Below are 57671 nucleotides of genomic sequence, written 5' to 3'. Positions count from 1 at the left end.
GCTGCATTAAATGGTTTCTAAAGGCCAGTCTGCCTCTCATAAATCATAGAATTTCATATGCTTCTTGTCCTGTTTATAATAATCAATTCGATCTTGCAGAACGCCTGTATGTAATTCCAGTTTGTGTCCGTCCGGGTCCGTAAAATAAATGGATTGCCGGTCCCGTGCATCCCTTTTACGTCCTTCCAGTATATTCACCCTGTTTGCCACGAGTTTTTCATACCACTTTTCGAACTCACTGTCCGGGATAGTGAAGGCTGTATGGGTATAGGAATATTGTATATCATTTCGCGGAATATCTTTTTCTTCATTCAAAGCCAGCCATATGCCCCCGAGATCAAAATAAGCCATTCGATCTCCTTCAACAAGCAGTTTGCCGCCCATGATATCTTTATAGAATGCTGTCGACCGGGCCAAATCTGATACCGAATACGTAATATGATTTATCCCTCTGATCATAGTTTACCTCCCTTGTAAGTTGAAGCGGTTCCTCTGTAATTTATATTATTCCTAATTTTACACTATAACATAACGGTCTGTGTGGTTAATTCAGTATAAAGTAATACAACCTGTCTATCCAGAGTAATAAAACCATTGAAATGTTATAATGTGACGCAAGACTTTACATGAATGAGAGGGGAACATATGGAGAAAGGATACGTTGCAGAAAAAGAAGTCCAAGTCATGTATGCGGACACGGATATGATGGGTGTGATCTATCACGGCAATTACATCAAATGGCTGGAAGTCGGGCGGATGCAGTTAATCGAAGATGTGGGATACGACTACGTTGCGATGGAACGCGAAGGGTATTATGCACCGGTTTACAACATCGACGTCACCTACAAAAAGGCTCTTAAATATGGCGACCGTGCATTCGTCAGAACATGGGTTGTAAAAAACACTGGCATGCGTACGGATTACGGCTATGAAATCATCAATGGTGAGGGTGAAGTATGCACATACGGCACGACGACGCACGTCATCGTCAAAAAAGTAGACGGAACGTTCAAGGCGGTACCATTCAAGAAAGTCTTCCCAGAATGGTTTGAAAAATACGAGCAGATAAAGATTGGAGAAAACTCAGATGACTGATAAAACGCTGGCAATCACAGGCCCTACTTCCGGAATTGGCAGAGCAGCTACCGAACGGCTCGCAGAATATTTTGATGTGATTATCCTGCTGGCGAGAAATACACAAAAGGCGGAAGCATTCAAAGCAGATCTTATCAGACGGCATAATCACCTTATCGTGGATATTGTGGAATGTGACCTCTCCAGTCTGGTCAGTGTTGAAACAGCAGCAGATTACGTTCAGCTGAATCACGATAAGATCGATTGTCTGATCAATAACGCCGGTGTTGTCTCCCTTACCAGACAACAGACTGAAGATGACTTTGAAATGATGATGGGAACGAACTATATCGGCCATTACCTGTTAACCCACCATCTCATAAAACTGGTGATGAACAGCAGAGAAAAACAGATCGTCATCGTAGGCTCCAACGCATATGCATTCACCACGCTCAAAAAGGATTACTTCACAGGCAAAGGCAATCCCATGCACCTGTATGGCAGATCCAAACTCGCCACGCTCTACTTCATGCAGGAATTGCACGAACAATTCAGTAAAGATGGACTTTACGTCACAGCAGTACACCCGGGGGCCGTTTCCACCAACCTGGGTAAAACAGCCAGAAACCAAAAAATCGGCAACATCATCTACGGCGCACTCTCACCATTCTTTGTTTCTCCCGACGAAGGGGCAGAATCCACCATCATGGCAGTCAGAGAAAAAGAAACGTGGGATGGAAAATATATGCATAATGGTGAAGAAATCATACCAAAAGCCCATGGACAAAGCTATTATATAAGAAAACAGCTGATCAGGAATACCATGGCTGAATTGAACCTCGATACGTTTATGAACGTATAAAAATAAACTTACACCTTAAAATTATTTCACTTTTCCGATTTTAAATGTATACTCACCCCAGGGTGATATGAATATGAATGATTCAAACGAAACTGTAAAACGTGAGTTTAATGTCTTTGTTGCTTTACTGCCTTTAGTACTGATGATCATTGCGATGGCGGTTACGATTATTGTGCTGGAACAGGATCCGCATATCCCGCTTATTTTTGGAACCGCTGTCGCAGCGGTTGTCTCCCTGCTTAACGGTTACAAGTGGAAAGATGTTGAAAACATGATGTTTAGAGGGATACGACTGGCTTTACCTGCTGTGGTCATCATTATGCTTGTCGGTCTTATTATTGGTTCATGGATTGGCGGCGGTATTGTAGCGACGATGATCTACTACGGACTGGATTTGATCAGTCCTTCGTTATTCCTGGTGACAATCATTATTCTCTGCGCAATCGTCTCTTTATCCATCGGCAGTTCGTGGTCGACGATGGCGACGGTGGGGGTTGCCGGCATGGGGATCGGCATCAGCATGGGCATGCCGCCGGCGATGATTGCCGGCGCGGTGATTTCGGGCTCCTACTTTGGAGACAAAATGAGTCCGCTGTCTGATACGACTAACCTGGCGTCAGGGCTGACGAATACGGAGTTATTTGTACATATCAAGCATATGTTCTATACAACAATTCCGGGCATCATCATCGCACTCATTGTCTTTTTCTTCCTGGGCCGTCAGTTTGGCGGAGCGGACGCTTCCAATCCGCAGGAAATTGCAACAATGATGAATGCGTTGAATGAGCACTTTGTCATTTCTCCGTGGCTGCTGCTGGTACCGCTGGCGATGATTCTGTGTATTGTACTGCTTAAAATGCAGGCAGTCCCTGCACTGATTGTCGGTATTGTCCTCGGATTCCTGTGCCATCTGTTCGTACAGGGCGGCGATCTGGCTTCTGCTGTGAGTACCATGCAGAGCGGTTATGTGATTGAATCCAACAATGAAATGATCAATGAGCTATTTAACAACGGCGGGCTTGAAGGCATGATGTACACGGTATCCATGACGATTGTTGCGATGACTTTTGCCGGCATTCTGGAATACAGCGGTATGCTGAAGGCCATCATGGCGCAGGTCATCAAAGTCGCCAAAGGCACTTTCGGCATTGTCACTTCGACAATTCTAGCCGCATTTACAACGAATGCCACATGTTCTGAACAATACATTTCAATCGTCGTCCCTTCAAGGATGTTTTTGAGGACTTACATCGAGAAGAACCTGCACTCCAAAAACCTGTCCCGTTCCCTCAAAGACGGGGGGACACTGACTTCTGTATTCATTCCATGGAACACCTGCGGCGTGTATATTTATGGTGTACTCAGCGTTGCGCCATGGGAATACGCACCGTATGCCATACTGAACTTTACAGTACCGGTCATTGCATTAATACTTGCGGCAACAGGTGTGGGAATTCAAAAGATTACAGACAAGGAAAAAGAAGCCTTCATCACGCAATACTACAGCGAGGATATTGAAGAAGAAAAGAACCCTGATCCTGCATAAAAAATGGCTTTCCGAAATCGGAAAGCCATTTCTTCTCACTTATTTGAGTGTATCTTCTATCGGCGTGTTACCTTCGATTAGATTGTACACCTTGTTCTGCGGCTGATTTGTATCAATCACATGGGCCAGCACCGAGGCCACATCTTCACGGGGCACATTGCCAAACTCGGGCTTGTCTTCTGTCAGACTGACTTTGCCTGTGCCGGCTTCGTTCTGCAGCATGCCCGGACGGATGATAGTGTAATCCAGGCCGGATGCTTTCAAATATTCATCTGCACGTCGTTTGGCATGCATATAGTGCTTGATTTTCGAATCTGCATCTTTAGGATTGTCAGTGCCCATTGAACTGACAATCGTGAAATGTTTTATGCCTGCTTCTTTGGCATGGTCAACCGCTTCAATCGCACCTTCCTGGTCGATGACTATTGTCTTTTCCGGGCCGGTGCTGCCGCCGGATCCTGCAGAGAAGACGACGGCATCGACATTTTCAAATGCATGTGAGAAATCTTTTTCCAAATCAGCAAGTATCGTTTCAATACCATTATCCTTGAACTGGCCCTGCTGATCTTCTTTGCGTATCATTGCTACCGGGTCATGTCCTTGTTCTTTTAGCTTATCCACTGCCTGATTACCTATCTGACCATTTGCACCAATCACTAGTACTCTCATTGAATACGTTCCCTCCTCGTTGATTATAGTGTCATATACCCAACCGGGAGAGGGGGGTTAAACATTTTAACAATATTATCCTAAGGCAACATCCAGAATCATCATCATTGTGAATCCTGCCATCAGGCTGAGCACCGCAATATCAGAATGTCCATTCCTGTGCGTACTTGGAATCACTTCCTCTACGACGACGAATATCATGGCCCCGGCAGATAGTGCCAGCGCATAAGGCAGAATGGGTGTCATAAACGAAATGGCAATCACACCAATGACAGCAGCAATCGGTTCACCCAGTGCCGACATCCAGCCGTAAATAAAACTTTTAAACTTGGACATGCCGTCTCCGCGAAGGGGCATGGAGACTGCAATACCTTCCGGGATATTTTGGATACCAATACCCAAAGCCAATGTAAACGCACCGGCTGCGATGCCTCCGGGGTCACCGCCAGCCGCTGCCCCGCCGAATGCGATACCGATGGCAAGGCCCTCAGGGATATTGTGCAATGTCATGGAATAGAAGAGCAATGTACTTGTTCTTTTTCCTTCAACCATTAAACCTTCGGTTTTTGAATCCGATAAATGTGGATGTCTGTGCGGAATCACTTTATCAAATCCGTATATGAAAAGGCCGCCTAATAGGAAGCCGATTGCCGCCGGAAACCACTCACCGATAAAATGTCCGCTGCTCGCTTCGATCGCCGGCTGCAATAAAGACCAAAAACTTGCTGCTATCATGACACCGCCGGCAAATCCGAGCATACTGTGCAAGAATTTCAGGTTCACTCCACGAGTCAGAAAAACGACTGCAGCCCCGAGTCCTGTCGTACACCATGTAAAGATAGTGGCAATCAATGCCTGCTGCCATGCCTCCAGCCCTAATAAGAAGTCGATCATAAAATTATCCTTTCATTTTCCAATAAATAATAGAACAGTTAACTCTTCTATTGGAAATTATACTTCATTATATCGTATATTATCTATAAATATGTTTTAAATTTTCAAACTGGAGGTGTTTGGATATGAAAAATGGTCTGGCACCACTATTAATATTGATGGGCGCAATACTCTGGGGCACAGTGGGTACAGCAAATACTTATGCCCCTGGCAACGTCGAAAGCATTGCCATGGGGGCAATGCGTCTTCTAATCGGCGGAATTGTTTTATCGATAACTGCTGCACTTATGGGAAAACTCACTTTAAAAGGATGGCCGGTTAAAGCGGTGGTACTGGCAGCGTTATTTATGGCATTATTCCAGCCGTTTTTCTTTACTGCCGTGAGTCTGACCGGCGTAGCAGTAGGCACAGTGGTCTGCATTGGCAGTGCACCGGTGTTTTCGGGACTGATTGAATGGTCCATACTAAAATCACGTCCTTCCGGAGCATGGTGGGCATCCACAGCCCTTGCCGTCACCGGGTGCATCACCCTCATGTTCAATACAAATACCGTTACCGTTGATCCGCTGGGCATTCTTTCCGGACTCGGCGCAGGCGTATCATTCGCCGGTTATACCATCTTAAATTCAAAACTGGTCCGGAATCACCATCCGATCGCAATCGTTGCCCTCGTCTTTACAACGAGTGCAATCATGCTGCTGCCCTTCCTGTTCATTTATGATACAAGCTGGCTGCGGGAACCGAGCGGCATCTCCGTCGCCTTGTACATCGGATTGATTGCTACCGGTATCGCCTATTTTCTGTTCTCAAGCGGACTAAAGCATGTGAAATCATCTACAGCAGTCACTCTGGCGTTAGCAGAGCCCTTAACTGCCGCCCTGCTCGGTGTCTTCCTCGTCGGCGAAGTGCTTGACGGGTGGTCCTGGGCTGGACTGATCATGCTGCTCATGGGCATCGTCATCCTTGTGTTCCAGTCAAGACAGCGAAGCGTACGGGCGGAAGTATAAAAACTGAAGGGGCTACCCCTCTATCGTAATGCTCTCGATATCTTTTGGGAATTTCGTAAATACGTGCGTGTCATCATCGATATAAAGCATATCTTCGATTCTGACCCCGCCGAATCCCGCTTTATATACGCCCGGTTCGATTGTGATGACATGTCCTTTCTCAAGTTTATCGGTATTCTGCCGATCGAGGGAGGGCTGTTCATGCAGACCGATACCGAGACCGTGGCCGATTCTGTGTGTGAAGTATTCTGCATAACCATCATTTGCGATTTCATCTCTGGCTGCGTCGTCCAGCGTGTTCATCTGATTGCCAGTCACAGCTTTGTTGATGCCGGCTTCATTTGCTTTCAACACTGCATTATATATGGCCGTCTGTTCATCATCCGGCTCCCCGATAATGAATGTCCGGGTCATATCCGATACATAGCGGGCCTTTGTAATCACACCGAAATCGATGAGGAGAAAGTCCCCGGGCCTTACGACTGTGTCGCCCGATTCACCATGCGGGAGTGCGGAATTTTCCCCCGCCAGCACGAGCGGTCCAAATGATACGTCTGTGGCGCCATAGTCTTTCACTCTTTGAAGCAGGAAGTCTGCGAGTTCTTTTTCAGTTTTTCCCGACACAGGGTTTTCAGCAAGATCTTTCAACGCTTTCTCTGTAATATCCACAGCCTCCTGCAGATGTGCTTTATCTTCCTCGTCTTTCTGCCCGCGAAGCGCATTGATCTCTTTATCGATCGAACGAATCTGCTCACCGGTAAAGTTTTCAAGCAGCCGTTGATAACGGTCATAAATCATGTGACCGCCTTCTATACCGAGCGATTTTACCCGGCCCAGCTGCTCGAACATCATCAGGAACGGGTCCTCGCCATCATTGTGAGGCAGATGATTATTCACTGTTGCCTGTTCGTTGACGATTTCCTGGTCCAATGCCGGAAACATCAGCACAGTATCCCGCGTTTTGACGTCTATCACCAGGGCAAGCAGCCGTTCATGCGGTTCTATGAAACATCCTGTGAAGTAGAATACGTTAGTTGGATCTGTAATGATCAGTGCATCCAGTTCTGTTGACTCCGCCAGTTTTGCGACACGATTTTCAAATTTTTCAGTGATAATAAACATTCCTTTCATATAGTATGTGCTGCCATTATATCGTAAACAGGGAAAATATAAATTGTTGAAGACATATGGTAATATGACAATAAGCACTTACGGGAGCTACGGGAGAGACAATATGAAACGAATTATGGAATTTTTAAAAGATATCCACCGAAAATTAGATACTGAATTTGAAATACCGCCGTTTATCACAATATCATTATTGTTCATTTATACAATCATCGGCGGCGCTTTCGGCCACCTGCTTGGCATTGACCTGTTCGCAGAAGGTGCCCATCCGATGCACCTGATCATTGAATCACTGCTGCTCAGAGTCCCCATCCTCGTCATGTATATCATGTTCAACCTGCTTTTTCTCTACATCATGATCCGCTGGTACAGTCAATTATCCGTATCGGTGCCCGTCATCCTGTCATATTATGCAATTTTCACCACAGCCGTATTTCTCGTCACTTTTATCCTATTTTTCATTGTCATCGTGATCAATTTTTGGTTCGATGTGACGGGGATGCCGATATTTGTACTATTCGGCATCACACTAGTCATTATATTCACTCTGTTGAACCTCTATCCAGGGTACCTGTTCTACTTGGCCATCCGCGACCGCCCGCTTGACCTTTTCTGGCCGCTGATCCTGTATATTTCTGGTATTCACGTCATTACATTTGCATTATTTAGACTGTGGAACTCAGTAAACATACTGGGAATGTGGGGCATCACCCATATCCACTTCTGATCAGTCCAAATACCGGGCGAACCAATCGGTAATATGGTGCAGACGCTCCACCCGGAGATTGGGTCTGCCTGTCCTGGACAGGTTATGGCTGGCTTCCGGATAGCGGATGAAGCGGGTATCTTTCTGCTGATATTTCAGCGCGATATACAGCTGTTCTGCCTGCTCCATCGGACATCTGAAATCTCTCTCACTGTGAATGATAAGCAATGGGGTATTCATTTCATCCACATATTTGAGCGGTGAATGATGCCATAATTTTTCGACGTCATCAAGGTCCGCCTGTATCTGCCAGTCGGTAAAATAATAGCCGATGTCGGATACACCGCGGAAACTGATCCAGTTGCTGATGCTTCTTTGTGTCACTGCCGCCTTGAAACGATCTGTATGACCGACGATCCAGTTCGTCATGAAGCCGCCGTATGACCCCCCGGTGACCCCCAGATTCTCCTGGTCAATCCATGGATATTTATCTGTAATATAATCGACGCCGGCCATGATGTCCTTATAGTCCCCATTGCCGTAATCGCCTCTGACAGCATCCACAAAGGCCTGTGAGTAGCTGTGCGATCCTCTTGGATTGACATACAGGACGGCGCAGCCTCTGGCTGCCAGCACCTGCATTTCATGGAAGAACGTATTCGCATAGAATGCATGCGGACCGCCATGGATGTTAGTGATCATCGGGTATTTTTCATTGTCCGTAAAACCATACGGTTTCATAAACCAGCCATCAATTTTCGTACCATCTTCGCTTCTGTACTGGATCGCTTCCGGTTCTATAAGCTCTGTGCGGTTAACGTATTCTGCATTATGGCTGGTCAGCACCTCGATATTTTCTGACTCGAACTCATATTTATAGAGCTCGCCGGGCGAAGTCGGCGCAGACAGGGTGAATGCCACACAGCTTTCTGTCGCATCCATTCCAGTGACATGCTGCCGGCCTTCATACAGAGGCGATATCTTTCCATTGGTATTCCCCTTATGCAGATTCACACTGCCGCTATCAGACAGTACAAATACGAAATCTTCATTTGATATCCATTTAGCCGGGGTTGTCTCTACGGATTGCTGGGCGTCTGTCGCAGCAAAATCACCGACTGGTTTGTCCAGGTGTCCGGTCAGATCCCTAAGATCGGAATCGCCGATATCATAAACAGAGATAACGGCATGCGTTGCATTCCTGAACTCACGGCCCATCGTTGTCAGAAGAAGTTTCGTACCGTCAGGCGATACTTCCGCGTCCATCACTGTACCTTCCCCAAAATCGATTTCCTTCGCCGCTTCCTTGCCGCTTTTGATAAACAGCCGCTGGTTGAAATTGAAGTCAGGATGCTCACTCCTGTCTGACGTATATACGAGGGTATCACCGAAGGTTTCAACCAGCTCATAATTCTCGTCACCGGCCAGCAATGTCCTCGATTCTCTTGTGATGAGGCCAATCGTTTTGACAGACTGATATTTCTCCTTATGCACCCCCGTGCTGTCCGCTTTATATTTCATGCGGTCAATAATCACCGGTTCCGGTTTTTTATCCTTTTCACCTTCATTATTCTCTTTTCCGTCACCTTCTGGTTCACTCGATACATGATAGAACACCGTCTCCCCGTCTTCTGAGAAAAAAGCGCTGTTCACACCATCCGCCTCTTCGGTCAGCTGCTCGCGTTCTCCGCCATCCGTATTAAGGAGAAAAACCTGTTGTTTGTCATCTTCGGACGTTCCAATGAAGAGGGTGACCCCGCCATCGGGTGAATGCACAACGTTAGAAATGCGTTCATGTTTGTATGTAAGACGGGTGGAACTGCCCGCTTCGTTTTTATAAAGATTCGTGCTGTAATTATTCTTCTCTTCATCCAGTTCAGTCACCAGATATGTTACAGTATTGCTTTTTGGCACAATTTTCGGTGAAGCAACTGATCTGATCTGGTAAATGTCGTTGATTTCCACTTTGTTTCCAGTCATCATTTCATCCCCTTATAAATAATAATCGATTGATTCTATCAGGCTTTTACCCAGTCTATCATGACATTATCGATTTTTCCCGCCATTCACTTTAATCACGGCGGTTCAACATATTTTTCTGCATCAAAAATATAAAAATGGGGACTGCAGAAATCATGACCATTACACCGGTCGGGATCTGGAGCGGGGCGGCAATCGTTCTGCCGATCGTGTCGATAATCAGAACATAGAGCGCGCCGTACAGCAATGAATATATCAGCAGCGGTCTGAACAGGAGCGGTTTAAAGTATAGGATCATCTGCGGAACGATGATGCCGACAAGTGCAATCAACCCCGTAAAACTGATGGCAACAAGGGGTGGGATGGAGGCGGTGATCAACAGGAGCAGCCTGAGCCTGCCGACCTTCACCCCGAGGCTGAATGCCCTGATATCCCCCAGATTGAGCAGATCCAGCTGCCTGCCGTATTTATAGACGATGACGGCAGAAATGGCTGTAAGTACTGCTGTAACAGAAACTGTTTCATATGATGTTCCTGCCAAAGAGCCAAACATATAGCCGGCAATTGAACGTGTTTCATCCGGATTCAACAGTATGATGATGTACAGCATACCGCTCATCATGGCACCGAGCAGCACCCCGGTAATGATCAATGTTACCGGGCTGTATGCGGCATCCATGCGTTTTGCAGCCATGATGACGATGGCAAGCCCGATCAGACCGGTAATGATACTCAGCAACGGCTGGACGGGAACAGGCAGAGACAGGATGACAGCTGTTGCGCTGCCAAGCACTGCACCGTTGGCCATCCCCAGTGTAAAGCTGTCAGCCATCGGATTCCTGAGTATGATCTGGTAGACGACGCCGCTGGCAGCCAGTGACGCACCGACAATAATGGCAAAAAGCACCCGGGGCAGTCTGATACCGAAAATTATATTGTACATTTGTACCGGTTCAGAAACGTAAACATTTGCCGAGCCGATAAACAGACTTGCGGCACCGGTGATGATGATCAGGACAACCAGAATGGAAATCTGTTTATTCATAGACACACTGGCCGGCGTCAGCCAGTCCTTCAACTATTCTCGGCCCCGGCCGGCTCAGCAGATCAGGATTGATGTTGCATTGATTCGCCGGCTGGCTGATTTTAAGCCCTTCAAATCCCGGCGTTTCACGGATGGAGGTCTCGAGCGCCCTGTCATCCAGGCCCATGACAGATATGATCAGATCAGGGTCCCGTTCGACCACATCTTCAGCACTGACACTCGGGAAGCCTTCCAGGTCATCGAACGCGTTTTCCACATCGATCACTTCCAATGCATGATGGATAAACGTATCCTCGCCTGAAGTATAGATCTCTGGCTGATCTGAAATATGTATGAACGCTTCAGCGTCTTCCTCCCGGCCCGCATACTGCGATTTCAATGCCCCTATTTCTTCAGCCATACGACTGATTACCGATTCGGCAGCTTGCGTTTCACCCATAAATTCACCGATCTGTCGGATGCTCTCATATATTCCTTCGATATTTTGGGCATCTTCAACAACAAGTATTTCGGCGCCAGTCGTCTCAGCCACCCTGTTTATAATATCTTCGTTCACTCCCCCCAATGATGCATGGCTGAGTATATGCGTCGGATCAAGTGCAGTCAGCTGCTCTTCATCCAGTTCAAACGCATTCAGCCGCATCAGATCCTCATCATCAACAACCGCCTGCGGGTAATCGGCTTCTGTCGTTACGGCAGCCAGATCATCGCCCATACCCATTTCAGCCAGTATTTCAGTGTTGCTCGGCATCAGCGACACCACTCTGCTGTCTCCGCCAGTCTCATCATTTCCGCATGCTGTCAACATGACCGCTGCCAAAAATATCATTACGGATTTTATGCTCTGCTTCATGCTTTCCACCCCACTTTCATTGTTTAATAAACCCCCGGCCAAAACGGCTGGGGGCTGATGTCTACATCCTGTTTGGAGCGGTAACTCCGATAAGGCGCAAAGCATTTTCAAGTGTTTGTCTGACTGCTTCGACCAACAGCAAATAAGCTTTTGTTTTTGCTTCATCATCTGTCAGTACCTTATCTGCATTATAGAATTTATGGAACAGTCCGGCCAGCTCCTGGATATAATTGGGGATGCGGTGTGTGGCACGGCTGTCCGCCGTCCCTTTAACAACATTTTGGAATACAGACAGCTTTTTCAAGAGTTCAAGCGCCTGTGCATTGACGATGACATCAAGTCTGGCCGATTCGTCAATTTCCCAGCCCTTCTCCTCTGCCTGACGCAGGATTGAACATATACGGGCATGCGCGTATTGAGCATAGTAGACTGGATTGTCACTGGACTCTGACTTCGCCAGTTCAAGATCGAAATCAAAGTGAGTATCCGCGCTGCGCATCGCAAGGAAATACCGGCTCGCATCCACGCCAATCATATCAATGATATCACGCAGTGTAATCGCTTTGCCCGTACGCTTGCTCATCTTCACTTCCTGTCCGTTTTCAATCAGACGGACCATCTGCATGATCTGAATTTCCAAAAGGTCCGGTTTCTCGCCCAGCGCTCCGAGCGCACCTTTGAGACGCTGGATATACCCATGGTGATCGGCACCGAACATGTTGATCAGCTTATCAAAACCACGCGCCGCTTTGTCATAATGATAAGCGATATCAGGCATCAGATAAGTGTAGTCCCCGTCACTTTTCCTAAGCACCCGGTCTTTGTCATCACCGAATGCCGTCGTTTTCAGCCAAAGCGCTTCATCCGCTTCATACGTATAGCCGCCTTCAGTCATCTTACCCAGTGCCGCTTCTATTTCGCCGTCCTCATACAGCGATGTTTCACTGAACCAGCTGTCGAAGTGAACGTTAAAGTCCGAGAGGTCTTTGCGGAGTTTTTCCATCTCATAGTCCACACCCAAACTGCGGAATAAAACGATGCGCGCCTCATGGGGCTTATCTGCAATTTCCGGTGACTCCTGCGCCAGTTTCTCACCGATGACTTTAATATCCTTGCCATGATATCCACCTTCAGGCATATTCAGCCTCTGTCCCAGTGCCTCCAGGTATCTCGCTTCTATGGATAAGGCAAGATTGCGGATCTGGTTACCGGCATCATTGATATAATATTCACGTTTCACATCATACCCTGCAAAAGACATGACATTCGCCAGCGTATCGCCGACAGATGCATTACGGGCATGGCCGATATGCAAGTCCCCTGTCGGATTGGCACTCACATATTCGATCAATACTTTCTTACTGTCTTCACGAATTGTGCTCCCGAACCGCTCTTTTTGTTCAAGCACTTGTGGAATAACATCCGTAAGTGTGGATGCCTCCATCCTGAAATTGATAAAACCGGGCCCGGCAATCTCCACTGACTTGACTCTGGCTTCTGCCTGATCCAGATGGTCCGTGATAATTTCAGCGATTTCTCTCGGATTCTTTTTTGCCTGCTTCGTCAATACCATGGCGATATTGGTGGAAAAATCTCCATTTGATCTGTCCTTCGGCACTTCCACTTTGACCGGGGGCGCTTCTTCTACAAGGTCTGACGTTTTAACTGCCGTTTCTATGGATTCCTTTAAATGTTGTCTTAAGTCCATCAGTTACCCTTCTTTCTCCAGTTTATAATGATAATGACCGATGACATCTTCGCCTTCAATCAACTGGTATCGTATATCTATGCGTGCATCGTCAACCGCCAGAGCATCCGTATGGATTCTGAAAAAATGTCTGCCGGCTGGAGACTCATAAAAAGTATCCGTTGTCCTCCCCGCTTCAAAATGAAAATTCATATCGATGATCCCCCGCCGCTGGATTTTGACAAAATCATTGCCCGCACGGAGAACGACATCGATTTCATACTCATCCAGGCGTTCTGTATAACGGAAATACCGGTCTTTTTTATCGATGATTTCAACATCTGCATTTTGTTCAAATGTTTTTATCTCATTATTCATATCTACACTCTGGCGTATTTTAAATTGTGAAACCTGTCCCTTCATATCATCACCTGCAAGTAAGCTAAATTATAACATAATCCAATGCGGCGGGAACATTGGAATCAGAGGATTCCATCATCAAAAAAGCGGACAGGAATTTACCCTGCCCGCAAGTGTCCTAGTCATACTCTGTAAAACTATATTTATTTTATATTTCAAGGATGAAATCTGCAATGTTTTTATGCACTTGACATAATACCGTCACATTTAATCGTCTGCCATTTCTTTTTGCAGTTCTGATGCGTTATCCCACATCTCAGGGCGGTATTCCTTGAGGAAATCCTTGAGTGAACTTCGGCATGCGTCATCCATCTCATTCAGATCGATTTCCCCTTTCATCGAACGGTCCATCATATTAACGTGCTCAGGCATCAGTTTGTAACCACGCTTTTTCTTCTTATTAACCATCTCGTAGCAAGCAGTCACACCGGTGTAAAACGGACCCTGCTCAGAACGTTCCACGGTGACCCATACCAGCCAGAACTGCCTGGCATCTTCACCTTCAACCTCAGATTTATCCGTTACCCATTTCACTTTCTTTTCGACCTCGGCCTTTGCGTGCAGCCCGGCCATATCTATAAACGTTTCCTTTGTGTCAATATCGATAAATACCGAGGCCACATTCTCCAGGCTGATCGAGCCGATATTCTGTCCTCTGTGACCGTCAAGCGGATCATCTTTTATGATATTAAACTGGAATCCAGGCTTTTTCTTTTCTGGTTCATTTGCCATATTATCATGCTCCTATGCCAATTCATTAAGCAGATTGATAATCTGCCCTTTCACTTCCATATCTTCGATCTGCAATATTTTCTCTTTCGGATAGTAGAGCTTTGAATCCATCCTGTGCACACCCGTGATGCTGTGTATAATTGCCGATTGAGTACTGATCTCCTTAAGCTCGCCGTTGTTTTTCTTAAGATGGATGGGTCTCCGGCTGCTTTTAGAACCCGGTCTGTCATAATCATACGGCAGGTCGGAATACGAATCGCTGAAGAAGTAATATTCAGGATCCAGTCCGCCTTTTCTGAAGAGTTCCTCAAGTTCTGTAATGGTAATGATCGAGCCGTCGAACGGCAGATATTTGAACAGATCCCGGTTCACAAAGCGGTGTGACAGATCTGATAATATCTCATCATCTTCATGAATCCATTCCTGTAGATAAAAATTCACGACCATTTCATCCAGTCTCAGGTAATCTTCTACTGTCACTGTACCATCAAAGAACGGGATAAAATACTTCGGTGCCTGTTTGAATACATATCCATTCTCATACAGATACTTCGCCCGTCTTAATACCAGGTTTAAAATGACTTCGCCGCCCCTTGAAACCGGATGGAAATAGATTTGCCAGTACATCTGGTAACGGCTCATCAGATAGTCTTCCACGGCATGCATCCCGCTTTCCTTAATGATGACTTCATCCGTGTCCGGGCGCATCACTCTGAGAATGCGTTCCATATCAAAGTTGCCGTAGCTGACGCCCGTATAATAGGAATCCCGCTGCAGATAATCCATACGGTCGGCATCAATCTGACTCGAGATCATGCTGACGACAAGCTTGTTCGCATGGGTCCTGTCTATCACTCGCGCCACCTCAAGCGGAAAATCTGCACTGACCTTCCTGAGCGCTGCATTCACATCAGTATCTCCCAAAATGATCCTGCCTGTAAATGCTTCATGATCTGTCCCGAAAATTGATTCAAAGCAGTGGGAAAACGGCCCGTGACCAAGATCATGAAGCAGGGCCGCCGCCAGCGCCAGCAGCCGGTCATCATCATTCCATTCATCAAATTCCTGGAAATTAACAATCATGCGGCGCACGATTTCATATACGCCGAGCGAATGGTTGAACCTGGAATGTTCTGCAGAATGGAACGACAAATAGAGCGTGCCGAGCTGTTTAATCCTTCTGAGGCGCTGGAACTCCTTCGTTTTGATCAAATCCCAGATCACCTGGTCCCGCACATGGACATACCGGTGCACGGGGTCTTTGAAGACTTTTTCTTCCACAAGCTGTTTGTTGCCATATTCACTCATCGCCATCCCACTGCCCTCCTTATATGTATATTTTATCATAATAATACCGGTCACTTAAATAAAGCAACCGGTGATACAGCTCAGCATTACAGGGGCCCCGCTTCATCTTTCGCGATCGCTTTTTTGTCTGCGGATATCCTCTGCACGCTTGAAATCTTTCTTCTGTTCGTCGCTTGGCGGGTCGTCCGTCGGAATTTCTTCCCCTGCCTCATCATCTTGCCCATCTTCATCTTTGCGTCTGGCAAGTTTGTCTTCATCTTCCCTTGTCGTATGCCTGTCTTTTCGCTCTGCCATAATCTATCAGCCCCCTTTTTGATACATATTCCACACGGACATACTTTATAAACTTACCGGAGGAAGAACAACAAAAACCGGCTGGGCAGCCGGTTTTTGTTAAAGATCAGGGAAGATTTCCTCATCTTTATCGCCTCTGATTTTTTCATTACGCTTTTTCATCCGGCTCAGAAACTTTTGATACCGCGCTTCTGCCGGCCTTTCAAACACCGGCTGGTCATCCAATGAACCGCCCGTCTGAGAGATGACGCCAAGCATCTTCAAAAGGGCATCTTCAACGCTCAGACTCGCATCATACAGCTCGTTGAGCGATGCCATGCACCCGGGATGGATATCCGGATATTTAAAGCGTGTGATATCTTCTGCTCTTGAGTATTCATAGAAACCCTTCATGATTTCTGCACGCATGCTCCCGCTCCCTGTAACACAGAGATAAATCTGTACAGCAACGCCTTGACGGATTCGTCTCTGGGATATGCCCGCGAATTTTCTGCCGCCAATGCTCAGATCATAATTGCCTGGGCAATAGCTGTGTTCAATCTCATATGCTGCAACCGGCACATCCGGAAAAGCCGTGCGTACCATATTCAGCATCATTTCGTACCCGTCATCGATCTGGGGCACGGCTGATTTTGGCAATACCAGTGAAATGTTAAGTACACCGTCATCCAGGACGACACCCAGACCGCCGCTGTTTCTGACAATATAATCATAACCTGAGTCATCCAGAAATTTCAGTCCATTTTCAAGATGAGGGAGCCGGGCATCATGCAGTCCCAAAATGATATATGGATCATGGATCCAGGCACGAATTTTAGGCGTATCATCCACGCTCACCATTTCCTGCAGCAGATCATCCATCGCAAATGACTGATATGGATGAGGGACCGTCTCTTTCGGGATGTACTGCCATTTCTGACTGAATATATTAGCCATCGTCCCGAGACAGTGCCTGCGTCGCAGTGAACAATGCGAGATTGAACACTTCATCTTTGTTACATCCGCGTGACAAATCATTCACCGGCTGATTCAACCCTTGCAATATCGGCCCGTATGCTTCAAATCCGCCCAGTCGCTGGGCAATTTTATATCCAATATTGCCTGCTTCAAGTGAAGGGAATATAAACACATTGGCCTGCCCGCCCAGAGCGGAGCCCGGCGCTTTCTTATCTGCGACACTCGGCACAAACGCTGCATCGAATTGTAATTCACCATCGATAGGTGTCTCCGGCAGGTTTTCCTGGGCATATTGTGCCGCCAGTCTCACTTTTTCAGTCTCTTCAGTTTTGGCGGATCCTCTTGTCGAAAAGCTGAGCAGTGCCACCTTAGGCTCAACATGGAAGCTCCTTGCAGTTTTAGCAGTTTCGACCGCAACTTCAGCGAGCTCATCTGCATCCATTTCAGGGTTGATGGCACAGTCCCCCATGATGTACAGCTCGTCGCCACGGAGCATGAAAAATACACCGCTCGTACGTGTTACTCCCGGTTTAGTCTTGATGATTTGAAGCGCAGGCCTTACCGTGTCGGGCGTAGAATGGACCGCCCCGGAAACCAGACCGCTGGCACGGCCCGTATAGACGAGCATTGTCCCGAAGTAGTTCTCATCCAGCAGGATGTCTGCCGCCTGATCGTGTGTGACCTTGCCCTTGCGGCGTTCAACAAACGCTTCGGCCAGCTCATCTTTATCTTTACAAGTCTTTGGATCAATCAGCTCTAGATGGCTGATATCCAAACCTTCTTCTTTTGCTGTCATGTAAATTTCCTCTTCATCCCCGAGTACAATCGGATGGACGTAAGTTGTTTCCTCCAGCTCTACAGCTGCAGTCAATATTCTAGGGTCTGTACCTTCAGGGAAAACGATTTTTACATTTTTACCTTCCAGGTTAGATTTGAGATCTGATAAAAAGTTACTCATAATATCCTCCTTGGTTAACCGTTCCATACCCGACATTATACTCTTTCTGTCACATTATTTCACCCCTATATACTTTTAAAACGTTTTCTTATGGAGTAAAATTAAGTATGAATATAATTGAAGGAGAGATTTAGACATGAATGAAGCAGCAAAAACTTTGGATGGCTGGTACAGCCTTCACCTGCTCTACAGCGTAGACTGGACTTCTCTTCGACTGCTTGAAGAGACAGAGATAAATGCGCTGGTCGCAGAACTGCAGAGCTTCCTTGAACGTCAGGAAGAGGTCCATCAGAAGCAGGAAGGAAGCTATTCATTTTATAATGTGACCGGTCAGAAAGCGGACCTCATCCTCTGGATGCTCCGGCCGACTATTGACGAACTTAATACTTTGGAACTTGAATTCAACAAGCTTGGTATCTCGGACTTCCTGATCCCCTCATATTCCTATGTTTCAATCATCGAACTCAGCAATTACCTTGCCAAAGATTCCGATGAAGATCCCTACCAGAACGAGTACGTGAGAAAACGTCTGTATCCTCAAGTACCGAAATCCCGTTACATCTGCTTCTACCCAATGGACAAACGCCGTCAGGGAGATGACAACTGGTATATGCTTGATATGGATACACGGCGTGAACTGATGCGCTCCCATGGTATGATCGGCCGCGGCTATGCAGGCATAGTCAAACAATTCATCACAGGCTCTGTGGGATTGGACGAATACGAATGGGGTGTTACACTGTTCTCAGATGATATGCTGCAATTCAAGAAATTAATCTACGAGATGAGATTTGATGAAGTTTCCGCCCGCTACAGTGAATTCGGCGATTTCTTTGTCGGAGTCATCCTGCCTCCGGAAGAACTTCCGGCTTTCTTCAAATAAGCAGAGTGGTTTAATGCCTCCTGCATTTGGATAAAAGCAAATAAAACCATGTTGGGAGGAACTGCTATGGGACGTCTAATCCGCAGAATCATTTATATGGCGCTGCCGTTTTTAATAAGGAAAATAAGAAACCGCGGTAAGAAAAAATAGAGAGACAAAGCACAGTCTGCAGCCCATAAAACAGCCTTCCGTCAGTAATAACGGAAGGCTGTTTTATATTATTTCACATTGATTGGTGCCTGCCTGATCAACGCGCGGAAAATCATCATCCCAATACCGATCAGTATCAGTGTGATCATGACGAGGATGCCGATATTGATATCTGTAAGCCCTTCGAAACCGAGGAAGATGACCACCCCGCCTGAATCGTTGAGCCCCCATATAAAATCACCGGTACCTATCATAATGATACTTAACAGAATCATGCCCATCCCAGGCAGGAATGCGCGGTGGAACCCTGCGCTGATGAGCAGACCGCTGATGAAATAGAGATATGTCGTCAACAGGTGCCCGGTGACATATGGCGCTGTCCCGAGACCCTCCCAGCTGGCGGAAAGGGAGCTGCCAAACCAGGGCATCAATCCGAGTACGAATGAAATGACGAACGATAATACAGACAGTATGATTATGACTGCTGCGCCTGCTGCGAACATGCCCTTGAAGAAAATTTTTCTCGTCAATCCCAGATTAACCGACCATTCAAGGAATACATAGCTGGCAAGAATGCCCACTATCATCATGAAGATCCGGTTCGCAGGCAGCGCCATGGCCATAAATGACATTCTATTAAATTCCGGTTCGCTGATAAATATATTCAAAATCATGTAGACCAGCGCAAAGATTGGGAGGTACCACAGCCCCCATTGTGTAATATTTGCCGTATAATCCCTTACTGCCATTCCCAGCCGATTCATTATTTAACGCCCTCCCTGTCTTCATCTGTCAGCCTGATAAACAGATCCTGCAGTTTTACTGGCGATATTTTCAGATCAAGTGTTTCAAGCTCCATCAGCTGCGACTCGTTCAGACGTCCGAGCACCATATCGGAGCGTGTCGGTCCAAGCCGCTCTGTACCAAGCATTTTCATCCCCTTCGTAAACTGCGCAACATTCTCTTCAGTGCCTGTAACGCTGAAGCCGCGTTCAAGCAGCTGATCCATCGGCTCCTGCAATTTTACCGCACCCTTATGAATAATAATCACTTCATCAAACAAATAATCCATTTCAGATACGAGGTGTGTAGAAAGGATGAATATCCTTGGATGCCTTTCATTTGCTGCCAGCAACTGTTTATAGAAGTATTTCCTTGCTGGTGCATCCATACCGTTGGTTATTTCGTCAAACATGGTAATTGGTGAGTTTGTCGCCAGGCCGATCGTTGCACTGACTGCCGCCTGCTGCCCTTTGGACAGTTCATTAATCGCTTTGTCTTTTACTACGCCAAAGCCATCCATCAATTCATGTGCATATTCCATTTCAAACGCAGGTTTATACCTTTGTGCGTCATCAAACATGTCCTGTGCCGTTTCCATCTCAGCTGAATAATCCACTTCATACAGAAAATCCACTTTCGGCATCAGCGCCTCGTCTTCAAAAGGATTTCTTCCATCGATCAACACACCACCGGCAGTCGGTTTCCTGAACGATGCGATGAGGGAGAGAATGGAAGTCTTACCCGCCCCATTCCTGCCGATCAGGCCGTAGATTTTTCCCGGCTCCATATCCATCGTGATATTTTCCAGTACAATGTCCTTTTTAATACTCAATGAAAGATTTTCGAGCTGCAATGTTCTAACCACTCCGATCACTTCCTTTCTTTTCTTTATCGATGAGTGCTTCGATTTCTGTTTGAGCGAGCCCCAGTTTTTCCGCTTCCACTATCATCGGTTTCAGATAGTCCTCTACAAAATTCTGTTTCCTTGTTTCCATCAGTTTCTCCCTGGCATCCGGTGCTACAAACATGCCGACACCTCTTTTTTTATAAATTACGCCCTGATCCGCGAGCTGGTTAACCCCTTTAGCTACGGTCAAATGGTTGACCTTGTAGAACTCCACAATTTCATTTGTGGAGGGAATCCGATCATCCGGCTTCAGATTTTCACTGAGAATCTGGTCGCTGAGCCAGTCTTTGATCTGTTCGAAGATGGGTTTCTTATCATTTAATTGCACACTCAAATCCTCACCTCTCTCACCTAGTTATATAGTGTTGTATATAACTATATACCTATATGTGAAATTTGTAAACCTTTTTTAATAATTATTATTCGAAAAGCTGTCCCAAAAAATAAAGAACCTTTGTAATCGCTGTTATGACAGTGTTTACAGAGGTCCTTTATTTTTATCAGGAGAATATAAAAATCCTCGCTCAAAATGAACGAGGTTATATCTCAGTACTATACTCTTATGATTCCTACGATTAAAAGAACCCATCCGGCGAGGAACAGCACACCGCCGATGGGTGTGATGGCACCAAGAATTGAAATGCCGCTGACTGCAAGGATATACAGCGAACCGCTGAAGAATATGATGCCAAGAAGCATCAGCCATCCTGCAGTACCCAGCAGCGGCGCATTTGTCACCTGTATCAGAATGCCTGTTGCCAGCAGCCCGAGTGCATGATACATCTGATAAGACACCGCCTTTTCCCAGACACCCATATAATGTTCGCTGATCCTGCCTTCCAGACCGTGGGCGCCGAAGGCGCCGAGCGCGACGGAGATGAATGCGTTGATTGCACCCAATATTACGAATATCTTCATGTCCTTATTCTCCTTTATCCTTTATGAACCTTAAAAATCAAACAGTGAATCGCCATTGCCGAAGCCGTCATCTGTGCGAGCCCTTTCAGTCGACTGGCCATGATCTGTACGCGTTTCTTTTCTCTGATGCGCTTTATCCACTCTGCCGCCCATCATTTCAAGCATCGTTTTATCCTGCGCGCTCATCTCCCCGGCTGTTTCAGGCGGACGCTCATTTCCTGGAACCGATGCGCCGCTGCTATCGTCCTGTTTCAGCAGCCCGAGCAGGCGCTCCATTGCATAGACGTGCTTATCAAATTCGTGCGGCTGGCTGGATACTTCCATGCGATGGAGTTCCTGCTTCAGCTCCTGAATAATCTGCTGCTTCATCAGTACTCACCCCAGTCGATCGGTGCTGTGCCTTTGGATTCTAAAAATTCATTTGTCCGGCTGAATGGCTGCGAACCGAAAAAACCTTTATGGGCACTGAGCGGGCTTGGATGCGTGGACTTAATGATAAAGTGCCTCCCGGTATCAATCAGCTTCTCTTTCTCCTGGGCTGTTCTCCCCCATAATATGAAAACAACATTATCCAAATGGTCGGAAACATGCTGAATGATGTCATCGGTGAAAGTTTCCCACCCTAATTTTCTATGTGAATTGGCCGCATACGCGTCCACTGTGAGCACGGTATTCAAAAGGAGCACGCCTTCAGTCGCCCAGTCTTTTAAACTGCCGCTCTGCCGCGTAATACCCAAATCACTTTCCAGCTCCTTGTACATATTCCGCAGCGAAGGCGGAAGCTTCATGCCGTCATTCACTGAAAAAGCGAGCCCGTGGGCCTGATGGTCCCCGTGATAGGGATCCTGACCTAAAATCACAGCTTTGACACTATTAAACGGCGTCAGTTCAAAAGCGGTATATATCTGTTCGCGCGGCGGGAACACTTTCCCGTTGGCGTATCTTTCTTCTAATTCTGATTTCAGCATGCTGAAATCGTGTTCGGATTTTACAGTCCTGAAAACATCTTGCCATTCCACTTTAATCACCTCTATCTAAAGTTTGATTATATCATTCAATCAGGCAAGTCTCTAGAAATACAACGGTTATTATAGTAGAATATTATTATTAATTATTATGGAGGAAATTTCCTATGGCACTGAAAAAGACGCTCACAATTGCAGGCTCGGATATCAGTGGCGGCGCTGGTATTGCGGCAGATCTCAAAACATTCCAGGAACATGAAACCTACGGAATGTCAGCCATTACAACCATCGTTGCTATGGATCCTGAAACATGGTCACATGATGTGAACCCGATTCCGCTCGAAGTCATAGACAAACAGATTGAAACTGCATTATCCATCTCGCCCGACGTTATCAAAACCGGCATGCTGCCTTCTGAAGAAGTGATTGAACGCTGTAAAGATGCATATCTCAACAGTAAAGCTGAACATTTCGTCATTGATCCGGTCATGGTATGTAAAGGGGATGATGAGGTCCTTAACCCGGGGCTCGTCGATGCGATGATCGAACATCTGCTTCCACATGCCACCGTTGTGACACCCAACTTGTTTGAAGCTGGTCAGCTGGCAGGCCATAAAACGCCGAAAACTCTGGAAGGCGTAAAGAAATGTGCAGAAGTCATCCATGAGAAAGGTGCGGCGAACGTCATCATCAAAGGCGGCTCTGAGATTGAAGGCGACAAGGCAGTCGATGTTTATTATGACGGGGAAGAGTTCCATATGCTGACCAGCAGCAAAATCGACGCATCCTACAATCACGGTGCCGGATGTACCTTTGCGGCAGCGATAACAGCCAACCTTGCGAATGGTAAATCCCCCCTTGAAGCTATTCAAAATGCGAAGTCATTTGTGACTTCAGCGATCAAGAATGGCTGGAAGATGAATGCGCATGTCGGCGTTGTACGTCACGGTGCATTCAATACAGTTGAAAAGATTGATGTCGCAGACGAACAAATATAGTATTTAAAGAGATAGCTCGTCTATCTCTTTTCTATGGACTATTTTAAGGAGCGGTTCACATAAATGGAAAAGATCAAGCGCGATGAAGTTCAGCAGCTGCTGAACAGTTATCAGGACAAAAATGTATATGTGCATGTAGAAATTACAAGCGGCATGTATGCATCCCATATTGATGAGCAGGTCTTCAATGCAGGTACTTTCCTGAGAAATATACCTGTAAATTATACACAAGGTGCCATTCGCGGCGGGAATGATGGGGAATTCCGCGTAGGACTGAAGCTGGAAAACGGCGGCTGGATCTACGTGCTGGGACTCACTCATTTTGAGGTCAATGAGAATGACGAATTCATCATGCACGGCTTCAACTATGAAGGAAAACTCGCCAGTGCACTTGAAATCTCAAGCAAGGAATTCTTTAAATAAGGAGGAACCGTTATGGAAAAGGAAAAACATGTACTCGTCGTATTTCCCCATCCGGACGATGAAGCATTCGGCGTCAGCGGCACTATGAGCCGTTATACAGACATGGGGGTGCCAGTCACATATGCATGCCTGACATTCGGTGATATGGGCCGTAATCTCGGCTACCCTCCCTTTGCCACAAGAGAATCACTGCGCTTCATCCGCAGACGCGAAGTGGAAGAAAGCGCTCGTCTGATCGGCGTGGATGACTTGAGGCTGATGGGATATCGTGACAAAACCCTGGAATTCGAGGCACCTGGACATTTGAGCGCCGTCATGGGAAACTTAATCGATGAATTAAATCCAAGCAGGATCATCACTTTCTATCCGGGCTATTCCGTTCATCCGGATCACGAAGCCACAGCAGAAGCCGTAATAGAAGCCCTCAAATCCAGGCCCCGATCAGAACATCCAAAATTACAGCTTGTGGCCTTCAGCAACGATACACTGGAAGATCTCGGCGAACCGGATATCACAGTCGATATAGAAGGGTATGAGGCACGCAAACAGAAAATAATGGCTGCACATGAGTCACAGACGGCCCCATTTCTTGAGTCACTTTCAGCAGACACACAGGAAGCTGCTGAAGCCAGAGATGCATGGTTAAAAACAGAACAGTTCTACAGTTACGATATAGATTAAGGAGTAGAAACATGGAAGAATTGGATCTTACGACAAGAGAAGGACGTTTTAAACATTTCGGTTCCGTCGATCCAATCGAAGGAACAAAGCCCAGAGTAAAAGCAGAGATGGCTGACTTGCAAAGTTCAAAGAATGACTTTTTATTCGAAGTCGATTCTGTAGGCATCAATAATCTCAGTTATCCTGTCGTGATTGGAGATTTCCAGTCCGTTGGCAGCTTCGAAGTGGCAACGAGTCTGAGAAGAGATGAGAAAGGCATCAATATGAGCCGCATACTTGAATCCCTGGAAACTGAGAATAAAGGCGGCGTTCCGCTCGATTTCACAACGCTCGGAAACGTGCTGGATACATTGAGGGAACGCATGAATCAGGAAAATGCAGAGATCACGGCAGACGGCAGATGGTACTTCACAAAAACGAGCCCGGATACCCAATTAAGCGGCATGGCACATGCCGATGTAAAGTATTCCCTTGGGCTCAGCGGTGATCGGGTTACCAGAAAACAGCTCGGCATGACTGCCATGGTCACAACACTCTGCCCATGCTCAAAAGAGATCAGCGAGTACAGCGCCCATAACCAGCGCGGGTATATAAAAGTATTGATAGATGTGAATCCGGATAAAAAACTGCCGGATGATCATAAAGAACAGCTGTACGATTTACTTGAAATCAATGCTTCCTCCCAGCTTTATCCAATATTAAAACGCACAGACGAAAAGATGGTTACAGAAAGAGCATATGAAAATCCACGCTTTATCGAAGATCTGATTCGTCTGATCGCGTACGACCTGGTCGAACTCGACTGGGTAAATGGTTTCGAACTCGAATGCCGCAATGAAGAGAGCATCCACCAGCATGACGCATTCAGCAGAATGAGTTATCAGAAGTAACTAGCCAGCTGATGGTTTTTCCATCAGCTGTTTTGTTTGGCACCCCGTACATATAATATTACTTGTTTCAGAAAGGATCTGTCATGACCCTATCAGATATCATATTAAGAATTGCCATTCTTCTGATTGTATCAATGCCGTTTATCATCGTATTGTTGAAATCCAGAAAAGCAGACAGCAGCGGCAGGGAAATCGGCAGTACAGAAAAGCTGATTTTATTCATTTTCTGGATTGTATTGATCATCGCTTTGCTGACGACTTTCTTCTAAAATTACTCCGCAAAGATGATATCTCTGATCATATAAAATTCTTTTGTAAATATACTATCCTTAATATCCTCGATGGTTTCCTCAATTGTGTTGAACGCCTCTTTTGCCTCATCTGTTTTCCCTAAATAGTGGAGGCTGAGGGGGTAGATGCAGGATCGTACTGCCATGATGATCCGGTCTATCGGATGCGGGACAATCGGTCTGATATACATGTCATCGTGATAATTATCGATCACTGCCTGATATTCCCCCTCAAAATATTGAATCTCCAGCTCGAACATTGAAGTATAATACTTAACTGCTGCAAAACGCTCAGGATATTCTTCTGTAAATTTGTAGACCCGTTCCATGTACGATTTATAAAGTGATAAATGCCTCTCAGGATCCTCAACCAATATATAAAATCCGGGAATGGGATTCTCCAGATCCATAACATCTATCAGATACTTCTTCTCAGTATTGAAAGCAAAATATTTTCTAAGATTATCCTGGTACACCTCATAATCCTCTAGTTCACCTTTGAATAGGTGGTACATACCTAATATCAGATTAATGTTATTGAAATATTTGAACTGTTCCAGTTCAAACGACAGCTCAACGGCTTGGTTTAATATGTCAATCTGTTTCTTTTCATCTGCACTGAATGCAAACAGTCCTTTGTAAAATAAATAATCCAGCTCGATTAATGGATCATAGACTTTCAATTTTTCAATCCGATCTTCAAATGCAATGATTCTATTATACGCATCTCCGTAGTCCCTGCTGAACATTAGGGAAATGGCATCATCCAGCCTGTTTCTTAACGCCAGATGTTCAAACCCCATACTTTTATAAAAAGTATCGATTTTCTCTGAAAATTCGTCAGCTTTCTCATGCTCTTCCTGTAGACGATAGTATACCCTGATCGCCCCATATAGATACATGCCATCGTTGTTCTGAGCAATTTTATCTGCATAGGGTAGAATTTCCTGTTCTATATATTCATAAGGAAAAGTGAAAGACACGTCAAATTCCTGGTGATTAAGCACTTCCTTCGTCCATTCTTCATCTCCCTCCTGTGTCAGATAGCCGATCGAGACGTCGAGACGTTTTGCCAGATACTGCAAAGTCTCCATGGACGGCTTTGATTTATCATTCTCTATCAGGCTCAGCATTCCTTTTGTGATTTCATCACCGGCAAGCGTTGCGAGTGTTAATTTCTGCGACTTTCTTAAATTCTTTATCCTTTCACCAAGCGTCATTATTTTCAGCTCCAATTGATTATTTGTTTAATTATATTAAACTTTTTATTGACATTCAATAGACTGTTTATTACAATAAGTTTAATTAAATTAAACAAAAAGGGGGGGGAATTATGATTCTGGATAAGAAGATTCCTCTTCAGGAACGGTTAAACTTCGCCGTTTATGCTTTAAGCCGTTTCATTCTGAGCGTCGGAAGTAATGTTTATTTATTTGCTGTCAGTTACTACATCCTCTATGAGACAGGAAGTGCTTTTTATTTCTCAATCAACATGGCGATTTCCGTATTGGTGACTGTTGCATTACTGCCATTTTCAGGTCTGCTCAGTGATATGAAAAACAAGCGGCGTATTATTATCAGCGGTGAGTCTTTAAATACACTGGTGATTTTGGGGTTATTCATCTATACGGTATTTTATGACATCAATCTGATTGCCATCTATATGGTCACATTTTTGAATTCGCTCATCGAACCGTTCGTATCAAACGCATTTCAGGCAGCAATTACCGAACTGTTCCATAAGGACAGAGTGCAAAAAGTGATGGGGTACACTTCAGCACTGCTGTCGGTCTCAATCATTCTGGGTCCGATATTGGGCGGCGTGCTGTTTGGTTTACTATCATTCAATCACATCATCCTGATATTTTTTATTGGTTTTTTCATTTCCACCATACTTGACTTTTTGTTGAAATTCGACCTCTGCTATCAAAGATATTTATATAAAGCGCAGGGAGAAGTGGAAAAAGGGGGTGTTAAATTCAGACAGAATATCAATGAAGGATTCAGGTTCATATTTAAAAGTGATGTTTTCAAATCATTGCTGATTATCGCTGCCCTTGCCAATTTTATGACGGGGATTATATCAATCTTTCCCGAAAAGATGATGATTGTCGAATTGGGATTTGAACCTGAAGCGGTCGGTATCGTCAATGCAGCTGCCGGAATTGGTGTGCTGATCGGAGGCGTGATTGTCGGAAAGTCAAAACAATTTGAAAATCCATTTTTGTTGATGAAACGAGGCTTTTTGGTCTATGCTGCCCTCTGCTTGCTCTATCTGCTGCCTTTGTATCTGGGGCTGAACACAATTTCTAATATCATATTCATCGGTCTGGCCGGCATTGGCTTCACCCTCACATTACAGTTCATCAACGTACCGCTCAATGTGTTTCTGCAGTTCGTGACGCCACAGCATATCAAAGGCAGAGTATTTTCGACCGTTTCGCTATTTGCAGGGAGTATCACGCCGCTCGGTGCAATTATTTTTGGATACCTGTACGATTTCGGGTTATACTGGCCGGTCAATCTTGGAAGTGCTTTGATGATGATTATGATTGTGTATATATTTTATAGCAACCGCTTAATTGATGCGTCCAAAAAAATGTATAAAAGAGCAAAAATGGATGCGGCAGATAATGCGTCAGACAATCATCCGGATACAAAAAGAGAGAGGAAGTCTCCAGAGACAGAACCGCAGGAGATGTGATTTTACCCGGTCTGGTTGGCTGACTGACGATAATTGACACTGGTTGCTGGACTTCGAAGAAAGGGCGATGTCCAGGAAACCCTGACTGGAGATACGGACTCTCCTATAACCATAAAAGATGAAGGCCCGCTGCTTAACGGCCCTTCATCTTTTTGATTTCCACAGATTCAACATTCAATTTGACGCCGCTTTTTTATCCATTTCTGCCAGAGTTTCTTCGATTGCGATTGCCACACCATCTTCTGTGCTGGTTTCTGTAACTTTGTCGGTAATCGCTTTGACTTCTGATGCTGCGTTACCCATGGCTACGGAATACCCGACACGCTTCAGCATGGAGATATCATTCAGATTATCTCCGACTGCCATCACATCTTTCATATCAATATCCAGTGTTTTAGCGATCGTCTCCAGAGCAACGCCTTTCTGAGCATTTTCATGCGTCAGTTCGATATTCCCTGACGAAGATGATGATACTGCCAGATTGCCGATATCATTCAGCTCATTTTTAGCTCTGACCAGCTTTGCATTGCTTGAAGATGACGCCAGAAATTTAAGGACATTCTCCTCTTCCCTTTCAAATATATCCTTATAATCATCTGTCTCAATAAGCGTTCCTTTCTCTATCCGGTTCTGCATAAATTTACGGACTGTATCTTCACTGGGGGCATGTTCTGTCTGGCCTGAAAGGTTCATAAATATTTCTATATCCCGTTCAACATTTGTTGTATATACGGCGCGTTCTGTATATATCTGATAGAAAAGTCCTTCAGATTTAAATACTTCGGTCACTTCTTCGATCAGTTCATGATTTAATGCTGAAGTGGATAGGATCTCAGTATCTTCATTACGGACTTCCGCCCCATTCAGGCAGATGTACGGCAGTTTCAAACCTGCTTTTTTAATGATGCTGTGCGCTTCATAAAAAGCACGTCCTGTGGCTATCACTACCTGAATACCGTGTTCCATTGCCCGATCTATTGCGTTTTTTGTACGTTTGCTGATTTCATGATTTGGAGTCAGCACGGTACCATCCATATCCAATGCGATCAATTTGACCATAAGCGCTCTAAAACTCCCTTTTACTATTTTGTCCTTATTTTATCAGAAAATTTAATTAGTATCTTGCTTTTCCGCGTGTTTGCCGCAGATTTTTGAAGAAATCGGTAAGCATGCGGCCGCACTCTTCTTCAAGGACACCGCTGACAATTTCTGCCCTGTGGTTGAATCCAGTTTCTTCAAGCAGATTCATGAGACTGCCTGCAGTGCCGCCTTTTGGATCGTGTGCGCCATATATAACTTGTGGAATTCGGCTCATCACTATTGCCCCGCAACACATGACACAGGGCTCCAATGTTACATAGAGCGAGCAGTTTTCCAGACGCCATGACCCAATTTTTTCACTGGCTTCGCTGATGGCGATGATTTCTGCATGCGTCAGGGGATTTTGTGAAGTTTCTCTGCTGTTATGCCCTGATGCGATGATTTTCTGGTTATGAACGACCACAGCGCCGATCGGCACTTCACCGATTGCCTCTGCATTGTGTGCTTCTGCGATTGCTGCCCGCATAAATTTTTCATGCATTCTATCACTTGCCTTCAATGATAAGCGAGGCCTCTTCATACAAATCAGCGACGCTGTCTATGATGATGTCAGCTCCCTCAAGATCCTTCTCACGGGAAGTCCCGCTAAGCACACCGACTGTGAAAAGCCCTTCTTCGTACCCAAGCATTGTATCTGACTGATTATCCCCTACCATCACCAGATCCTCCAATTGATAACCGTGCCGTTTCTTAAAAGGTTCCAGCATACGCACGTCGGGTTTGGGGTAAGGACTGTCATCACCGGTGATGACATCGTGAAGCAGCAAGTCGAGATTGAATTTACGGATAAATGCCATCGCACTCTGCCGGCTGTCGCTGGTCACCAGAACACTCTTGTAACCATCTTCAACGAGCTGTTCAAGCACTGCTTTGGAACCTTCAATCAGTTCCATATTATGCCATAGATCACCCAGGTTTTTTTCATAATACTCCTTCATCCATTGGGCGCCTCCTTCCTCATAATCCTCAAAGCGCTGCTGGATCATCGTTCCCGTACCGCTTGCCAAAATGGAATTCGGGACGATTTCCCCGTCAATCAACCCTAGCTCATAAGCAATCTCCGCTTCAGCTTCATGCCTGTTAAATGCCTCTGCAAATGCATTGATTGCCTTTTTGGCATACGGCGTCCAGATTTTTTGATAGTTCAGCAATGTACCATCTTTGTCGAATAAAATTATGCGCTTCATTTTGCCTCCTATAGAAAAAGTAAGAAGACCGAAGCCTTCTTACTGTTTATTTCTTATCGCTTGCAGCATTATCTCTGTCATTTTTGCCAGGTTGTACTGCGGATTAAAATCCCATTGCTTTACGGCTTCTGTTGAGTCAATTACGTTTGGCCAGCTTTCAGCAATTCCCTGCCTTATGGGATCTACATCATACTCCAGTTTGAAACCGGGGATATGTTTCCTGATTTCGTTGGCAACCATTTCAGGATTGATGCTCATCGCGGTCACATTAAACGCATTACGATTCTCGAGGCGGTCTGCATCTGCCTCCATCAATTGAATGATTGCGTCAACGGCATCATCCATATACATCATGTCCATATTAGTATTTTTGTCAATGTAGGATGTATATCTGCCGTTTTTAACTGCTTCAAAGAATATTTCAACCGCATAGTCCGTGGTACCGCCGCCCGGTTCTTTGACATGGGAAATGAGTCCCGGGAAACGCACACCGCGTGTATCCACCCCGAATTTACTGAAATAGTAATCGCACAGAAGCTCACCGGATACTTTATTCACCCCATACATGGAAGTCGGACGTTGAATCGTCACTTGAGGTGTATTTTCCTTGGGTGTGGAGGGCCCGAACGCACCAATTGAACTTGGAGTAAAGAATTTCAAGTTGTGATTTCTCGCAACTTCCAGTGCGTTGATGAGCCCGCCCATATTAATATCCCAGGCGAGCTTTGGGTCCTTTTCACATGTTGCACTTAACAGCGCTGCCATGTGCATGATGGTATCGGGTTTAAATGCAGTCACGAGTTCGGACAGCCGATCCGCATCCCTGATATCCAGTATTTCAAACGTTTTTCCTTTGAGTGCGCTGCTCTCGGGTTTTTTAATATCTGTCGGCAGGACGTTCTCCTCACCGTAAATATCTCTCAGCTTTAAAGTCAATTCTGTGCCAATCTGACCAAGAGCGCCTGTTATAATAATGCGTTCCATAAACTTCTCCTTAAATTATGAAATGACATTGAGCGATTTGCCCACTTTTTCATATATTGCGAGCGCCTCATCCAGCATCTCCTGCGTATGTGCTGCTGTCGGCATATTTCTCACACGCCCTGCGCCTTTGGGCACTGTCGGAAAGACGATGGATTTGGCATATACGCCTTCCTCCTTCAGACGTTTTGAAAACTCCTGGGTTGTTTTTTCATCACCGATGATACATGGTGTAATCGGTGTTTCTGAACTGCCAATGTCAAAGCCCAGATCTTTAAGGCCTTTTTTGAGATAATTGCCGTTGTCCCAAAGCCTGTCGTGGAGTTCCGCAGAGTCCATCAGTATCTGAACCGCTTCAGTAATTGCCCGGGTATCTGCCGGAGCCAGTGAAGTGGAAAACAGGAATGGCCGTGAAGCCACTTTCAAGTAATCGATCAGGTCTTGTGAACCGGCCACATAACCGCCGACTACACCGATAGCCTTGGATAATGTGCCCATCTGAATATCGACATCATTCTGCAGACCGAAGTGCTTCACCGTGCCTGCCCCTTTGCCCATTACGCCGGAGCCGTGAGCATCATCGACATAAGTGATGAGATCGAATTCTTTGGCGATTTCAACAATTTCCGGCAGCAGAGCTACATCGCCATCCATGGAGAAGACGCCATCTGTAATATACATGACCTTATTATACTCCCCGGATTCGACAGCTTCCTTCGCCTTCTGCCTCAAGTCATCCATATCGGAGTGATTTACGCGGATGATCTTCGCTCGGGAAAGCCGGCATCCGTCAATGATTGAAGCATGGTTCAATTCGTCAGAGAGGATCGCATCTTCCTTGTTCATCACTGCCGGAATCGCAGCCATATTACAGTTGAAACCGGACTGGAAAGCGATCGCTGCTTCAGTCCCCTTGAATTCTGCCAGCTTATCCTCCAGTTCAACATGAATGTCGAGTGTCCCATTGATCGTACGGACAGCGCCCGCACCAACGCCGTGCGTATCGATCGCCCCCTTGGCTACCTCTTTCAGCTTCTCATGCGTTGCCAGTCCGAGGTAGTTGTTAGAGGAAAGGTTGATGAGTTTTTTACCTTCAATTGTAATCTCAGGACCATTTGACCCCTCCACTACATCAATTTCATTGTATAACCCGTTGTCTTTAAGATCCTCCAGATTGGATGCAAGATATTCATTCAAAATTTTAGACATTCAAAATCTCCTCCTCTTTCCTTTATCATATCACAAGTCCGCTCCAACATAATATTGAAAACGGGACATCTTCAAAGTTTCTAAAAATCCGAAAATTTGATAAAATTAAGTAATATGATTAATGGAGGATGATGGCATGGAAATACAGAAAATCGCAGAAGCCATTCTGCCTGAAATGATTGATACGCGGCGATATCTTCATATGCATCCCGAAGTATCTTTCCATGAAAAAAAGACTTATCAATACATACTGGAACGCCTCAGCCATTACCCTGAGGTCACTGTCAGAGAGGGGGTTGGCGGCGGCGGTCTGCTGGCCACAATCGGCAGGGCGCCCCACCCCCATATCGCAATCCGTGCCGACTTTGACGGGCTGGCAATCCAGGATCAAAAAGATGTGCCCTATAAATCAACTGTTGACGGTGTCATGCATGCCTGCGGCCACGACGGACATACCAGCACACTGCTCGCACTCCTCGAGACCGTCAATGCCAATAAAGACAAGCTGAAGGGAAGCATTTCATTCCTCTTCCAGTTTGCTGAAGAAGTCCAGCCGGGCGGTGCCAGGGCAATGATTGCAGACGGCGTGCTGAAAGATATCGATAAAATATATGGACAGCACTACTGGAGCCAGTACAGAACCGGTCTGATCAAAACGAAACCGGGACCAATCATTGCGAGTCCGGACTACTTTGAAATCAAAATTAAAGGTAAAGGCGGGCATGCCGCCCGGCCGGAAGATGCTGCAGACCCGATTGTCATCGCCGCGGAATTGATTACAAACCTGCAGACCATAGTATCCAGACAAGTCGCCCCCATGGATAACGCAGTGGTGACAATCGGTATGGTAGAGGCCGGCAATGCATTCAATGTCATCCCGGACACGGCGAAATTAACGGGTACTGTCCGTACATTCAAACAGGACGTCAAAGAAAATATCAGGGATATCTTTGAGAAAGAAGCGAATCTCACTGCTGAAAAACGCGGCGCTTCTGCTGAAATCTACTATCAGTTCGGTTACCCGGCTGTCATCAACCATGAAGCTGAAGCCGGTGTAATCAGGCAGGCGGCGGCTGACCTTGGCGTGGAATACGAAGAAGCCAAACCTCTGATGATTGGCGAGGACTTCTCCTACTACATTAATGAACGTCCGGGCTCATTCTTCTTTACCGGCTCGGGCAATCACGATAAATTAAGCGATTTTGTCCACCACCACCCCAAGTTCGATCTGGATGAAGAGGCGATGTTGAACGGCTTATCCATGTTTATGAAAATACTTGAAATCGAGCAGGTGATTGAATGGAAACAGCCATCATTGAACAACTGACTCAAGACAGCTATAACGAAATGGTCAGACTCAGGCGTTATTTCCATATGTATCCGGAACTTTCCTTCCGGGAAGTGCAGACACCCGCCTACATCGCTCAATATCTCAGGGAACTGGGGATAGATGTAGAGGAAGGTGTCGGCGGACGCGGTGTCATCGGCCGGCTGATGATTGACGCGTCCCTTCCGACAGTCGCACTCAGAGCCGATTTTGATGCATTGCCGATACAGGATCAGAAAGATATACCTTATCGCTCGACCGTCCCGGGTGTGATGCATGCATGCGGCCATGATGCGCATACTTCGGTGGTGCTGACCGTTGCACGTATTCTAGCGCAGCAAAAAGAGACATTGACAGGTAATGTCGTCTTCATATTCCAGCATGCGGAGGAAGTCGACCCGGGCGGTGCCATACAAATGATTGCGGATGGATGTCTGGACGGGGTGGATGCGATTTTCGGCCAGCATGTATCCAGCTATCTCGATGTAGGCACCATCGGATATAAATATGGTACAGCAACCGGTATTCCGGACGATTTCACAGTAAAAATCAACGGGCTTGGCGGTCACGCATCCAACCCTCATAATACCATCGATCCGCTCGCGGCAGCCATTTCATTCTGCACGCAAATGCAATATGCTGTCACACGCAAATCAAAACCGATGGAACCCGTTGTACTCTCCATCACCATGTTCAACGGCGGCACTCAGCACAATGTCATTCCGGATATGGTTGAAGTCGGCGGCACCATACGGACATTCAACTCAGATGCGCAGAATGTCATGATCAGTGAACTCAAAAAATGTCTTGAAGGATTAGTTACCACGACTGGCATTTCCTATGATCTGGATTATATGAAAGGTTACCCGCCAGTGATCAATGATACGGATAAAACAGATCTCATACTGGAATCGGCTCAGGAAATTTCTTCAGTGAAAAAGGTGGAAGAACTGGAAGCCGGCCTGGGCGGCGAGGACTTCTCATACTATCTGCAGCGCGTGCCGGGCACTTTCTACTACACCGGAACGCGGAATGCTAATTTCAAAGCAGACTACCCGCACCACCATGCAAACTTCGACATCGATGAGCAAGGGCTTATCAACGCGGTGTCAGTCATGCTTAAATCAGTTTTTAAGTTTTTTGATAAGGAGACAGGACTATGATAGATACAGCCACTGAGATTGAAAAGCGATATGAGGAAATGGTCGGACTCAGACGCCATATGCACATGCATCCGGAAGTTTCATTCCATGAGGAAAATACGAAGCAGTATATATATGAACAGATTAAAGATTTGGGACTCGACATAAGAAAGGATGTTGGCGGAAACGGCATCATCGCCAGGCTTCAGATAAATGACAGTTACAAAACAGTCGCTCTGCGTGCAGATTTTGATGCCCTGCCAATCCAGGATGAAAAAGATGTTCCCTACAAGTCGAAAAAGGAAGGCGTGATGCATGCCTGCGGTCACGATGCACATACCGCCATGTTGATTACCGCCGCCCGGATACTCTCTGCCTATAAAGATGAACTGCCTGTTAATGTGGTATTTATCCACCAGCACGCAGAAGAATCACTGCCCGGCGGAGCCAGAGCAATGATAGAAAACGGGGCGCTCGAAAATATCGATTATATATTTGGCACGCATGTCTCCAGCAACTATCCAGTTGGAACATTATCTTATACTTATGATTATGCTTATGCCAGCGTGGATTCATTTGCCATTACTCTCCAGGGGCAGGGCGGACACGGGGCTGAGCCGCATGAAGCCAATGATCCGGTCGTTGCAGCCGCTTCATTGATACAGCAGCTGCAGTCCATAGTCTCCAGAACTGTAGATCCGCTCAAGTCTGCAGTCGTCACTGTCGGAAAATTCAACAGCGGCTCCGCATTTAATATCATCCCGGGTACCGTTGAAATCGAGGGGACAGTAAGAACTTTTGAGAGAGAAGTCAAAGAAAAAGTGAAAAAACGAATGGAAGGTATCGCCAGAGGAATAGAATCAAGCTATGATGTTAAATGCGACCTTGCTTATACTGAGGGATACCCCGCACTCCTGAATGACAATACCCAATTGAATCACTTAGTTGATGTGATGCAGGAAGCAGAATACGTCAGCCGATGTGAAGAAAATCCGCCGGTAATGGGAGGTGAGGACTTTTCCTATTTCCTTCAGAATATCCCGGGGGCATACGTCTATACAGGGGTGCAGAACAGCAGCATCGATGCAGACTATCCCCACCATCATCCAATGTTTGATATCGATGAAACAGGGATGAAAGCAGGTGTGGAAACCCTGATTAATACCGTATTACAATTTAAATAACAACAGAACAGCAAAAAACCCGGGACAAAAAAGTCCCGGGTTTTTACTGTTCGTCACTGTTATTTTTCGATGCTTGTTACAACGCCTGATCCAACAGTACGTCCACCTTCACGGATGGAGAAACGTGTACCGTCTTCGATAGCGATCGGAGAAATGAGTTCAACTGACATTTCAATGTTATCGCCAGGCATAACCATTTCAGTTCCTTCCGGAAGTGAAATGACACCAGTTACATCCGTAGTACGGAAGTAGAATTGAGGACGGTAGTTGTTGAAGAATGGTGTATGACGTCCGCCTTCTTCTTTTGAAAGTACATAAACCTCAGCTTTGAAGTCTGTATGAGGTGTGATAGAACCAGGTTTAGCAAGTACTTGGCCCCGGTTGATGTCATCACGGGCTACCCCGCGCAGGAGTGCTCCAATGTTGTCGCCAGCTTCTGCATAGTCAAGAAGCTTACGGAACATTTCAACACCAGTAACCGTTGTTTTGGCAGATTTCTCTGCAAGACCGATGATTTCAACATCGTCACCGACTTTGATTTGTCCGCGGTCAACACGGCCAGTTGCGACTGTACCACGGCCAGTGATTGAGAATACGTCCTCTATCGGCATCATAAATGGTTTATCAGAGTCGCGCTCTGGCGTTGGAATATAATCATCCACGGATTGCATAAGTTCGAGCACTTTATTTTCATGCTCTTCATCGCCTTCAAGCGCTTTAAGAGCTGAACCGGAAATTACAGGAATGTCATCCCCAGGGAAGTCGTATTCAGAAAGAAGTTCACGCACTTCCATCTCTACAAGCTCAAGAAGTTCTTCATCGTCTACCTGGTCAACTTTGTTCAAGAATACAACAAGTGAAGGTACACCGACGTTTTTAGAAAGCAGGATGTGCTCACGAGTTTGTGGCATCGGGCCATCTGCAGCAGATACTACAAGAATCGCTCCGTCCATTTGAGCAGCACCTGTGATCATGTTTTTAACATAGTCAGCGTGCCCTGGAGCATCGATGTGCGCATAGTGGCGCTTGTTAGTTTCGTACTCGACGTGAGCAGTGTTGATTGTGATTCCACGCTCTTTTTCTTCCGGAGCGTTATCAATCATGTCATAGCTTTGCGCTGTAGTGTCGCCATGTTTAGCAAGTACTGTTGCGATAGCAGCTGTTAAAGTTGTTTTACCGTGGTCAACGTGACCAATTGTACCAATATTGGCATGTTCTTTGGAACGGTCGAATTTTTCTTTTGCCATTTTGTTATACCTCTCCTTAAAATTAAGTTGTTTTGTTATATTGAAACTCGAGAGCGGGAGTTCCCCGCTCGAGGTGTTTCTAAATCACTTATATCTGATTTAGTTTTAAAAATCAAGCAACAGATTATCTACCTGTGTTTTTCTTGATGATTTCTTCCGAGATTGATTTAGGAACTTCTTCATAATGGTCGAAGGCCATAGTGTAAGTGCCGCGTCCCTGTGTATTGGAGCGGAGATTGGTTGCATAACCAAACATTTCCGACAGTGGAACGAAGGCATCAACCACCTGTGCACCACCGCGTTCACCCATACCCTCAACACGTCCGCGACGACTTGTCACGTCACCCATAATATCGCCGAGATATTCCTCAGGCATGACGATTTCAACTTTCATCATCGGTTCCAAAATCACTGGATCACAGACTTTTGCAGCTTCTTTGAGCGCCATGGATGCTGCAACTTTAAACGCCATCTCAGAGGAATCGACTTCGTGGTATGAGCCATCGAAAAGCCTTGCTTTAACATCAACCAATGGATAGCCTGCAAGCACACCGCCTTCAAGTGAATTTTTCAACCCCTCTTCAACTGAAGGGATGAATTCACGCGGTACAGCACCTCCGACGATATTATCTTTAAATTCGAATCCGCCGCCCTGTTCATTTGGTGTGAATTCAATGTGTACGTCTCCAAACTGGCCGCGACCGCCGGACTGACGTGCGAATTTACCTTGAACAGATGCGCTTGTTTTAAATGTTTCACGGTAGGAGACCATGGGCGCTCCCACATTACAATCGACTTTAAATTCACGCTTCATCCGGTCAACGAGAACGTCAAGGTGAAGCTCACCCATGCCCCCGATAATGACCTGACCGGTTTCATTATCAGTTCGTGCTGTGAAAGTCGGGTCTTCCTCCTGAAGTTTGACAAGTGATGATGTCATCTTGTCCTGGTCGGCTTTGGATTTAGGTTCAACAGATAAGTGAATCACCGGTTCCGGGAATTCCATTGATTCCAGGATTACATGCTCACCTTTCTCATCACAGAGTGTATCCCCTGTGCCTGTATCCTTCAGGCCGACTGCAGCTGCAATATCTCCGGCATGAACAGCTGAAAGTTCCTGACGGGAGTTGGCATGCATCTGCAGGATACGTCCGACACGTTCACGTTTGTCTTTTGCTGAGTTCCTGACATATGAACCGGACTCCAGCGTCCCGGAGTACACACGGAAAAATGTAAGCTTACCGACGAACGGATCGCTCATGACTTTGAATGCAAGCGCTGAAAACGGCTCGGAATCATCAGGTCTGGCAATGATTTTCGCATCCTCATCATTCTTTTTGTGACCTACAATCGGTTTGACATCCAGCGGGGAGGGCAAATAATCAATGACTGCGTTAAGCAGAAGCTGAACGCCCTTATTCTTGAATGCTGTACCGCACATTACAGGATAGAATTCAACATCACAAGTCGCCTGACGGATTGCCGCCCTCAGTTCATCAGTGTTGATTTCTTCTCCGCCGAGGTATTTTTCCATGATCTCTTCGTTTACATCTGCAAGCCCCTCAATAAGGCCTTCCCTGAGTTCATCAGCTTTCGCTTTGTAATCATCAGGAATTTCAATTTCTTCAATCTCAGTTCCAATGTCATTATTATAGTAAAATGCTTTCATTTCTATGAGATCAATAATCGCTTTGAAATTATCTTCAGCACCAATCGGGTACTGGATTGGATGGGCGTTGGCCTGAAGACGATCGTTGAGTGTGCTCACCGCATAGTCGAAATCAGCGCCGACCTTATCCATCTTGTTGACAAATACAATACGAGGGACACCGTAAGTCGTTGCCTGCCTCCAAACCGTTTCAGTCTGAGGTTCAACACCGGACTGTGCATCGAGTACAGTGACTGCACCATCAAGTACACGCAGTGAACGTTCAACCTCAACTGTGAAGTCTACGTGCCCCGGCGTATCAATAATGTTTACACGGTGGTCATCCCATTGAGCGGTTGTTGCAGCAGATGTGATTGTGATACCACGTTCCTGTTCCTGCTCCATCCAGTCCATTTGGGAGGCACCTTCATGAGTTTCACCAAGTTTATGAATACGGCCTGTGTAATAAAGAATACGTTCAGTCGTCGTAGTCTTACCAGCATCGATGTGAGCCATGATGCCGATGTTACGAGTTCTTTCTAAAGAGAATTCTCTTGCCATTGGTATTCTTTTCTCCTTCCAAGAATGGGTTGAAATTTTAAGGCTGTATATAATATCCGCCTTCTACCAACGGTAGTGAGCGAATGCTCTGTTTGCTTCAGCCATTTTGTGAGTCTCCTCACGCTTCTTCACTGCACCGCCTGTGTTGCTGGCAGCGTCAAGAATCTCGTTCGCAAGACGTTCTTCCATTGTCTTTTCCCCGCGCAGACGCGCGTAGTTCACAAGCCAGCGTAGTCCGAGAGTTGTACGGCGTTCCGCACGTACCTCTACCGGCACTTGATAGTTGGAGCCACCTACACGGCGGGCTTTGACTTCAAGTATAGGCATGATGTTTTCGATTGCTTCATCAAAAACTTCCATGGCATTTCTGCCGGAACGTTCCTCAACAAGATTGAATGCTGCATATAAAATTCCCTGGGAAGTACCGCGTTTACCGTCAATCATCATTTTGTTGATCAGTTTAGTCACAAGTTTTGAGTTATGAATCGGATCCGGCAGTACATCTCTTTTGGCAACTGGTCCTTTACGTGGCATTAAGTCAGCCTCCCTTCCATTTCAGATTGTCTTCATCTGTATCTTGATACAGTTTAATTATTTTTCTTCCTTAGGTTTCTTAGTACCGTAAAGTGAGCGGCCTTGTCTGCGACCGTCAACACCTGAGGTATCAAGGGCACCGCGGACAACATGATAACGTACACCCGGAAGGTCTTTGACACGTCCTCCACGGATAAGCACAACACTATGCTCCTGAAGGTTGTGGCCAATTCCAGGAATATACGCGTTCACTTCAGCATTATTTGACAGTCTCACACGGGCATATTTACGCAGCGCAGAGTTCGGTTTTTTCGGTGTCATTGTGCCTACACGTGTACACACACCACGTTTTTGCGGTGCATTTTCGTTAGTCACACGGTTCCTCAAACTGTTGAACCCTCTGTTCAATGCCGGTGAGTCAGTACCTTTATGTTTAGACTGACGAGATTTTCTCACGAGCTGGTTAATAGTTGGCATTGTGATCCTCCTTTCTTAACTTAATCCCACACATCCAGGTGGTTCATTTTTTGGGTATAAAAAATGTGTAAGAAATAATTCTTACATTTCGACATTTTGTCTCTATATATAAAGGCATAAAAGCCCCGCATAGAGTAACCTTAATAATAATATCATCATGCCTGTTTGATGTCAACAAATTTTATAAATGAAATGGGGGTCCGATCCCGGCATCACCGGGTCCGGACACTCCCATTTAAATCAGTCTTCAACGAGCGTTTCTTCCGGCACGGTTTCGACTGGTTTTGGTTCAGTTTCGACTTCTACATCACGATATTTTGCAATACCTGTGCCTGCAGGAATCAACTTGCCGATGATAACGTTCTCCTTGAGTCCGAGAAGTTCATCGCGTTTTCCTTTGATTGCAGCGTCAGTAAGCACTCTTGTTGTTTCCTGGAAGCTTGCTGCAGAAAGGAAGCTTTCAGTTTCAAGTGAAGCTTTCGTAATACCCAGCAATACAGGTTTAGCTGTGGCCGGACGTTTACGTTTCTGGAATATTGCCTTATTGGCATCCGTAAATGCATGAAGGTCGACAAGTGATCCAGGCAGAAGAGAAGTGTCTCCTGCGTCGATGATCCTTACTTTTCTCAGCATTTGTCTTACCATAACTTCGACGTGCTTGTCGTCAATTTCAACACCCTGCATGCGGTAAACTTTCTGGACCTCTTTTAGCAGATATTCCTGTGTGCGGTTCAAACCGGCAATTGTGAGCAGTTCTTTCGGTTCAATGGAACCTTCAGTCAGCTGCTGTCCCGGCACAACTTCATCACCAATATCGACAATGAGTCTGGCAGTGGCCGGTGCTGTATAAGTTTTGGTTTCCTGCTCACCTTTAATTTTAATTTCCTGCTGACGATCTTTGACAATCTCAATGTCTGTGACTTCACCGCGTATTTGCGTGACCATCGACTGCCCTTTCGGATTACGGGCTTCGAACAGTTCCTGAATACGCGGCAGACCTTGCGTAATATCACTTCCGGCTACCCCGCCAGTGTGGAATGTACGCATTGTGAGCTGCGTGCCCGGTTCACCGATGGATTGTGCAGCGATCGTACCGACTGCTTCGCCGACTTCGACTTTTTCACCTGTTGCAAGGTTTTTACCGTAGCAGCGCTCACATACACCATGACGCGAGTTACAAGTGAATGCCGAACGGATGTACATTTTCTCGATGCCGCTGTCCACAATTTTTTTCGCAAGATCCATCGTTATCAATTCATTTGAATTTACAAGGATCTCTTTAGTTTCCGGATGCCGTACCGTTTCTTTAGAATAACGTCCTTCAAGACGGTCAATCAGCGGTTCGATCATTTCTGTGCCTTCCATAAGTGCAGAAACAAGCAGGCCTTTATCCGTACCGCAATCCTCTTCACGGACGATAACATCCTGTGCCACGTCTACAAGACGGCGGGTCAGGTAACCTGAGTCAGCTGTCTTCAGTGCAGTATCGGCAAGTCCTTTACGTGCACCATGTGTAGAGATGAAGTATTCGAGCACAGTCAGACCTTCACGGAAACTCGACTTGATCGGCAGTTCAATAATCTGTCCGGATGGGTTGGCCATCAAACCGCGCATACCCGCCAGCTGGGTAAAGTTAGATGCGTTACCACGGGCGCCAGAATCACTCATCATGAAGATCGGGTTCAATCTGTTCAGTGATTCCATCAACCGCTCCTGGATTGTATCTTTTGCTTTAGTCCAAAGGTCTATGACAGCACCATAACGCTCTTCTTCGGTGATCAGACCGCGGGTGAACTGTTTTTGAACCTTTTCGACTTTTTCTTCAGTATCATCAACAATCTGCTGCTTGTCCGGCAGCACTACGATATCGGAGACACCGACTGTGATACCTGCTTTGGATGAATATTTGAAACCAAGGTCCTTCATAAGGTCCAGCATTACGGAAGTCTCTGTAATATGAAACTTATTGAACACCTCGGAAATGATCTGTCCAAGATAATTCTTGTTGAATGGTTCAACAAGCGGTGTTTCTTCAAATTTAGCTGCCAGGCCTCTCTCAGTTAATTCTGATGCTTCAACAAAATATTTATCCGGTGTTTTGAATTCCAGATTTTCTTTTGTGGGTTCATTGATGTACGGGAAGGACGGCGGCATGATTTCGTTGAAGATAACTTTTCCGGTCGTCGTCATCAGAATCTTGCCTTCGTTTTCCTTAGTCACCTTATCCCCGCCATATGCATTCGTGTGAACACCAATGCGTGTATGCAGCTGAACATAACCATTCTGGTAGGCCATCACGACTTCATTTGGATCTTTGAAAATGTGACCTTCCCGGTTGGTATTGTCTTTTTCAAGTGTCAGATAGTAGTTTCCGAGCACCATATCCTGGGATGGTGTCACAACCGGCCTGCCATCTTTCGGGTTCAGGATGTTCTGGGCAGCAAGCATCAGCATCCGTGCTTCAGCCTGTGCTTCTTTGGAAAGCGGCACGTGGACAGCCATCTGATCCCCATCAAAGTCAGCATTGTACGCTGTTGTCACGAGCGGGTGAAGGCGTATCGCACGACCTTCGACAAGTTTCACTTCGAATGCCTGAATACCCAGACGGTGAAGTGTTGGTGCACGGTTAAGAAGTACCGGGTGTTCTTGAATCACATCTTCAAGAATATCCCAGACCTCATCATCCATCCGTTCAATTTTGCCTTTGGCATTCTTGATATTCGTTGCCATTTCCCGTTCAACCAGTTCTTTCATTACGAAAGGCTTGAACAACTCAAGCGCCATTTCCTTCGGTAGACCGCACTGATACATTTTCAGAGTCGGTCCGACAACGATGACGGAACGGCCGGAGTAGTCCACACGCTTGCCGAGAAGGTTTTGACGGAAACGCCCCTGCTTACCTTTAAGCATATGGGATAATGATTTAAGCGGACGGTTGCCCGGGCCTGTCACCGGACGACCGCGGCGTCCGTTATCAATCAATGCATCCACCGCTTCCTGCAGCATACGTTTCTCGTTCTGGACAATGATGCCTGGCGCACCAAGATCAAGCAGACGTTTCAGACGGTTGTTACGGTTGATTACCCGGCGGTAAAGGTCGTTTAAATCAGATGTGGCAAAACGTCCCCCGTCAAGTTGAACCATCGGACGGATTTCTGGCGGGATGATCGGCAGTACATCCAGAATCATCCATGATGGATCGTTGCCTGAACTACGGAATGATTCAACAACTTCCAGACGTTTAATCGCTCTTGTCAGACGCTGTCCCGTCGCTGTCTCCAATTCTTTCCTGAGATGCGCAAGCTCTTCTTCGAGATTCACATCTTCCAGAAGATCCCTGATAGCTTCAGCACCCATTTTTGCAGAGAAAGTATTGCCGTGCTTGTCGTAATACTCACGGTATTCCCGTTCAGTCAGCAGCTGTTTGGTTTCAAGACCTGTTGAACCCGGTTTGATCACTGCATAGGAAGCAAAATAGATAACTTCCTCGAGTGAACGCGGTGACATATCTAACAGAAGGCCCATGCGGGAGGGAATCCCTTTGAAATACCAGATGTGGGAAACCGGGGCAGCCAGTTCAATGTGCCCCATTCTCTCACGCCTTACTTTAGCACGCGTTACTTCTACGCCGCAGCGGTCGCAGACCATACCTTTGTATCTGACCCGTTTATACTTCCCGCAACTGCATTCCCAGTCCTTGGTCGGACCGAAAATCTTTTCACAGAACAAGCCTTCTCTTTCAGGCTTCAATGTCCTGTAGTTAATTGTTTCTGGTTTCTTGACCTCTCCGAATGACCATGAACGAATTTTTTCAGATGAGGCCAAACCAATTTTCATATATTGGAATCTATTGACATCTATCAATGAGCTTTCCTCCCTAAAGTATTATCAAGCCCAGTCATTAATCAGTTACGTCTTCGGTGTTTGCGTCAGATTTCTCATTTAAATTGACCTGATTGGATGCTTCTTCATCTTCAGTGTCTCTCATCTCAATCTCTTCATTATTCTCATCGAGAACATTGACATCAAGACCAAGGCTTTGAAGTTCCTTCATTAATACGCGGAATGACTCTGGCACACCAGGTTTAGGGACATTCTCACCTTTGACTATCGATTCGTATGTTTTCACACGACCGACAGTATCGTCGGATTTGACTGTTAGAATTTCCTGAAGGGTATAGGCAGCACCATAAGCCTCAAGCGCCCATACCTCCATCTCGCCGAAACGCTGTCCGCCAAACTGGGCTTTACCGCCGAGCGGCTGTTGCGTAACGAGTGAATAAGGGCCGGTACTTCTGGCATGAAGCTTGTCGTCGACCATGTGTGATAGTTTCAGCATATACATTACACCGACTGATATACGGTTTTCAAACGGTTCGCCTGTGCGTCCGTCATACAGAACAGTTTTACCGTCATGTGCAAGCCCGGCTTCTTCTATAGTCCCCCAGACATCTTCTTCATTCGCACCATCAAACACTGGTGTTGCCATTTTGAGGTTCATTGCTCTCGACGCCATACCAAGATGAAGCTCAAGGACCTGACCGATGTTCATCCGGGAAGGTACACCAAGCGGGTTAAGCATCATATCGATCGGTGTGCCATCCGGCAGATAAGGCATATCTTCTTCAGGAAGGATCCTTGAGATCACACCTTTGTTCCCGTGACGGCCACACATTTTGTCACCTTCGTTGATCTTTCTCTTCTGTACGATATATACACGTACCAGCTGGTTGACACCCGGGGACAGCTCATCACCGTCTGCGCGGTTAAACACTTTCACATCAAGTACGATGCCACCGGCGCCGTGCGGAATCCGCAACGAGGTGTCACGCACTTCCCTTGCTTTTTCACCGAAGATTGCATGAAGCAGACGCTCTTCAGCAGTCAGCTCAGTCACCCCTTTAGGTGTCACTTTGCCGACAAGGATATCCCCGTCTTTCACTTCTGCGCCGATATGAACAATACCGCGCTCGTCCAGCTTCTTCAACGCGTTGTCAGAGACGTTCGGAATATCGCGTGTGATCTCTTCCGGGCCAAGCTTTGTGTCCCGGGACTCTGATTCATATTCCTCTATATGAATTGATGTGTAAACGTCCTCTTTAACAAAGCGTTCGCTCATGATTACAGCATCCTCGTAGTTGTAACCCTCCCAGGTCATAAAGCCAACGACTGCGTTACGGCCGAGTGCCATTTCACCATCATCCATTGACGGACCGTCCGCAAGTATCTCGCCTTTAGAAACGACATCGCCTTTAGAAACAATTGGTTTCTGGTTGTAGCAAGTACCTGAGTTAGAGCGTAGGAATTTGGACAATTTATATATATCTTTTTCGGTTTCGATTTCTTTACCGCTTTCTTCCTCGACACGTCTCACATGAACTTCTTTTGCTTCCACATGCTCTACACGGCCTTTGTAGCGGGATACTATCGCAGCACCTGAATCACGCGCAGCCACGTGTTCCATACCGGTTCCGACATGCGGGGATTCCGGGATCATGAGAGGTACAGCCTGACGCTGCATGTTCGCTCCCATCAGTGCACGGTTGGAGTCATCGTTTTCCAGGAAGGGGATACATGCCGTCGCTGCAGACACTACCTGCTTCGGAGAAACGTCTATATAGTCCATGCGTTCTCTTGGCATACTGGTATTGTTGCCGCGGAAACGACATAAAATCTCTTCATTGATAAACGAACCATCTTCATCCAGCGCTGCGTTTGCCTGTGCAACAACATAGTTATCCTCTTCGTCGGAAGTCAGGTAGTCGGTATGCTCAGTCACCTGATTCGTCTCAGGATCCACCCTGCGGTAAGGCGTTTCAATGAACCCGAACTCATTGACACGGGCATAACTGGAAAGAGAGTTGATCAGCCCGATGTTCGGTCCCTCCGGCGTCTCGATCGGACACATGCGGCCATAGTGGGAGTAGTGTACGTCCCGGACTTCCATGCCAGCCCGCTCGCGCGTCAGACCACCCGGTCCCAGCGCAGACAGACGGCGTTTGTGTGTCAGCTCCGCAAGCGGGTTTGTCTGGTCCATGAACTGTGACAGCTGTGAACTTCCGAAAAATTCCTTGATAGATGCAATGACCGGCCTGATATTGATCAGTTGCTGCGGTGTGATCGAATCTGTGTCCTGGATGGACATGCGTTCTCTGACCACGCGTTCCATACGTGATAAACCAATCCTGAATTGGTTCTGCAGCAATTCGCCAACGGAGCGCAGACGACGGTTGCCCAAATGGTCGATGTCATCTGTATGACCGACACCATGGAGCAGGTTGAAGAAGTAACTCATGGATGCAATGATATCTGAAGGGGTGATGGATTTAACTTCTACATCCGGAAAAGCATTCCCAATAATAGTTGTCGTACCCTCTTCCATATTGGGTGCTTCCACTTCTATAGACTGTACTTCCACCGGCTCGTCCAACAGCCCATTTTCCAGGTGGTAAGTTTCAAGATTTGCGTTGGATTCAAGCACTTCAATGATGTCGTCAAGCGTACGGCGGTCAACCGTCGTCCCTGTCTCTGCGACAATTTCTCCTGTCTCCTTATCAACAATCGGTTCAGCCAGCACCTGGTTGAAGAGACGGTTTTTAAGGTGAAGTTTTTTGTTCATCTTATAGCGGCCAACATTGGCAAGATCATAACGCTTCGGATCAAAGAACCTTGTATAAAGAAGGTTCCTTGCGTTTTCCACTGTCGGCGGTTCGCCTGGGCGAAGTCGTTCGTAGATTTCTAGGAGCGCCTGGTCCACTGTTTCTGTCGTATCTTTTTCCAGTGTATTCCTGATATATTCATTGTCACCAAGAAGTTCAATCATCTCCTGGTCTGTAGAAAATCCGAGTGCCCGTAGCAGCACTGTCATAGGCAGCTTCCGAGTACGGTCAATTCTTACATATATGATATCTTTTGCATCGATTTCGTATTCGAGCCATGCGCCACGGTTTGGAATTAACGTAGCACTAAAATTCGTCTTGCCATTCTTGTCAAGTTTCTCCGAATAATAAACAGACGGGCTTCTGACAAGCTGGGATACAATTACACGTTCAGCACCATTGATGATAAAGGTACCAGTGTCTGTCATCAGCGGGAAGTCACCCATAAACACTTCCTGTTCTTTAACTTCTCCAGTCTCTTTGATGATCAGACGCACTTTAACACGCAGCGGTGCAGAATAAGTTGCATCATGGTCCTTGGCTTCATCCTCATCGTATTTCGGCTCGCCGAGTTTATAATCAACAAAATCAAGCGACATGTTGCCGGTAAAGTCCTCGACAGGAGAAATGTCTTTAAACATTTCAATCAGCCCCGTTTTAAGGAACCATTCGTAGGACTTTGTCTGAATTTCGATCAGGTTAGGCAGATCCAATTTCTCTTCGATACGTGCATAACTTCTGCGTTTAGCGTGTTTTCCATATTGAATCAGTTGACTCATCGAGAGATTCACCCCTATTAAAAATTACGTAAAACATTCACCGAAGCAGTTAAACAGTTAATTAGACAAAAAGAAAACGGAATCGATACCCAACCCCATTTTCTTTTATTAACAATATTTAATACACTCCATTCAATAAGGCTACAAAAATGCATACTTATTGACATTATATTTTTACATTCTATAACTATATCATAACAAATTTGTCAAGTCAATTTTTTACCCTGACAGTTTTTAATTCCTTTTAATACGTGATAACCCTTAGCATGACCGACAGATTCTGCATCTCCAAAGATGGAAGCGACTGCTTTTTTGTATGAGGGCATACCCTGCTTTTTCTGAACGACCATATAAAATACGCCGCCGGCCGGGAGTACGTGATGGGCATCTTTGATAATATCCAGCACCACCGGTTTCCCCGCCCGAAATGGCGGGTTGGTCACATAAAGGTCTGCTTCAGGTGTTTCCGATGAATCATATTCCATGCGAGCCATAACCACTGCTTCAACATCGTTCTTCTCTGCATTTTCACGGCAGATCACCACGGCATCTTCATTCACTTCCACCATCACAGGCTTCATATCAAGAATATCACCCAGGGTAATCCCGATCGGGCCGTAACCAGCGCCCATATCTATAAAATTGCCTGATGCCTGAAACGCAGCCTTGTCTTTAATCACTGTCTCAATCAACAGACTGGAACCGAAATCAACTTTATCCCGCGAAAAAACCCCCCGGTCGGTTTTAAATCGATAGGTGCGCCCGCCCATCCCAAATTCAATTTCCCGGTAATCATGTTCAGTATCATCACCCATAAAATAATGAGACATCAAAACACTCCCATGAATTTTTCAGAACCAAAACTAAAAAGGCTCATATAAACAGTGTTGTTTAACATGAGCCTCTTGATTTACACGAAAATTATTTAAGTTCTACGCTAGCGCCAACTTCTTCAAGCTTTTCTTTCATATCATCAGCGTCTTCTTTGGAAACTCCTTCTTTGACAACTTTCGGAGTTCCGTCAACCAGTTCTTTCGCTTCTTTCAAGCCGAGACCAGTTGCTTCACGCACAACTTTGATGACTTTGATCTTGGAAGATCCTGGATCTGCAAGTTCTACATCAAATTCAGTTTGTTCTTCAGCAGCTTCTTCTTCACCGCCGCCTGCAGCAGCTACAGGCGCAGCCGCTGTAACGCCAAATTCTTCTTCAATAGCTTTTACAAGATCGTTAAGCTCTAACACGGACATTTCTTTGATCTCTTCAATGATCTTTTCGTTAGACATTATAATTCCTCCATTTTAGTTAATTTTAGGCTTCTTCGTTCTCTCTCTCTTCTCCGACTGCTTTAACCGCATAAGCGAAATTGCGCACTGGCGCTTGAAGTACGGACAGCAGCATAGCAAGCAGACCATCTCTGGATGGCAGTGCAGCGATTGCATTAACGTCTTCAGCGGAAGTCAATTGGCCATCGAGTACACCCGCTTTGATTTCAAGCGCATTATGCTCTTTGGCGAAATTGTAAAGTATCTTCGCCGGAGCGATTACATCCTCATTTGAAAATGCCATGGCATTTGGCCCCGTGAGGTAGTCGTTGATTTCAGACAGATTAGCTTTTTCCGCTGCGCGGCGGGTCATTGTGTTTTTGTACACTTTGAACTCAAGACCTGCTTCACGGAACTGCTTGCGAAGTTCAGTCATCTCCGCAACTGACAGACCGTGATAGTCAACAATAATTGTTGAAACGGAATTTTTGAGCTGATCAGAGATCGTATCCACTAATTGCGCCTTAGCTTCCATCACATTTGACATATTTACACCTCCATATTTTTTGTGTATCCGGTGCAATAAAAAAGCACCTTTTACCCACGGCAAAAAGTGCTTGAATGTATAGCATAGAAATTCAAGTCGTTTTTAATGCCTCGGCAGGATGGTGATTTAAGTGCGTTTAATCCCGCACTCCTGCTATCTTAGGTAATTATTTAAATACAAACGTAACTATACATAATATAGCCACGTTTGTCAAATTCAATTATCAGTTCACTTTCATGGCGCTATTATCAACCTTGACACCAGGGCCCATTGTTGAAGCCACTGCTACAGATTTGAAATAAACACCTTTCGCAGATGATGGACGTGCTTTTTGCAGTGCATCGTAGACTGCATTGAAATTATCAACAAGCTGCGCTTCATCAAATGAGACTTTGCCGATTGCTGCATGTACAACACCGGATTTCTCTGCGCGGTACTCCACTTTTCCGGCTTTGATTTCTTCAACCGCCTGAGCAACATCCATCGTTACCGTGCCGGTTTTAGGGTTTGGCATAAGACCTTTCGGCCCCAATACGCGGCCAAGTTTACCTACTTCGCCCATCATATCCGGGGTCGCAACGATTACATCGAAGTCGAACCAGCCATTGTTGATCTGCTCGATATACTCCTCACCGACGTAATCTGCACCTGCTTCTTCAGCTTCTGCAGCTTTGTCGCCCTTAGCGAATACCAATACACGCTGTGACTTGCCAGTCCCGTGCGGCAATACGATTGCACCGCGGATCTGCTGGTCATTTTTACGTGTATCAATACCCAGACGGAATGCTGCTTCTACGGAAGCGTCAAAGTTTGCAGTGCTTGTCTCTTTGGCAAGTTTGATCGCTTCTTCAGCAGAATATGAAGCGTTCTGGTCAAACTTCTCAAGAGCTGCCTGATACTTTCTACTTCTCTTAGCCATTACTATTCCTCCTTGTGGTTATAGCGGGTTATCCTCCCACGGTTGTATTAATACGATTATTCTGTTCAATTATTTTTCAACGGTAACGCCGATGCTTTTGGCTGTACCCTCGACCATGCGTATAGCCGCTTCCACGTCTGCAGCATTAAGGTCTTCCATTTTCGTTTCCGCAATTTCACGTACCTGCGCTTCAGTTACAGCTGCCACCTTGTTCTTGTTAGGTTCGCCGGAACCTTTGTCAGTATTTGCAGCTTCTTTAAGAAGAACAGCTGCCGGTGGAGTTTTTGTAATGAAAGTGAAGGAACGGTCCTCAAACACAGTAATTTCAACCGGGATAATAAGACCGGACTGCTCCTGTGTCTGTGCATTGAATTCTTTACAGAATCCCATGATGTTAATACCTGCCTGACCAAGCGCCGGACCAACCGGTGGTGCCGGATTCGCCTTGCCTGCAGGAATCTGCAATTTCACAACGTTGTTTACTTTTTTAGCCACGATGTGCACCTCCTCGTTATCGTGATGTGGTCACAGGACGTTGTAGTTTTCGTCCTCCCACTCGCATCCATAAAAAGATGGCCGAATAAATTCGACCATAATAATATAACATTATTATAAATATAAAACAAGTGTATTATTGCAACTTCTCGATCTGGTCGAATTCAACTTCGACCGGCGTTTCACGCCCGAACATTTCAACAAGTATCGTCAGTTTGTAATGCTCTTGATCAATGGACTTAACCTCTCCTGTCTGGTTTTTGAACGGACCTTCTATAATACTGACGGCTTCTCCGACCTCAACTTCGAAATCCACCGTACGCTCAACCATACCCATAGATTTAAGGATGAATTTTACTTCCTCCGGCAGCAGCGGGTTCGGTTTGCTGCCGGAACCCTGAGAACCGACAAATCCTGTAACACCAGGTGTGTTTCTCACTATGAACCAGGACTGATCGGTCATCACCAATTCCACAAGCACATAACCGGGAAAAGTTTTCTTCATTGCGGTCTTCCGCTTGCCGTCCTTAATAGTCGTTTCTTCCTCTTCGGGTATTACGACCCTGAAGATCTGGTCCTGCATGTTCATTGATTCAAGACGCGCTTCGAGATTCTTCTTCACTTTGTTTTCATATCCGGAATAGGTATGTACTGCATACCAGTTCTTTTCTCCAGACATAGTATCTCTCCTTTAGTTACATTAAGTCTATGATAGCGGAGATACCCAGGTCCAGCGCATAGAAAAACGCCAGAAAGAATATCACTGTGAGCATGACGATCGTTGTATAGCGAACTGTCTCCTGACCCGTCGGCCAGCTCACCTTCTTCATTTCGCTGACAACATTTTGCAGGAAATTCTTATTATTAGCCATTCGTCTGTTTCCTCCTGTAATCAGATGGAACTCTTATGAGTCATATGCCGGCTGCATTTCTTGCAGAATTTCTTAAGCACGAGCCTTTCTTTATGCTCAGTTTGTGTCGTATAGTTGCGGGACCCGCACGCATCGCATATCAATGCCACTTTCATCATAAAATCCTCATTTCAATTCTCATACACTATAACGATTTCAGCCCATGTTGTCAAATGACTCCCCGGCTTCCTCACGTTCCCGCAACAGCTCTTTTTTACGTATCACGCGGTAAAGACTGTTCGTTACACTTTTACGGCTGATTGCGAGTTCATCGCTGATGGCATCGATTGTCCAGCCACGTTCCAGCAGCCCTAAAATTTTAAGTTCCATCCTGGAACATACACCACGGCTCATCAGGTATTCCATCTGTTCTTCCTTCACAACAGCATCCAGCGGATCGGCTGTACCTAAATCCGGATGGTCACCGCTGTCAAATGTGATCCCTTTGTCTTTTCTGATATATTCAATGCTGCGCACCTTTTTGAACTCACGGATGCGGTTGAACATTTCGAAACGGATGGATCGCAGTGCATAATTGCGGTATCTGCCCAATCGCCAGTCGTATCTGTAGCACAGGATCAGGGCCATCTCCATCATATCCTGTTCGATATCCTCACGGTCATGATAGAGGTTCATATACTTATGACTCATCCTGGTGATCTGCGGTCGCAAATATTCATCGATTTTATCGAACGCTTTCCGATTACCGTTGTAAACCTGAAGTGCCAGGCGGTCAAGCTCATCATTCACGTTCACGCTCTCATTGACTGTAAAACAAAAGCTCGCAATATGGTACAAAACATTCCCTCCTAAGCCTTTTGTATAAATGATAAGAGGGAATCATTTTATATTCAATGCTTCAAAAACGCCTGCGCCGCCATTTTTCAAGTTTTGCATGCACATCCTCACCGATATTCAATTTCTGTCTGGGCACTTTTTCATTTATCGCCTCAATTTTTCTGCTGATATTTTTTTCAGCTTTCGACAATGTAAGCCACATCTCTCTCGAGGAGATTCGATACGCACCGAGCGCAAATATTGAATTCTGTTCAGTCAGGTCGCTGGTAACAACGCTGATTTCACAAAGATGGGGATGATAGTTGTCATGGACAAAGCGTTCAATGAATTCATCAGCTGTTTCCTTCTCTTTCGTGTATACGACCGTGATGCCGTAAAAACCAATGATGCTCTCTTGGGATTTCACTTCATAGGCGTCAAATACACAGATGATTTCATACTTTGACACCGCATGGTATTCGGAGAGCGCCGCGAGCAATTTAGTCCTGGGTTCTTCAAGTGATATACGCGATTCCCGATTCAGCTCTTGATGCGCCCCAATCAAATTATAGCCGTCAACCAGCAGAATACGGCGTTTTTTTCTTTTCATAATTACCGCCTTCCAACAGGATTCTGCCGTCTGAAAACCTCATACATCAGGAGTGCGGCAGATACAGAAGCATTTAAACTGGTTATGCTCCCCACCATTGGTATCTGCACAATAAAATCGCACTTTTCAAGTGTTTTTCTGCTGATTCCTTTACCCTCGCTGCCGAGGACAATTGCCATGTTTACATCGGCCGCAAGATGCCGGTAGTCCATATCGCCTGCATCGTCACTTCCAGCCACCCAAAACCCTTTCTCTTTCAATATATCAATGGTCTGGTTGATGTTAGTCACACGCACGACCGGCACATGTTCAATCGCACCGGTCGATGTTTTCGCCACGGTCTCGGTCAGCTGAACCGAGCGTCTGTTGGGGATGATCACACCATCAAAGCCAGTCGCATCACAGGTCCTTAAAATGGAACCGAGATTGTGCGGGTCCTCAAGACCGTCGAGTATGATTAGATTCGACTGCTTTCCTTCAATCTGTTCGAGAAGGGTCTCAAGCAGCATGTATTCATGGGCGCTCACCTGGGCAATTATGCCCTGATGACGCTCCTCCGTCATGCCGTCGAGTTTGCTTTTCGGAACAGTCTGCACAACGATCTTACGTTTCTTCGCCAGGTCGATCAGCGCTTTCAGCTGACCTTTATTGACAGAGTCCTGAATCAACAGCTTATTGATATCAGCATCTCCTCTTAATGCTTCTCTCACGGCATTGCGTCCGGCAATTAAAGCATCACTCACTGTCATCCCTCCTCATTCTTGTAATCTCCTCCATCAGCGCACCCATTCTCCCGCGGTCCTCCGTGAGATCCAGATAACCGATCAATGCTTCGAGTCCGGAAGCATTGCGATACTCCTTGATTGTTGCATTTTTTGCCCGTGTGGCACTGGATTTGTTACGGGCCCGCTTCGCTATGTGCCATTCCCTGTCAGTCAAAAACCCCTCACGCTTCAGATAGAGCAGCGCTTCCGACTGAGCTCTGGCGCTGACGAGTTTATTGGCTTTCCTATGCAGCTGATCCGGCTTCAAATACGGCTCGGCTTCAATGAGATGCCTGCGGATACATACAGCATAGCTGGCATCTCCCAAAAAGGCGAGCGTCAGCGGATGCATATTGTCTGCGGTATAATTACCCACGTTTAAAACGCACGCCTTCTTTGGTATCCTCCAAAACGATGCCTTCGGCTTTCAGCTGGTCCCTGATCTCATCCGCTCTGGCAAAGTCTTTGCTCGCCCTCGCTTCGTTGCGCTCCACAATCAGAGCCTCAACCTCTTCATCAAGCAGCACCTCATCCTCCACCAGGTCTACGCCAAGCACCTGGCTGTATATATCAAAGGCATTGATGAAACGTTCAAGCACTTCTTTCTCCGTGGCATTCCGCTGGAGATATTTATTGAGCTCGGTCGTCAGCTCATGCCAGGATGTAATCGCATTGGCGGTGTTGAAATCATCATCCATATATTGCTCAAACGTTGTGATGTTGTCATCCACAATTTTAAGTAATGTCTCATCCGCGCCGCTGCCCACAGCTAAATCAAGCCGTTCTTTCGCTTTCATATAGCTGTCCTGAATACGTTCCAAACCGTTTGCCGCTGCCTGGACTAATTCACGGTTATAGTTGATCGGATTACGGTATTGCACACTGATCATGAAGAAGCGCAGCACGTTCGGGTTAACCTCCTTGATGATATCATGAACAAGGATGAAGTTGCCCAGGGATTTGGACATTTTTGCGTTATCAATATTAATATACCCGTTATGCAGCCAGTAGTTGGCAAACGTTTCGTCAGTCATACACTCACTCTGCGCAATTTCATTTTCATGATGCGGGAATGTCAGATCCTGACCTCCGGCATGGATATCTATCGTATTGCCAAGGTGCTCTCTGGCCATAACGCTGCACTCGATATGCCAGCCCGGACGCCCGTCGCCCCATGGGGACGCCCACTTGATTTCATCGGGCTTCGCCTGTTTCCAGAGGACGAAATCAAGTGGATCTTCCTTCTTCTCCCCCGCTTCGATCCTTGCACCTACCTTCAGATCATTGACGGACTGATGGGAGAGCTTGCCATAATCATCAAATGATCGTGTTTTGAAATAGACATCCCCTTCTGACTCATAGGCATGCCCTTTATCTATCAGTACTTTGATGAATTCAATAATATCGTCCATATGATCCTTCACGCGGGGGTGATGGGTTGCCTTCTTCACATTCAATGCCCCCGTATCTTCAAAGAAAGCATCGATGAACCGGTCAGCAATGACAGGCACTTCCTCTCCCAGTTCGTTCGACGCCCTGATGAGCTTATCATCGACATCTGTAAAATTAGATATATAGTCGACCTGATAGCCTTTATATTCCAAGTATCGTCTAACTGTATCAAACGCGATCGCCGGACGGGCGTTGCCGATGTGTATATAGTTATACACCGTGGGGCCGCAGACATACATCCGCACTCTGCCCGCCTCCATGGGTTTAAATTCTTCCTTCTCTCTCGTTAGAGAATTAAATATGCGAACCATCTTTAACCTCGTTTCTGACTTCGCTTCTAAAGTCTTTGATCTCATCCTCTAACCCATGAATCATATCCAGAATAGGGTCAGGCAGGTCTGTCTGATTCAGGTCGCGGGCTTCTTTCACTTTTTCGCCGGCTTGTTTGACGACGTGACCCGGGATGCCGACCACCGTTGCGTCCTGTGGAACATCATTGAGCACAACAGAATTGGCACCAATTTTCGCATTTTCATGGAGGCGGATATTGCCCAGCACTTTCGCCCCGGCAGATATAAGCACATTATCATCGATATCAGGGTGTCTTTTCTTCTCTTCTTTACCCGTTCCGCCGAGTGTCACACCCTGATAGAGTGTAACATTATCGCCGATGCGGCACGTCTCGCCTATGACGACACCCATGCCGTGGTCTATGAACAGTCTCCGGCCGACTTCAGCACCCGGATGAATTTCTATACCCGTGATAAAACGGCTGAGCTGTGAAATGACTCTTGCCGCAGTTTTATAGTTTTTCATATGAAGTTTATGCGCCACCAGATGAGACCACACAGCGTGCAGGCCTGAGTAGGTGAAAAAAGTTTCTGCCTTATTCTTCGCAGCAGGATCCATTTCCATTACCATCTCTATGTCCTCATTGATTCTTTTTAACATGATATTATGCCTCCGATCTAATCGAGTAGGGTAAGATAGCCTTACCCTCTCACACCACCGGACGTACGGTTCCGTATACGGCGGTTCAATTCACGTTGTTAACTATTAATAGTATTATAATATTCTAGACAGTTAACTAGCCCGGCTTGGGCTAGTTTTTCTTTTGATATAGCTCTTTTAAGACACGTTTTCGTAGCGACCCAAATATATCTGTCACCGCAATATGCGGTCAGT

The 57671-nt window shown here is 46.1% G+C and carries 61 protein-coding genes and 1 other annotated feature; of the genes, 15 read left to right on the top strand and 46 right to left on the bottom strand.

What is annotated here, in order from left to right; genetic code table 11:
- Positions 1–36 precede the first annotated feature (36 nt).
- Complete coding sequence (gene fosB, locus G343_RS0108000; RefSeq protein ID WP_020007611.1) at positions 37–459, bottom strand: metallothiol transferase FosB; 423 nt, start codon at positions 457–459, stop codon at positions 37–39.
- Between the two features lie 186 nt (positions 460–645).
- Here fosB and G343_RS0107995 point away from each other — a divergent pair, with 186 nt between their 5' ends.
- The 3 genes from G343_RS0107995 to nhaC all read left to right on the top strand — a co-directional run bounded on the left by G343_RS0107995 (position 646) and on the right by nhaC (position 3482).
- Positions 646–1095, top strand: a complete 450-nt coding sequence (locus G343_RS0107995) for an acyl-CoA thioesterase (protein ID WP_020007610.1) — start codon at positions 646–648, stop codon at positions 1093–1095.
- Positions 1088–1936 carry an SDR family NAD(P)-dependent oxidoreductase gene (locus G343_RS0107990; protein WP_020007609.1) on the top strand — a complete coding sequence of 283 codons (849 nt, stop codon included), beginning with the start codon at positions 1088–1090 and terminating at the stop codon, positions 1934–1936. The genes G343_RS0107995 and G343_RS0107990 overlap by 8 nt, the downstream gene beginning before the upstream one ends.
- A gap of 73 nt (positions 1937–2009) precedes the next feature.
- Positions 2010–3482: a Na+/H+ antiporter NhaC gene (nhaC, locus tag G343_RS0107985; RefSeq protein ID WP_020007608.1), complete on the top strand. Its 1473-nt coding sequence runs from the start codon at positions 2010–2012 to the stop codon at positions 3480–3482.
- A gap of 39 nt (positions 3483–3521) precedes the next feature.
- Here nhaC and G343_RS0107980 read toward each other — a convergent pair whose 3' ends face one another.
- Both G343_RS0107980 and G343_RS0107975 read right to left on the bottom strand, forming a co-directional pair.
- Positions 3522–4151, bottom strand: a complete 630-nt coding sequence (locus G343_RS0107980; protein WP_020007607.1) for an SDR family oxidoreductase — start codon at positions 4149–4151, stop codon at positions 3522–3524.
- Positions 4152–4226: 75 nt separating this feature from the next.
- On the bottom strand, positions 4227–5045 hold the full coding sequence (locus tag G343_RS0107975; protein WP_020007606.1) for a ZIP family metal transporter: 819 nt from the start codon (positions 5043–5045) through the stop codon (positions 4227–4229).
- A 125-nt stretch (positions 5046–5170) separates the two neighbouring features.
- Between G343_RS0107975 and G343_RS0107970 the strand changes: the two genes are divergently transcribed.
- Complete coding sequence (locus tag G343_RS0107970; protein ID WP_020007605.1) at positions 5171–6052, top strand: EamA family transporter; 882 nt, start codon at positions 5171–5173, stop codon at positions 6050–6052.
- Positions 6053–6064: 12 nt separating this feature from the next.
- On the opposite strand, the gene G343_RS0107965 is transcribed toward G343_RS0107970, so the two are convergent.
- Positions 6065–7183: a M24 family metallopeptidase gene (locus tag G343_RS0107965; RefSeq protein ID WP_020007604.1), complete on the bottom strand. Its 1119-nt coding sequence runs from the start codon at positions 7181–7183 to the stop codon at positions 6065–6067.
- A gap of 103 nt (positions 7184–7286) precedes the next feature.
- Between G343_RS0107965 and G343_RS0107960 the strand changes: the two genes are divergently transcribed.
- Positions 7287–7907, top strand: coding sequence for a hypothetical protein (locus tag G343_RS0107960; protein WP_020007603.1), 621 nt, complete (start codon positions 7287–7289; stop codon positions 7905–7907).
- Here G343_RS0107960 and G343_RS0107955 read toward each other — a convergent pair whose 3' ends face one another.
- From G343_RS0107955 to pta, 10 genes are all read right to left on the bottom strand, one after another.
- A complete protein-coding gene (locus G343_RS0107955) occupies positions 7908–9866 on the bottom strand; it encodes a S9 family peptidase (protein ID WP_020007602.1) in 1959 nt (652 codons plus the stop codon).
- A gap of 91 nt (positions 9867–9957) precedes the next feature.
- On the bottom strand, positions 9958–10944 hold the full coding sequence (locus G343_RS0107950) for a FecCD family ABC transporter permease (protein WP_245541949.1): 987 nt from the start codon (positions 10942–10944) through the stop codon (positions 9958–9960).
- On the bottom strand, positions 10904–11764 hold the full coding sequence (locus tag G343_RS0107945; protein WP_020007600.1) for an ABC transporter substrate-binding protein: 861 nt from the start codon (positions 11762–11764) through the stop codon (positions 10904–10906). The genes G343_RS0107950 and G343_RS0107945 overlap by 41 nt, the downstream gene beginning before the upstream one ends.
- A 61-nt stretch (positions 11765–11825) precedes the next feature.
- Positions 11826–13472, bottom strand: a complete 1647-nt coding sequence (gene argS, locus G343_RS0107940) for an arginine--tRNA ligase (RefSeq protein WP_020007599.1) — start codon at positions 13470–13472, stop codon at positions 11826–11828.
- Between the two features lie 3 nt (positions 13473–13475).
- A complete protein-coding gene (locus G343_RS0107935; protein ID WP_020007598.1) occupies positions 13476–13874 on the bottom strand; it encodes a DUF1934 family protein in 399 nt (132 codons plus the stop codon).
- Between the two features lie 204 nt (positions 13875–14078).
- Positions 14079–14603, bottom strand: coding sequence for a YwhD family protein (locus G343_RS0107930; protein ID WP_020007597.1), 525 nt, complete (start codon positions 14601–14603; stop codon positions 14079–14081).
- Between the two features lie 12 nt (positions 14604–14615).
- Positions 14616–15917 carry an HD domain-containing protein gene (locus tag G343_RS0107925; protein ID WP_020007596.1) on the bottom strand — a complete coding sequence of 434 codons (1302 nt, stop codon included), beginning with the start codon at positions 15915–15917 and terminating at the stop codon, positions 14616–14618.
- Positions 15918–16013: 96 nt separating this feature from the next.
- Positions 16014–16205: a hypothetical protein gene (locus tag G343_RS0107920; protein WP_020007595.1), complete on the bottom strand. Its 192-nt coding sequence runs from the start codon at positions 16203–16205 to the stop codon at positions 16014–16016.
- A gap of 99 nt (positions 16206–16304) precedes the next feature.
- Positions 16305–17141 (bottom strand): lipoate--protein ligase family protein, encoded by an 837-nt coding sequence (locus tag G343_RS0107915; protein WP_020007594.1) that lies wholly within the window; start codon positions 17139–17141, stop codon positions 16305–16307.
- Positions 17134–18120 (bottom strand): phosphate acetyltransferase, encoded by a 987-nt coding sequence (gene pta, locus G343_RS0107910; protein ID WP_020007593.1) that lies wholly within the window; start codon positions 18118–18120, stop codon positions 17134–17136. Before pta ends, G343_RS0107915 begins: the two co-directional genes overlap by 8 nt.
- A 136-nt stretch (positions 18121–18256) precedes the next feature.
- Here pta and hemQ point away from each other — a divergent pair, with 136 nt between their 5' ends.
- Positions 18257–19003, top strand: a complete 747-nt coding sequence (gene hemQ, locus G343_RS0107905) for a hydrogen peroxide-dependent heme synthase (protein WP_020007592.1) — start codon at positions 18257–18259, stop codon at positions 19001–19003.
- Positions 19004–19221: 218 nt separating this feature from the next.
- On the opposite strand, the gene G343_RS0107895 is transcribed toward hemQ, so the two are convergent.
- The 6 genes from G343_RS0107895 to G343_RS0107870 all read right to left on the bottom strand — a co-directional run bounded on the left by G343_RS0107895 (position 19222) and on the right by G343_RS0107870 (position 22780).
- Positions 19222–19917 (bottom strand): hypothetical protein, encoded by a 696-nt coding sequence (locus G343_RS0107895; RefSeq protein WP_020007591.1) that lies wholly within the window; start codon positions 19915–19917, stop codon positions 19222–19224.
- On the bottom strand, positions 19917–20801 hold the full coding sequence (locus tag G343_RS0107890) for an ATP-binding cassette domain-containing protein (RefSeq protein ID WP_020007590.1): 885 nt from the start codon (positions 20799–20801) through the stop codon (positions 19917–19919). Before G343_RS0107890 ends, G343_RS0107895 begins: the two co-directional genes overlap by 1 nt.
- Positions 20794–21177 (bottom strand): GntR family transcriptional regulator, encoded by a 384-nt coding sequence (locus G343_RS0107885; RefSeq protein WP_020007589.1) that lies wholly within the window; start codon positions 21175–21177, stop codon positions 20794–20796. Before G343_RS0107885 ends, G343_RS0107890 begins: the two co-directional genes overlap by 8 nt.
- A 218-nt stretch (positions 21178–21395) precedes the next feature.
- Complete coding sequence (locus G343_RS0107880; protein ID WP_020007588.1) at positions 21396–21761, bottom strand: DUF423 domain-containing protein; 366 nt, start codon at positions 21759–21761, stop codon at positions 21396–21398.
- 30 nt (positions 21762–21791) lie between these two features.
- Positions 21792–22130, bottom strand: coding sequence for a DUF5327 family protein (locus G343_RS0107875; protein ID WP_020007587.1), 339 nt, complete (start codon positions 22128–22130; stop codon positions 21792–21794).
- The gene (locus tag G343_RS0107870) at positions 22130–22780 is read right to left on the bottom strand and encodes a uracil-DNA glycosylase (RefSeq protein ID WP_020007586.1); all 651 of its coding nucleotides are present in this window, start codon (positions 22778–22780) and stop codon (positions 22130–22132) included. Before G343_RS0107870 ends, G343_RS0107875 begins: the two co-directional genes overlap by 1 nt.
- A gap of 113 nt (positions 22781–22893) precedes the next feature.
- On the opposite strand from G343_RS0107870, the gene thiD reads away from it, so the two are divergent.
- The 5 genes from thiD (at position 22894) to G343_RS0107845 (ending at position 25987) form a co-directional block, all read left to right on the top strand.
- Positions 22894–23724, top strand: coding sequence for a bifunctional hydroxymethylpyrimidine kinase/phosphomethylpyrimidine kinase (gene thiD, locus G343_RS0107865; RefSeq protein WP_020007585.1), 831 nt, complete (start codon positions 22894–22896; stop codon positions 23722–23724).
- 63 nt (positions 23725–23787) lie between these two features.
- Positions 23788–24147: a DUF1806 family protein gene (locus tag G343_RS0107860; RefSeq protein WP_020007584.1), complete on the top strand. Its 360-nt coding sequence runs from the start codon at positions 23788–23790 to the stop codon at positions 24145–24147.
- A 12-nt stretch (positions 24148–24159) separates the two neighbouring features.
- Positions 24160–24828: a bacillithiol biosynthesis deacetylase BshB2 gene (gene bshB2, locus G343_RS0107855; RefSeq protein ID WP_020007583.1), complete on the top strand. Its 669-nt coding sequence runs from the start codon at positions 24160–24162 to the stop codon at positions 24826–24828.
- Positions 24829–24839: 11 nt separating this feature from the next.
- Positions 24840–25718, top strand: coding sequence for a GTP cyclohydrolase FolE2 (gene folE2, locus G343_RS0107850; protein WP_020007582.1), 879 nt, complete (start codon positions 24840–24842; stop codon positions 25716–25718).
- An 83-nt stretch (positions 25719–25801) separates the two neighbouring features.
- Positions 25802–25987, top strand: a complete 186-nt coding sequence (locus G343_RS0107845) for a hypothetical protein (protein ID WP_020007581.1) — start codon at positions 25802–25804, stop codon at positions 25985–25987.
- A 2-nt stretch (positions 25988–25989) separates the two neighbouring features.
- Here the strand turns inward: G343_RS0107845 and G343_RS0107840 are convergent, their stop codons facing one another.
- Positions 25990–27228 carry a helix-turn-helix domain-containing protein gene (locus tag G343_RS0107840; protein ID WP_020007580.1) on the bottom strand — a complete coding sequence of 413 codons (1239 nt, stop codon included), beginning with the start codon at positions 27226–27228 and terminating at the stop codon, positions 25990–25992.
- A 113-nt stretch (positions 27229–27341) separates the two neighbouring features.
- Here G343_RS0107840 and G343_RS0107835 point away from each other — a divergent pair, with 113 nt between their 5' ends.
- Entirely contained in the window at positions 27342–28712 is a 1371-nt protein-coding gene (locus G343_RS0107835; protein ID WP_020007579.1) for an MFS transporter, read from the top strand.
- A 174-nt stretch (positions 28713–28886) separates the two neighbouring features.
- On the opposite strand, the gene G343_RS0107830 is transcribed toward G343_RS0107835, so the two are convergent.
- From G343_RS0107830 to G343_RS0107810, 5 genes are read right to left on the bottom strand one after another with little or no spacing between them, the layout of a single operon-like run.
- Positions 28887–29771, bottom strand: a complete 885-nt coding sequence (locus G343_RS0107830; RefSeq protein WP_020007578.1) for a Cof-type HAD-IIB family hydrolase — start codon at positions 29769–29771, stop codon at positions 28887–28889.
- 55 nt (positions 29772–29826) lie between these two features.
- The gene (gene tadA / locus G343_RS0107825) at positions 29827–30294 is read right to left on the bottom strand and encodes a tRNA adenosine(34) deaminase TadA (protein ID WP_020007577.1); all 468 of its coding nucleotides are present in this window, start codon (positions 30292–30294) and stop codon (positions 29827–29829) included.
- Between the two features lie 4 nt (positions 30295–30298).
- Entirely contained in the window at positions 30299–31000 is a 702-nt protein-coding gene (locus tag G343_RS0107820) for an HAD family hydrolase (RefSeq protein WP_020007576.1), read from the bottom strand.
- A 39-nt stretch (positions 31001–31039) separates the two neighbouring features.
- A complete protein-coding gene (locus G343_RS0107815; RefSeq protein ID WP_020007575.1) occupies positions 31040–31984 on the bottom strand; it encodes an NAD-dependent epimerase/dehydratase family protein in 945 nt (314 codons plus the stop codon).
- 15 nt (positions 31985–31999) lie between these two features.
- A complete protein-coding gene (locus tag G343_RS0107810; RefSeq protein WP_020007574.1) occupies positions 32000–33190 on the bottom strand; it encodes a glycine C-acetyltransferase in 1191 nt (396 codons plus the stop codon).
- Positions 33191–33326: 136 nt separating this feature from the next.
- Between G343_RS0107810 and G343_RS0107805 the strand changes: the two genes are divergently transcribed.
- From G343_RS0107805 to G343_RS0107795, 3 genes are read left to right on the top strand one after another with little or no spacing between them, the layout of a single operon-like run.
- Entirely contained in the window at positions 33327–34517 is a 1191-nt protein-coding gene (locus G343_RS0107805) for a M20 metallopeptidase family protein (RefSeq protein WP_020007573.1), read from the top strand.
- Entirely contained in the window at positions 34490–35680 is a 1191-nt protein-coding gene (locus G343_RS0107800) for an amidohydrolase (RefSeq protein WP_020007572.1), read from the top strand. Before G343_RS0107805 ends, G343_RS0107800 begins: the two co-directional genes overlap by 28 nt.
- Positions 35677–36843 carry a M20 metallopeptidase family protein gene (locus tag G343_RS0107795; protein ID WP_020007571.1) on the top strand — a complete coding sequence of 389 codons (1167 nt, stop codon included), beginning with the start codon at positions 35677–35679 and terminating at the stop codon, positions 36841–36843. The genes G343_RS0107800 and G343_RS0107795 overlap by 4 nt, the downstream gene beginning before the upstream one ends.
- A gap of 59 nt (positions 36844–36902) precedes the next feature.
- Here G343_RS0107795 and tuf read toward each other — a convergent pair whose 3' ends face one another.
- The 20 genes from tuf to cysE all read right to left on the bottom strand — a co-directional run bounded on the left by tuf (position 36903) and on the right by cysE (position 57437).
- Positions 36903–38090: an elongation factor Tu gene (tuf, locus tag G343_RS0107790; protein ID WP_020007570.1), complete on the bottom strand. Its 1188-nt coding sequence runs from the start codon at positions 38088–38090 to the stop codon at positions 36903–36905.
- A 124-nt stretch (positions 38091–38214) separates the two neighbouring features.
- The gene (gene fusA / locus G343_RS0107785) at positions 38215–40299 is read right to left on the bottom strand and encodes an elongation factor G (RefSeq protein ID WP_020007569.1); all 2085 of its coding nucleotides are present in this window, start codon (positions 40297–40299) and stop codon (positions 38215–38217) included.
- A gap of 63 nt (positions 40300–40362) precedes the next feature.
- A complete protein-coding gene (gene rpsG / locus G343_RS0107780) occupies positions 40363–40833 on the bottom strand; it encodes a 30S ribosomal protein S7 (RefSeq protein ID WP_020007568.1) in 471 nt (156 codons plus the stop codon).
- 57 nt (positions 40834–40890) lie between these two features.
- A complete protein-coding gene (gene rpsL, locus G343_RS0107775; protein WP_020007567.1) occupies positions 40891–41310 on the bottom strand; it encodes a 30S ribosomal protein S12 in 420 nt (139 codons plus the stop codon).
- A gap of 240 nt (positions 41311–41550) precedes the next feature.
- Positions 41551–45174 (bottom strand): DNA-directed RNA polymerase subunit beta', encoded by a 3624-nt coding sequence (gene rpoC / locus G343_RS0107770; RefSeq protein ID WP_020007566.1) that lies wholly within the window; start codon positions 45172–45174, stop codon positions 41551–41553.
- Between the two features lie 37 nt (positions 45175–45211).
- The gene (gene rpoB / locus G343_RS0107765; RefSeq protein WP_020007565.1) at positions 45212–48748 is read right to left on the bottom strand and encodes a DNA-directed RNA polymerase subunit beta; all 3537 of its coding nucleotides are present in this window, start codon (positions 48746–48748) and stop codon (positions 45212–45214) included.
- Positions 48749–48954: 206 nt separating this feature from the next.
- Positions 48955–49578, bottom strand: a complete 624-nt coding sequence (locus G343_RS0107760) for a class I SAM-dependent methyltransferase (RefSeq protein ID WP_020007564.1) — start codon at positions 49576–49578, stop codon at positions 48955–48957.
- A 91-nt stretch (positions 49579–49669) separates the two neighbouring features.
- A complete protein-coding gene (gene rplL / locus G343_RS0107755; protein WP_020007563.1) occupies positions 49670–50032 on the bottom strand; it encodes a 50S ribosomal protein L7/L12 in 363 nt (120 codons plus the stop codon).
- A gap of 25 nt (positions 50033–50057) precedes the next feature.
- Positions 50058–50558 carry a 50S ribosomal protein L10 gene (gene rplJ / locus G343_RS0107750; protein ID WP_020007562.1) on the bottom strand — a complete coding sequence of 167 codons (501 nt, stop codon included), beginning with the start codon at positions 50556–50558 and terminating at the stop codon, positions 50058–50060.
- Positions 50559–50586: 28 nt separating this feature from the next.
- Positions 50587–50739 (bottom strand) — a sequence feature (ribosomal protein L10 leader region).
- 42 nt (positions 50740–50781) lie between these two features.
- A complete protein-coding gene (gene rplA, locus G343_RS0107745) occupies positions 50782–51477 on the bottom strand; it encodes a 50S ribosomal protein L1 (RefSeq protein WP_020007561.1) in 696 nt (231 codons plus the stop codon).
- A 69-nt stretch (positions 51478–51546) separates the two neighbouring features.
- A complete protein-coding gene (gene rplK, locus G343_RS0107740; protein WP_020007560.1) occupies positions 51547–51972 on the bottom strand; it encodes a 50S ribosomal protein L11 in 426 nt (141 codons plus the stop codon).
- A 136-nt stretch (positions 51973–52108) separates the two neighbouring features.
- A complete protein-coding gene (gene nusG, locus G343_RS0107735; protein WP_020007559.1) occupies positions 52109–52651 on the bottom strand; it encodes a transcription termination/antitermination protein NusG in 543 nt (180 codons plus the stop codon).
- A gap of 16 nt (positions 52652–52667) precedes the next feature.
- The gene (gene secE, locus G343_RS0107730; protein ID WP_020007558.1) at positions 52668–52844 is read right to left on the bottom strand and encodes a preprotein translocase subunit SecE; all 177 of its coding nucleotides are present in this window, start codon (positions 52842–52844) and stop codon (positions 52668–52670) included.
- A gap of 20 nt (positions 52845–52864) precedes the next feature.
- Positions 52865–52999, bottom strand: coding sequence for a 50S ribosomal protein L33 (rpmG, locus tag G343_RS15180; protein WP_425413865.1), 135 nt, complete (start codon positions 52997–52999; stop codon positions 52865–52867).
- Positions 53000–53039: 40 nt separating this feature from the next.
- Positions 53040–53681: a sigma factor gene (locus G343_RS0107725; RefSeq protein WP_020007557.1), complete on the bottom strand. Its 642-nt coding sequence runs from the start codon at positions 53679–53681 to the stop codon at positions 53040–53042.
- Positions 53682–53742: 61 nt separating this feature from the next.
- Positions 53743–54270: an NYN domain-containing protein gene (locus G343_RS0107720; RefSeq protein WP_020007556.1), complete on the bottom strand. Its 528-nt coding sequence runs from the start codon at positions 54268–54270 to the stop codon at positions 53743–53745.
- A gap of 2 nt (positions 54271–54272) precedes the next feature.
- Entirely contained in the window at positions 54273–55013 is a 741-nt protein-coding gene (gene rlmB, locus G343_RS0107715) for a 23S rRNA (guanosine(2251)-2'-O)-methyltransferase RlmB (RefSeq protein ID WP_020007555.1), read from the bottom strand.
- Positions 55006–55410: a Mini-ribonuclease 3 gene (locus G343_RS0107710; RefSeq protein WP_020007554.1), complete on the bottom strand. Its 405-nt coding sequence runs from the start codon at positions 55408–55410 to the stop codon at positions 55006–55008. The genes rlmB and G343_RS0107710 overlap by 8 nt, the downstream gene beginning before the upstream one ends.
- Positions 55403–56797, bottom strand: coding sequence for a cysteine--tRNA ligase (gene cysS / locus G343_RS0107705; protein WP_026366315.1), 1395 nt, complete (start codon positions 56795–56797; stop codon positions 55403–55405). The genes G343_RS0107710 and cysS overlap by 8 nt, the downstream gene beginning before the upstream one ends.
- Positions 56781–57437: a serine O-acetyltransferase gene (gene cysE, locus G343_RS0107700; RefSeq protein ID WP_020007552.1), complete on the bottom strand. Its 657-nt coding sequence runs from the start codon at positions 57435–57437 to the stop codon at positions 56781–56783. The genes cysS and cysE overlap by 17 nt, the downstream gene beginning before the upstream one ends.
- Positions 57438–57671: the final 234 nt, after the last annotated feature.

The organism is Salinicoccus albus DSM 19776, from assembly GCF_000385175.1.
In the GTDB taxonomy this organism is placed as follows: Bacteria; Bacillota; Bacilli; order Staphylococcales; family Salinicoccaceae; genus Salinicoccus; species Salinicoccus albus.
The sequence above is the reverse complement of the archived record's forward strand: the minus strand, read 5'-3'. Positions and strand labels throughout refer to the sequence as shown.

What these genes read in the sequence shown, in the direction of transcription:
- G343_RS0107990 (WP_020007609.1), top strand. Translation starts at nt 1,088, where the DNA reads ATGACTGATAAAACGCTGGCAATCACAGGCCCTACTTCCGGAATTGGC.
- argS (WP_020007599.1), bottom strand. Translation starts at nt 13,472, where the DNA reads ATGGACTTAAGACAACATTTAAAGGAATCCATAGAAACGGCAGTTAAA.
- pta (WP_020007593.1), bottom strand. Translation starts at nt 18,120, where the DNA reads ATGAGTAACTTTTTATCAGATCTCAAATCTAACCTGGAAGGTAAAAAT.
- G343_RS0107975 (WP_020007606.1), bottom strand. Translation starts at nt 5,045, where the DNA reads ATGATCGACTTCTTATTAGGGCTGGAGGCATGGCAGCAGGCATTGATT.
- rpsG (WP_020007568.1), bottom strand. Translation starts at nt 40,833, where the DNA reads ATGCCACGTAAAGGACCAGTTGCCAAAAGAGATGTACTGCCGGATCCG.
- G343_RS0107935 (WP_020007598.1), bottom strand. Translation starts at nt 13,874, where the DNA reads ATGAAGGGACAGGTTTCACAATTTAAAATACGCCAGAGTGTAGATATG.
- G343_RS0107980 (WP_020007607.1), bottom strand. Translation starts at nt 4,151, where the DNA reads ATGAGAGTACTAGTGATTGGTGCAAATGGTCAGATAGGTAATCAGGCA.
- cysS (WP_026366315.1), bottom strand. Translation starts at nt 56,797, where the DNA reads ATGGTTCGCATATTTAATTCTCTAACGAGAGAGAAGGAAGAATTTAAA.
- G343_RS0107895 (WP_020007591.1), bottom strand. Translation starts at nt 19,917, where the DNA reads ATGAATCGGCTGGGAATGGCAGTAAGGGATTATACGGCAAATATTACA.
- G343_RS0107930 (WP_020007597.1), bottom strand. Translation starts at nt 14,603, where the DNA reads ATGGCAAATGAACCAGAAAAGAAAAAGCCTGGATTCCAGTTTAATATC.
- G343_RS0107915 (WP_020007594.1), bottom strand. Translation starts at nt 17,141, where the DNA reads ATGGCTAATATATTCAGTCAGAAATGGCAGTACATCCCGAAAGAGACG.
- G343_RS0107860 (WP_020007584.1), top strand. Translation starts at nt 23,788, where the DNA reads ATGGAAAAGATCAAGCGCGATGAAGTTCAGCAGCTGCTGAACAGTTAT.
- rpoB (WP_020007565.1), bottom strand. Translation starts at nt 48,748, where the DNA reads ATGAGTCAACTGATTCAATATGGAAAACACGCTAAACGCAGAAGTTAT.
- secE (WP_020007558.1), bottom strand. Translation starts at nt 52,844, where the DNA reads ATGGCTAATAATAAGAATTTCCTGCAAAATGTTGTCAGCGAAATGAAG.
- G343_RS0107845 (WP_020007581.1), top strand. Translation starts at nt 25,802, where the DNA reads ATGACCCTATCAGATATCATATTAAGAATTGCCATTCTTCTGATTGTA.
- G343_RS0107720 (WP_020007556.1), bottom strand. Translation starts at nt 54,270, where the DNA reads ATGAAAAGAAAAAAACGCCGTATTCTGCTGGTTGACGGCTATAATTTG.
- rpmG (WP_425413865.1), bottom strand. Translation starts at nt 52,999, where the DNA reads ATGAAAGTGGCATTGATATGCGATGCGTGCGGGTCCCGCAACTATACG.
- rpsL (WP_020007567.1), bottom strand. Translation starts at nt 41,310, where the DNA reads ATGCCAACTATTAACCAGCTCGTGAGAAAATCTCGTCAGTCTAAACAT.
- G343_RS0107995 (WP_020007610.1), top strand. Translation starts at nt 646, where the DNA reads ATGGAGAAAGGATACGTTGCAGAAAAAGAAGTCCAAGTCATGTATGCG.
- G343_RS0107800 (WP_020007572.1), top strand. Translation starts at nt 34,490, where the DNA reads ATGGAAACAGCCATCATTGAACAACTGACTCAAGACAGCTATAACGAA.
- G343_RS0107760 (WP_020007564.1), bottom strand. Translation starts at nt 49,578, where the DNA reads ATGTCTCATTATTTTATGGGTGATGATACTGAACATGATTACCGGGAA.
- G343_RS0107965 (WP_020007604.1), bottom strand. Translation starts at nt 7,183, where the DNA reads ATGAAAGGAATGTTTATTATCACTGAAAAATTTGAAAATCGTGTCGCA.
- tuf (WP_020007570.1), bottom strand. Translation starts at nt 38,090, where the DNA reads ATGGCAAAAGAAAAATTCGACCGTTCCAAAGAACATGCCAATATTGGT.
- tadA (WP_020007577.1), bottom strand. Translation starts at nt 30,294, where the DNA reads ATGCATGAAAAATTTATGCGGGCAGCAATCGCAGAAGCACACAATGCA.
- hemQ (WP_020007592.1), top strand. Translation starts at nt 18,257, where the DNA reads ATGAATGAAGCAGCAAAAACTTTGGATGGCTGGTACAGCCTTCACCTG.
- nusG (WP_020007559.1), bottom strand. Translation starts at nt 52,651, where the DNA reads ATGTCTGGAGAAAAGAACTGGTATGCAGTACATACCTATTCCGGATAT.
- G343_RS0107955 (WP_020007602.1), bottom strand. Translation starts at nt 9,866, where the DNA reads ATGACTGGAAACAAAGTGGAAATCAACGACATTTACCAGATCAGATCA.
- G343_RS0107810 (WP_020007574.1), bottom strand. Translation starts at nt 33,190, where the DNA reads ATGTCTAAAATTTTGAATGAATATCTTGCATCCAATCTGGAGGATCTT.
- folE2 (WP_020007582.1), top strand. Translation starts at nt 24,840, where the DNA reads ATGGAAGAATTGGATCTTACGACAAGAGAAGGACGTTTTAAACATTTC.
- G343_RS0107795 (WP_020007571.1), top strand. Translation starts at nt 35,677, where the DNA reads ATGATAGATACAGCCACTGAGATTGAAAAGCGATATGAGGAAATGGTC.
- G343_RS0107920 (WP_020007595.1), bottom strand. Translation starts at nt 16,205, where the DNA reads ATGGCAGAGCGAAAAGACAGGCATACGACAAGGGAAGATGAAGACAAA.
- rplA (WP_020007561.1), bottom strand. Translation starts at nt 51,477, where the DNA reads ATGGCTAAGAGAAGTAGAAAGTATCAGGCAGCTCTTGAGAAGTTTGAC.
- G343_RS0107840 (WP_020007580.1), bottom strand. Translation starts at nt 27,228, where the DNA reads ATGACGCTTGGTGAAAGGATAAAGAATTTAAGAAAGTCGCAGAAATTA.
- G343_RS0107830 (WP_020007578.1), bottom strand. Translation starts at nt 29,771, where the DNA reads ATGGTCAAATTGATCGCATTGGATATGGATGGTACCGTGCTGACTCCA.
- G343_RS0107880 (WP_020007588.1), bottom strand. Translation starts at nt 21,761, where the DNA reads ATGAAGATATTCGTAATATTGGGTGCAATCAACGCATTCATCTCCGTC.
- thiD (WP_020007585.1), top strand. Translation starts at nt 22,894, where the DNA reads ATGGCACTGAAAAAGACGCTCACAATTGCAGGCTCGGATATCAGTGGC.
- G343_RS0107960 (WP_020007603.1), top strand. Translation starts at nt 7,287, where the DNA reads ATGAAACGAATTATGGAATTTTTAAAAGATATCCACCGAAAATTAGAT.
- G343_RS0107835 (WP_020007579.1), top strand. Translation starts at nt 27,342, where the DNA reads ATGATTCTGGATAAGAAGATTCCTCTTCAGGAACGGTTAAACTTCGCC.
- G343_RS0107970 (WP_020007605.1), top strand. Translation starts at nt 5,171, where the DNA reads ATGAAAAATGGTCTGGCACCACTATTAATATTGATGGGCGCAATACTC.
- G343_RS0107945 (WP_020007600.1), bottom strand. Translation starts at nt 11,764, where the DNA reads ATGAAGCAGAGCATAAAATCCGTAATGATATTTTTGGCAGCGGTCATG.
- G343_RS0107815 (WP_020007575.1), bottom strand. Translation starts at nt 31,984, where the DNA reads ATGGAACGCATTATTATAACAGGCGCTCTTGGTCAGATTGGCACAGAA.
- cysE (WP_020007552.1), bottom strand. Translation starts at nt 57,437, where the DNA reads ATGTTAAAAAGAATCAATGAGGACATAGAGATGGTAATGGAAATGGAT.
- nhaC (WP_020007608.1), top strand. Translation starts at nt 2,010, where the DNA reads ATGAATGATTCAAACGAAACTGTAAAACGTGAGTTTAATGTCTTTGTT.
- G343_RS0107925 (WP_020007596.1), bottom strand. Translation starts at nt 15,917, where the DNA reads ATGGCGATGAGTGAATATGGCAACAAACAGCTTGTGGAAGAAAAAGTC.
- rplJ (WP_020007562.1), bottom strand. Translation starts at nt 50,558, where the DNA reads ATGTCAAATGTGATGGAAGCTAAGGCGCAATTAGTGGATACGATCTCT.
- G343_RS0107875 (WP_020007587.1), bottom strand. Translation starts at nt 22,130, where the DNA reads ATGAAGCAGCAGATTATTCAGGAGCTGAAGCAGGAACTCCATCGCATG.
- rplL (WP_020007563.1), bottom strand. Translation starts at nt 50,032, where the DNA reads ATGTCTAACGAAAAGATCATTGAAGAGATCAAAGAAATGTCCGTGTTA.
- bshB2 (WP_020007583.1), top strand. Translation starts at nt 24,160, where the DNA reads ATGGAAAAGGAAAAACATGTACTCGTCGTATTTCCCCATCCGGACGAT.
- fosB (WP_020007611.1), bottom strand. Translation starts at nt 459, where the DNA reads ATGATCAGAGGGATAAATCATATTACGTATTCGGTATCAGATTTGGCC.
- G343_RS0107820 (WP_020007576.1), bottom strand. Translation starts at nt 31,000, where the DNA reads ATGAAGCGCATAATTTTATTCGACAAAGATGGTACATTGCTGAACTAT.
- fusA (WP_020007569.1), bottom strand. Translation starts at nt 40,299, where the DNA reads ATGGCAAGAGAATTCTCTTTAGAAAGAACTCGTAACATCGGCATCATG.
- G343_RS0107805 (WP_020007573.1), top strand. Translation starts at nt 33,327, where the DNA reads ATGGAAATACAGAAAATCGCAGAAGCCATTCTGCCTGAAATGATTGAT.